49 protein-coding genes (2 of these 49 running past the window's edge) are annotated in these 57,671 nt (G+C 42.7%); 32 read left to right on the top strand and 17 right to left on the bottom strand.

Annotated features, from left to right (window positions below; all coding sequences use genetic code 11):
- The 8 genes from ACMH5P_RS09650 to ACMH5P_RS09615 form a co-directional block, all read left to right on the top strand.
- A protein-coding gene (locus ACMH5P_RS09650; RefSeq protein ID WP_459494160.1) for a complex I subunit 4 family protein crosses the window boundary here: on the top strand, window positions 1–389 show its 3' end. The gene continues 1,048 nt to the left of window position 1, outside the view; only the last 389 of its 1,437 coding nucleotides appear in the window; the start codon falls outside the window, past its left edge; the stop codon is at window positions 387–389.
- Window positions 390–420: 31 nt separating this feature from the next.
- Complete coding sequence (locus tag ACMH5P_RS09645; RefSeq protein ID WP_459494159.1) at window positions 421–1,818, top strand: NADH-quinone oxidoreductase subunit N; 1,398 nt, start codon at window positions 421–423, stop codon at window positions 1,816–1,818.
- The gene (locus tag ACMH5P_RS09640) at window positions 1,819–2,310 is read left to right on the top strand and encodes a GtrA family protein (RefSeq protein ID WP_459494158.1); all 492 of its coding nucleotides are present in this window, start codon (window positions 1,819–1,821) and stop codon (window positions 2,308–2,310) included. It abuts the gene before it with no gap.
- A 197-nt stretch (window positions 2,311–2,507) separates the two neighbouring features.
- Window positions 2,508–2,681, top strand: a complete 174-nt coding sequence (locus ACMH5P_RS09635; RefSeq protein ID WP_459494157.1) for a hypothetical protein — start codon at window positions 2,508–2,510, stop codon at window positions 2,679–2,681.
- A 61-nt stretch (window positions 2,682–2,742) separates the two neighbouring features.
- On the top strand, window positions 2,743–3,357 hold the full coding sequence (locus ACMH5P_RS09630) for a SprT-like domain-containing protein (protein WP_459494156.1): 615 nt from the start codon (window positions 2,743–2,745) through the stop codon (window positions 3,355–3,357).
- Window positions 3,329–6,577, top strand: coding sequence for a type IX secretion system sortase PorU (porU, locus tag ACMH5P_RS09625; protein WP_459494155.1), 3,249 nt, complete (start codon window positions 3,329–3,331; stop codon window positions 6,575–6,577). Before ACMH5P_RS09630 ends, porU begins: the two co-directional genes overlap by 29 nt.
- A 104-nt stretch (window positions 6,578–6,681) precedes the next feature.
- Entirely contained in the window at window positions 6,682–7,875 is a 1,194-nt protein-coding gene (porV, locus tag ACMH5P_RS09620; RefSeq protein ID WP_459494154.1) for a type IX secretion system outer membrane channel protein PorV, read from the top strand.
- A 65-nt stretch (window positions 7,876–7,940) separates the two neighbouring features.
- Window positions 7,941–9,212: a M16 family metallopeptidase gene (locus ACMH5P_RS09615; protein WP_459494153.1), complete on the top strand. Its 1,272-nt coding sequence runs from the start codon at window positions 7,941–7,943 to the stop codon at window positions 9,210–9,212.
- Here ACMH5P_RS09615 and ACMH5P_RS09610 read toward each other — a convergent pair.
- Both ACMH5P_RS09610 and ACMH5P_RS09605 read right to left on the bottom strand, forming a co-directional pair.
- Entirely contained in the window at window positions 9,209–10,117 is a 909-nt protein-coding gene (locus ACMH5P_RS09610; RefSeq protein WP_459494152.1) for a PfkB family carbohydrate kinase, read from the bottom strand. The genes ACMH5P_RS09615 and ACMH5P_RS09610 overlap by 4 nt on opposite strands.
- 10 nt (window positions 10,118–10,127) lie before the next feature.
- A complete protein-coding gene (locus tag ACMH5P_RS09605; RefSeq protein ID WP_459494151.1) occupies window positions 10,128–11,297 on the bottom strand; it encodes a hypothetical protein in 1,170 nt (389 codons plus the stop codon).
- 142 nt (window positions 11,298–11,439) lie between these two features.
- Here ACMH5P_RS09605 and cysS point away from each other — a divergent pair, with 142 nt between their 5' ends.
- From cysS to typA, 5 genes are all read left to right on the top strand, one after another.
- Window positions 11,440–12,930, top strand: a complete 1,491-nt coding sequence (cysS, locus tag ACMH5P_RS09600; RefSeq protein WP_459494150.1) for a cysteine--tRNA ligase — start codon at window positions 11,440–11,442, stop codon at window positions 12,928–12,930.
- 4 nt (window positions 12,931–12,934) lie between these two features.
- Window positions 12,935–13,672: a rhomboid family intramembrane serine protease gene (locus tag ACMH5P_RS09595; RefSeq protein WP_459494149.1), complete on the top strand. Its 738-nt coding sequence runs from the start codon at window positions 12,935–12,937 to the stop codon at window positions 13,670–13,672.
- A 1-nt stretch (window position 13,673) separates the two neighbouring features.
- Complete coding sequence (locus ACMH5P_RS09590) at window positions 13,674–14,528, top strand: rhomboid family intramembrane serine protease (protein ID WP_459494148.1); 855 nt, start codon at window positions 13,674–13,676, stop codon at window positions 14,526–14,528.
- Between the two features lie 56 nt (window positions 14,529–14,584).
- Entirely contained in the window at window positions 14,585–16,543 is a 1,959-nt protein-coding gene (dxs, locus tag ACMH5P_RS09585; RefSeq protein WP_459494147.1) for a 1-deoxy-D-xylulose-5-phosphate synthase, read from the top strand.
- A 115-nt stretch (window positions 16,544–16,658) separates the two neighbouring features.
- Window positions 16,659–18,467: a translational GTPase TypA gene (typA, locus tag ACMH5P_RS09580; protein WP_459494146.1), complete on the top strand. Its 1,809-nt coding sequence runs from the start codon at window positions 16,659–16,661 to the stop codon at window positions 18,465–18,467.
- A gap of 32 nt (window positions 18,468–18,499) precedes the next feature.
- Here the strand turns inward: typA and ACMH5P_RS09575 are convergent, their stop codons facing one another.
- The 8 genes from ACMH5P_RS09575 to ACMH5P_RS09540 form a co-directional block, all read right to left on the bottom strand.
- Window positions 18,500–20,395: a ComEC/Rec2 family competence protein gene (locus ACMH5P_RS09575; RefSeq protein WP_459494145.1), complete on the bottom strand. Its 1,896-nt coding sequence runs from the start codon at window positions 20,393–20,395 to the stop codon at window positions 18,500–18,502.
- Between the two features lie 68 nt (window positions 20,396–20,463).
- Window positions 20,464–21,036: a nicotinate (nicotinamide) nucleotide adenylyltransferase gene (nadD, locus tag ACMH5P_RS09570; protein ID WP_459494144.1), complete on the bottom strand. Its 573-nt coding sequence runs from the start codon at window positions 21,034–21,036 to the stop codon at window positions 20,464–20,466.
- Window positions 21,037–21,038: 2 nt separating this feature from the next.
- Complete coding sequence (gene gmk, locus ACMH5P_RS09565) at window positions 21,039–21,605, bottom strand: guanylate kinase (protein WP_459494143.1); 567 nt, start codon at window positions 21,603–21,605, stop codon at window positions 21,039–21,041.
- Window positions 21,606–21,624: 19 nt separating this feature from the next.
- Window positions 21,625–21,897, bottom strand: coding sequence for a phosphohydrolase (locus ACMH5P_RS09560; protein ID WP_459494142.1), 273 nt, complete (start codon window positions 21,895–21,897; stop codon window positions 21,625–21,627).
- Window positions 21,898–21,977: 80 nt separating this feature from the next.
- Entirely contained in the window at window positions 21,978–22,562 is a 585-nt protein-coding gene (locus tag ACMH5P_RS09555; RefSeq protein WP_459494141.1) for a sigma-70 family RNA polymerase sigma factor, read from the bottom strand.
- A gap of 92 nt (window positions 22,563–22,654) precedes the next feature.
- The gene (locus ACMH5P_RS09550; RefSeq protein WP_459494140.1) at window positions 22,655–23,164 is read right to left on the bottom strand and encodes a hypothetical protein; all 510 of its coding nucleotides are present in this window, start codon (window positions 23,162–23,164) and stop codon (window positions 22,655–22,657) included.
- A gap of 3 nt (window positions 23,165–23,167) precedes the next feature.
- On the bottom strand, window positions 23,168–24,007 hold the full coding sequence (mreC, locus tag ACMH5P_RS09545; protein WP_459494139.1) for a rod shape-determining protein MreC: 840 nt from the start codon (window positions 24,005–24,007) through the stop codon (window positions 23,168–23,170).
- Window positions 24,008–24,027: 20 nt separating this feature from the next.
- Window positions 24,028–25,053 carry a rod shape-determining protein gene (locus tag ACMH5P_RS09540; protein WP_315574959.1) on the bottom strand — a complete coding sequence of 342 codons (1,026 nt, stop codon included), beginning with the start codon at window positions 25,051–25,053 and terminating at the stop codon, window positions 24,028–24,030.
- A gap of 322 nt (window positions 25,054–25,375) precedes the next feature.
- Between ACMH5P_RS09540 and ACMH5P_RS09535 the strand changes: the two genes are divergently transcribed.
- Window positions 25,376–26,302: an AraC family transcriptional regulator gene (locus tag ACMH5P_RS09535; RefSeq protein WP_459494138.1), complete on the top strand. Its 927-nt coding sequence runs from the start codon at window positions 25,376–25,378 to the stop codon at window positions 26,300–26,302.
- A gap of 56 nt (window positions 26,303–26,358) precedes the next feature.
- On the opposite strand, the gene ACMH5P_RS09530 is transcribed toward ACMH5P_RS09535, so the two are convergent.
- On the bottom strand, window positions 26,359–27,840 hold the full coding sequence (locus tag ACMH5P_RS09530; RefSeq protein WP_459494137.1) for a pseudouridine synthase: 1,482 nt from the start codon (window positions 27,838–27,840) through the stop codon (window positions 26,359–26,361).
- 171 nt (window positions 27,841–28,011) lie between these two features.
- Here ACMH5P_RS09530 and ACMH5P_RS09525 point away from each other — a divergent pair, with 171 nt between their 5' ends.
- Both ACMH5P_RS09525 and ACMH5P_RS09520 read left to right on the top strand, forming a co-directional pair.
- The gene (locus tag ACMH5P_RS09525) at window positions 28,012–29,970 is read left to right on the top strand and encodes an OmpA family protein (RefSeq protein ID WP_459494136.1); all 1,959 of its coding nucleotides are present in this window, start codon (window positions 28,012–28,014) and stop codon (window positions 29,968–29,970) included.
- Window position 29,971: 1 nt separating this feature from the next.
- Window positions 29,972–31,312, top strand: coding sequence for a dihydroorotase (locus tag ACMH5P_RS09520; RefSeq protein WP_459494135.1), 1,341 nt, complete (start codon window positions 29,972–29,974; stop codon window positions 31,310–31,312).
- On the opposite strand, the gene ACMH5P_RS09515 is transcribed toward ACMH5P_RS09520, so the two are convergent.
- A complete protein-coding gene (locus tag ACMH5P_RS09515; protein WP_459494134.1) occupies window positions 31,313–31,987 on the bottom strand; it encodes an outer membrane beta-barrel protein in 675 nt (224 codons plus the stop codon).
- 81 nt (window positions 31,988–32,068) lie between these two features.
- Between ACMH5P_RS09515 and ACMH5P_RS09510 the strand changes: the two genes are divergently transcribed.
- Entirely contained in the window at window positions 32,069–32,677 is a 609-nt protein-coding gene (locus ACMH5P_RS09510) for a ribonuclease HII (RefSeq protein ID WP_459494209.1), read from the top strand.
- 24 nt (window positions 32,678–32,701) lie between these two features.
- Entirely contained in the window at window positions 32,702–36,637 is a 3,936-nt protein-coding gene (locus tag ACMH5P_RS09505) for a S8 family serine peptidase (RefSeq protein WP_459494133.1), read from the top strand.
- On the opposite strand, the gene ACMH5P_RS09500 is transcribed toward ACMH5P_RS09505, so the two are convergent.
- From ACMH5P_RS09500 to fcl, 3 genes are read right to left on the bottom strand one after another with little or no spacing between them, the layout of a single operon-like run.
- Window positions 36,627–37,613 (bottom strand): YhdH/YhfP family quinone oxidoreductase, encoded by a 987-nt coding sequence (locus ACMH5P_RS09500; RefSeq protein ID WP_459494132.1) that lies wholly within the window; start codon window positions 37,611–37,613, stop codon window positions 36,627–36,629. The two genes, ACMH5P_RS09505 and ACMH5P_RS09500, sit on opposite strands and share 11 nt — an antisense overlap.
- A 4-nt stretch (window positions 37,614–37,617) precedes the next feature.
- A complete protein-coding gene (locus tag ACMH5P_RS09495; RefSeq protein ID WP_459494131.1) occupies window positions 37,618–38,355 on the bottom strand; it encodes a class I SAM-dependent methyltransferase in 738 nt (245 codons plus the stop codon).
- Window positions 38,355–39,293, bottom strand: coding sequence for a GDP-L-fucose synthase (fcl, locus tag ACMH5P_RS09490; RefSeq protein ID WP_459494130.1), 939 nt, complete (start codon window positions 39,291–39,293; stop codon window positions 38,355–38,357). The genes ACMH5P_RS09495 and fcl overlap by 1 nt, the downstream gene beginning before the upstream one ends.
- A 125-nt stretch (window positions 39,294–39,418) precedes the next feature.
- On the opposite strand from fcl, the gene ACMH5P_RS09485 reads away from it, so the two are divergent.
- From ACMH5P_RS09485 to ACMH5P_RS09470, 4 genes are all read left to right on the top strand, one after another.
- Window positions 39,419–40,357: a toxin-antitoxin system YwqK family antitoxin gene (locus ACMH5P_RS09485; protein ID WP_459494129.1), complete on the top strand. Its 939-nt coding sequence runs from the start codon at window positions 39,419–39,421 to the stop codon at window positions 40,355–40,357.
- A 98-nt stretch (window positions 40,358–40,455) separates the two neighbouring features.
- Window positions 40,456–40,698, top strand: coding sequence for a hypothetical protein (locus ACMH5P_RS09480; protein ID WP_459494128.1), 243 nt, complete (start codon window positions 40,456–40,458; stop codon window positions 40,696–40,698).
- A gap of 42 nt (window positions 40,699–40,740) precedes the next feature.
- On the top strand, window positions 40,741–42,270 hold the full coding sequence (locus ACMH5P_RS09475; protein ID WP_459494127.1) for a SulP family inorganic anion transporter: 1,530 nt from the start codon (window positions 40,741–40,743) through the stop codon (window positions 42,268–42,270).
- A 1-nt stretch (window position 42,271) separates the two neighbouring features.
- Entirely contained in the window at window positions 42,272–42,901 is a 630-nt protein-coding gene (locus ACMH5P_RS09470) for a carbonic anhydrase (protein ID WP_459494126.1), read from the top strand.
- 81 nt (window positions 42,902–42,982) lie between these two features.
- Here ACMH5P_RS09470 and aspS read toward each other — a convergent pair whose 3' ends face one another.
- On the bottom strand, window positions 42,983–44,746 hold the full coding sequence (aspS, locus tag ACMH5P_RS09465; RefSeq protein WP_459494125.1) for an aspartate--tRNA ligase: 1,764 nt from the start codon (window positions 44,744–44,746) through the stop codon (window positions 42,983–42,985).
- Between the two features lie 104 nt (window positions 44,747–44,850).
- On the opposite strand from aspS, the gene crtD reads away from it, so the two are divergent.
- Together crtD and ACMH5P_RS09455 are read left to right on the top strand one after the other, a co-directional pair.
- Window positions 44,851–46,320: a 1-hydroxycarotenoid 3,4-desaturase CrtD gene (gene crtD / locus ACMH5P_RS09460; RefSeq protein ID WP_459494124.1), complete on the top strand. Its 1,470-nt coding sequence runs from the start codon at window positions 44,851–44,853 to the stop codon at window positions 46,318–46,320.
- Between the two features lie 23 nt (window positions 46,321–46,343).
- Entirely contained in the window at window positions 46,344–46,820 is a 477-nt protein-coding gene (locus ACMH5P_RS09455) for a DUF4293 domain-containing protein (RefSeq protein ID WP_459494123.1), read from the top strand.
- Between the two features lie 2 nt (window positions 46,821–46,822).
- On the opposite strand, the gene ACMH5P_RS09450 is transcribed toward ACMH5P_RS09455, so the two are convergent.
- Window positions 46,823–47,791, bottom strand: coding sequence for a KpsF/GutQ family sugar-phosphate isomerase (locus tag ACMH5P_RS09450; protein ID WP_459494122.1), 969 nt, complete (start codon window positions 47,789–47,791; stop codon window positions 46,823–46,825).
- Between the two features lie 79 nt (window positions 47,792–47,870).
- Between ACMH5P_RS09450 and ACMH5P_RS09445 the strand changes: the two genes are divergently transcribed.
- The 8 genes from ACMH5P_RS09445 to ACMH5P_RS09410 all read left to right on the top strand — a co-directional run.
- Window positions 47,871–50,186: a RecQ family ATP-dependent DNA helicase gene (locus ACMH5P_RS09445; protein ID WP_459494121.1), complete on the top strand. Its 2,316-nt coding sequence runs from the start codon at window positions 47,871–47,873 to the stop codon at window positions 50,184–50,186.
- A gap of 9 nt (window positions 50,187–50,195) precedes the next feature.
- Window positions 50,196–51,482: a phosphoribosylamine--glycine ligase gene (gene purD / locus ACMH5P_RS09440; protein ID WP_459494120.1), complete on the top strand. Its 1,287-nt coding sequence runs from the start codon at window positions 50,196–50,198 to the stop codon at window positions 51,480–51,482.
- 20 nt (window positions 51,483–51,502) lie between these two features.
- Window positions 51,503–52,945, top strand: coding sequence for a PSP1 domain-containing protein (locus ACMH5P_RS09435; protein WP_459494119.1), 1,443 nt, complete (start codon window positions 51,503–51,505; stop codon window positions 52,943–52,945).
- A gap of 3 nt (window positions 52,946–52,948) precedes the next feature.
- Window positions 52,949–53,437: a gliding motility lipoprotein GldH gene (locus tag ACMH5P_RS09430; protein WP_459494118.1), complete on the top strand. Its 489-nt coding sequence runs from the start codon at window positions 52,949–52,951 to the stop codon at window positions 53,435–53,437.
- Window positions 53,424–53,906, top strand: a complete 483-nt coding sequence (locus ACMH5P_RS09425; protein WP_459494117.1) for an Lrp/AsnC family transcriptional regulator — start codon at window positions 53,424–53,426, stop codon at window positions 53,904–53,906. Before ACMH5P_RS09430 ends, ACMH5P_RS09425 begins: the two co-directional genes overlap by 14 nt.
- Window positions 53,907–53,967: 61 nt before the next feature.
- Window positions 53,968–55,062, top strand: a complete 1,095-nt coding sequence (locus ACMH5P_RS09420; protein WP_459494116.1) for an efflux RND transporter periplasmic adaptor subunit — start codon at window positions 53,968–53,970, stop codon at window positions 55,060–55,062.
- Window positions 55,063–55,069: 7 nt separating this feature from the next.
- The gene (locus ACMH5P_RS09415) at window positions 55,070–56,089 is read left to right on the top strand and encodes a glycosyltransferase family 9 protein (RefSeq protein ID WP_459494115.1); all 1,020 of its coding nucleotides are present in this window, start codon (window positions 55,070–55,072) and stop codon (window positions 56,087–56,089) included.
- 13 nt (window positions 56,090–56,102) lie between these two features.
- A protein-coding gene (locus ACMH5P_RS09410) for an efflux RND transporter permease subunit (protein ID WP_459494114.1) crosses the window boundary here: on the top strand, window positions 56,103–57,671 show its 5' portion. It continues 1,506 nt past the right edge of the window; 1,569 of the gene's 3,075 nt are visible here — the first part of the coding sequence; it begins with the start codon at window positions 56,103–56,105; its stop codon lies beyond the right edge, outside the window.

The raw sequence follows: 57,671 nt of genomic DNA, 5'->3' as shown, positions 1-57,671 counted from the left end.
TAGCTCAGCTTGGCGGAATCACCCAATCATCGTATGTCTTAACGGTTGCCTTTATCGTGTTGAGTTTGGGCTCGGTGGCATTGCCATTGACGAATGGATTTATCGGTGAATTCTTGTTATTGAAGAGTGTGTTTGATCAAGAAATGTATTTGGGAATCATTGCTGGAATCACGATTATTTTGGGTGCGGTTTATACCTTGAGACTGATTCAAAAAACAATCTTTGGTAATGTATCGAAGGTAACCAAATCATTTGAAGACCTTGTATTGGGCGAAAAGTTAGTTTTAATTCCGTTAATCATCTTGGTGATTGTCGGCGGACTATTCCCTCAATATGTATTATCATTCAGTGCCGCTAGTGTGGAAAAACTTGTTGCGCTTTTAAACTAAGCGGAATTTAAAATAACAGTTAAGCAGAATTATGACAGCTATCATTGCTTTATCATTATTTGGAATCTCTAATCTATTTTTAGGTTTTTGGTTATCGCGTAAAATGATCCAACAAATCACCTTGTTGTTCCTTGCCATCGGCATGGGTATAACGGTGATGGACTGGAATCATGAGTTCCTATGGTTTGGAAACATGTTCCGGACGAACAATACATCGATCAACTTCAGTATCATCATTCAAATAGCCGCATTTTTTGTGGTTGCCTTTTCGAATGCTTTTGGTCAAGATGATGAACATACGCACCCAGCTGAGTACTATGCCATTTTACTGTTTTCTACAGTAGGCGCTATTATCATGGTCTCATTTGACCATCTAATAATGTTATTTGTGGGTCTTGAAATTTTATCCGTGGCTATGTACGTGCTGACGGGGTCCGACAAACGAAATCTTCGTTCTAATGAAGCGGCCATTAAATATTTCTTAATGGGTTCCTTCGCGACAGGAATTTTGTTGTTTGGAATGACCTTAGTTTATGGGGCGACTCGTTCGTTTTATATCTCGAACATGGCGACAGTGATCGCAACGACAGCACCTGAATCCATGCCATCGTTTTTGTATGCGGGTGTCCTATTAATGCTTGTTGGCTTACTCTTTAAAGTATCTGCGGCTCCCTTCCACTTCTGGACACCGGATGTGTATGATGGCGCGCCAACTATCTTTACGATGTTCATGTCGACCGTCGTAAAAACGGCTGGCTTTGCAGCGATATACCACATATTCGCAGGCATTTTTGGGGGCTTGTACAGCACTTGGGTAATGCCGGTATATTTTATCAGTATGTTAACCTTGGTCATTGGAAATGTTACAGCGGTATACCAACAAAGCATTAAGCGCATGTTGGCATATTCAAGCATTTCCCATGCCGGCTATATGTTAATGACTGTGTCTGCTCGCCAAGAAAGTTCAAACTCCACGATTCTATTTTATTCATTGGCATATACCTTAGCTACGTTGACGGCGTTTGCTGTATTTAAATTAGTATCAGAGCATCAAACAGGCCGTGTTGAAAAACCCGAGCATTTCCAATCATTTGAAGGATTAGCCAAGTCCAATCCCTTCTTAGCGTTTTGTTTTACGGTTGCTATGTTATCATTAGCGGGAATTCCTTTAACAGCAGGCTTTTGGGGGAAATTCTTCGTATTCTCAGATACCTTTAATCGGAATATAATTTATCCAGTCGTGTTGGCAATATTGATGTCAGCAGTAGGTATTTACTATTATTTCAAGGGAATCATTGCTGTTTACTTCAAACAAGGTGAAATCGAAAAAATTGAAGTAAGTCCACTTTATCAAGTCGCATTAGTCTTAACAAGCTTGGGCACCTTGGTGCTGGGGCTATTCCCGAATATCGTTAAAAGCCTTTTTTAATTGAAGCCAAAATCGCAACTCTTTAATCGGAAAGATTTAGTCGCCTACTTTCTAATCGCGGGTACGGGTGCGATGATTCAATTATTAGCCGGAGCATTATTGAAAGATTGGTTTCATATGGCTTATGAGAAGACCATATTACCTGCTTATTTTATTTCATTAATTGCCGGATTTATCATGACAAAGCTTTTTGCATTTGATGCTAGGGAATCAAAACAGACCCGGCGAGAAATGATCAAGTTTATGATGGTGGCTACCTTTTCAGGATTTGTTACTTGGGGATTCAGTATTTTACCCTACCATATTATTCAAACAAAATACAGCGATTTATTAATTCAGATACCCTATTCATTCAAAAAGGTTAACGTGACTCAAATTAGCACAACCTTAAATGGCATGGGATTCAGTTTTGTGTCAAACTTTGTTTTGCACAAAACATTTACCTTCAAAAGCAGTGGATTTTACGACCGTTTCAAGGATCTAATCAAGTAATACGTCTGTTTTTCAGGAGCAACTATTAAATTAATCTTAATTTTCTTGCGTAATAGATGCACCAAAATAAGCCTTAAAGGCACTTTTTCGCAAAATAGCCCTCAAATCTTAAAAAAATCTTAAAAATTTTAGGAGATTGTTTGCAAATAAATAATTAAGCCGTAGATTTGTAGCTCAAACCTTAAAATATTACAAAAATGAAAAAAGTATTCGCTTTAGCTTTCGTTGCTGGTATGGTAACTTTAGCATCTTGTGGTGAGAAAAAAACTGAAGCTGCTGCTGATACAGTAGCAACTGATACTGCTGCTGCTGCACCAGTTGATACAGCTGCTGCTGATACAGCTGCTGCTGACACTGCTGCTGCTAAATAATTTTAGCCAGTCTCACAGAAAAAAGTCCTTCGTTCGCGAAGGACTTTTTTTATGCCCCAAAATGGATAAAAACAGAAAAATAGTTTCATTTTTAGACCACTTCCCTCCTAAAGTGGCTGAATACTGTTTTAATTTATGGGATGAATTAAAATTTGAATTCATTGTAACTAAAAAACGAGATAGTAAACTTGGCGATTTTCGATTCGCTCCAAAAAAAGGATTTCAAATTACGGTCAATCATAATTTGAATCCCTACGCCTTTTTAGTTACCTACCTTCACGAAGTAGCTCATCTACTTACCTATCAGCGGCATAAAAATCAAGTAAACCCGCATGGTCAGGAATGGAAAAATGCATTCGGAGAGCTATTTGATCCCATTCTGGATCCTGAATTATTACCCGAGGAATTGGTACCTGTATTAAAAGCCTACCTAAAAAATCCTGTGGCTACCTCCAATGGCTTTACCCCCCTTGTAGAGGCACTAAAAAAGTACGATATTAATCAAGATCCTGCCATGCTATTGTTCAATGTCGGAGAGGGTAGCATCTTCCAATTAAAAAACCTCCTACTAAAGAAAGGGAAACTACGCAGAACACGTTACATTTGCCAAGAAGTCCAAACAGGCAAATTATACCTCGTAGCGAAAAATGCACAAGTTCAACCCATCGATGCATAAGCGGTTCCTCCTCGTTACCCTACTGTGTTTCGTATGTATTTTTCAAACGAGTTTCGGCCAAAACACTTCCCCCTTACAACAAGGGAAATGGATAAAAATTGCGGTCACTCAATCCCAATTTTACCGCATTAATCAAGCTTGGTTCAAAAAGCATCAGATTTCTGTCGGAAGTCCTGATAAAATTAGCATTTGGGGATCAAAACCCGGAATGCTTGACCCCAAAGATGAGAATCAGGCAGGCTATTTACAAGCAATCCCTACCGCTTCGCTGCTTTCTACCAATAATTCTTGGGACATCCTGTTTTGGGGAGACTCTCCTCATTCAATCAAGCAGCAAGGGACCTGGGGCCAACAAACAAATTTATACAGTGATACAACCTTTTACTTTGTCCAAATTGACGCGGCAAAATCAAATTTAATCGAAGAAATTAGCCCGCAAGCCGCCTCGGGCAACACACTCCCCTTTGCCTATGGCTTAAAGCACTATGAGCCCGAAACGTATAACCTCATGCAATCGGGACAAACATGGCTGGGTGATGCATTCTATGGCAATGGAAACAAATTCCTACAATATTCATTAAATGACTATTATGAAGGGAAAGCTGCATTTTTAACGGCAAAATTTTATGCAAGTAGCATTTCAGCGAGTTCGTTTTCATTTCCCAACTTAGGGAAGAGCATTAATCTAACTCCCATCAGCGGAAATCGATATGACACAAAAGCGAGTAGCGAGATTCTATCAACTTGGGTAAGTCCGACGCTGAGCGCGAATGGCTGGACTTGGCCTATCCAATTTCAAAGCAATGGGGGAACGGGCTACATCGATTACATCAGTCTCATGTATCCGCGCAGCCTAGATGCTAAAAATGCCAACCCACTCTATCTATTGCCGAATAAAAGTGATTCGACAATCCATATCTCGATTCCTAATTTGAAACCCGAGCAACAAATATGGATCAATAATGGTGGGACCCAATGGAAAAAAATTGCCTCAAACAAGGCATTCCAATTTACCTTCCAAACAAACAGTAGACTTGCCATCGCAGACGTTAACCTAGCGAGTGAACCCATTTTCTGTGGAAATCCTGAAAACCAATCTGCATTTGCGATCCCCGCTGCCACTGAAATGCTCGTGATTTCATCTCCTACGCTACGAAAAGAAGCAGAAAAACTAGTCCTTTATAAATCGAGTGAACGTAATATACCCAGTAGCTCATTAACTACTTCAGCCATCTACCAAGCATTCAGCGGGGGGAAACAAGATGTTAGTGCCATTCGAAATTTCATCCGTTTTCAATCCCGAAAATTAGGCTCAAAATTAAAATACGTGATTCTATTGGGCGATGCATCCATCGACTACAAAGGACAAAACGCGGTTTCGACCCCACTGGAAAAATCAAGCTTTGTACCAACCTATCAAAGTGTGGAATCGCTCCAGCCCTTATTAAGTTATTCCTCCGATGATTATTTCGGAATTGTAGGTCCCAATGCTGGACAATGGCAGGAAGGAAATAATATCCCGCAAGCTGATATTCAAGTAGCCATTGGGCGAATACCGGTCAAAAATCCACAAGAGGCCAATATGTTTCTAAATAAATTGAGGGATTATGAGAAAAAACCGCGCGCGCGAGCCAGTCAATTTGCTTGGGTAGCCGATGATGGAGATGCAAACATCCACATGCAAGATGCAGAAGATTTCGCCAAACTGCTTCTAAATGGATTAGTTACGGGCCAACAACACAAAGTGTACTTGGACCAATATCCATTCAAACAATCTAATGGCGTCTATACAAGTCCGTTAGCCACGCAGGCCACTTTGGGTTTGTTTGAGCGGAAGGCAGACTTCATTCACTACACTGGCCATGGATCTGAAAGCGGGTTGGCTGATGAAAAATTAGTGACGACGAATGATTTAGTGGGATTGAAAAACAACAGCAATCTCCCGATTTTATTAACCGCAACTTGTCAATTTGGTCGCTATGATGACCCCAATATTTTGTCGGGCGGCGAAGTCAGTTTATTATCAGACCAAGGAGGGGCCATCGCTTTAATTAGCACAACGAGACCTGTTTTTCAGAGCAGCAATTATTTATTTGGCCAAGCATTTTACCAAGCATTAATCGCAAACCGATCAAACCCTTCCTACCGATTAGGTGACTTATTCCGCGATGCCAAAAATAAAAGCCAAAGTGGTGTCATTAACCGAAATATTCAATTATTGGGTGATCCTAGTTTGTCGCTACCTTGGGCATCGTCGAAGTTAAGTGTCGAACTCAATCGCGACAAGCAAGAATTACGTGTGTCAGGTCAAGAAATAACCAACGAGGATTTGACTATCCAATTACATCGAATTGATGATACCAAAACCACATTAGGAAATAAAGGATCAGCTTACACCTATCAAACGATGAGTTCGACCATTTGGAAAACGACACAAAAAAGCCAAGGCAACAGCCTAACAGTTAACCTAAATACGCTACCGACACTCGTCGAAAATCAAGCCTACCAACTGCAAATCTGGTCAACGAAGTCATCCGCCTCAATTCCGATTTCGAACTGGCGAAACAAACAAATCCCAGACCCAATAGCACCCAAAATTACTGTCAATTTGATGGATGAGCTAATCCAATCATCAAGCAAAAACCCAAGCATTCAGATTAGCTTTGCTGATTCATCTGGGTTAGCTTGGGTGAATTCCAAGGGGGAACTTGCCAGTATCATCGTTGATGACAGTATCCGTACGGAATTAGCGCCCATCATTCAAACGAAAAATGGAAACAGCCGATTGGCCGAAGCAAGAATACGATTAAACAAGTTAAAACAGGGGAAACATAAAATATCGGCGTTTTGTTGGGACATCTACAATAATTATGCTGAGCAAGCGTTAGAGTTGCAGGTAACAAATGAGGATGAGCAATCAAGTATGGGTAAAGTTTACCCAAATCCATTGTCAAGATCCTTTCATTTTGTTTTTGAGCAGGATAAGCCCTGGAACCGAATTCCCTATGAAATGGAACTTAGCAACATGGCGGGGCAAGTGATTTTGAGGCGTACGGGTTATGGTGAATACCTGGAATCCAAGGAGGGAATTATTGCATTTGATTGGAGTGAAGATGAATGGCAGAAGATGAACCCGCTAATGATTATCAAAATAAGCTTGCTGGATGAGCTTCAGAAGGAATTGAAAATATTTAGAATTAAAACCAGTACCCTAAAATAAGTTTTCATATTTTTTTTATCATTAGAACATTCTATATCCTAAAAATTAACTATTTTTGACTTTAGCTTCTTATTACTGAAAGACTCTCTTTAAATTAATATACAATGACGAAGAATTATTCAATTTTCCAAAAAGCGCTATTTACAGCATTAGCTGTTATGGTAGGTGCTGTCGCTTACGGCCAAACATTGGTTTCGGGACAATTAAATTCGGGTAGAATTCCTACTCCAACCATGTTGTTCTTAAATGTGGCACCAGACGCTCGTTCCGCAGCGATGGGAGACGCAGGTGTGGCTATTTCATCGGATGTTAACGCGATCTATTGGAATCCTGCCAAATTAGCTGGCGCAGACAAAGACTTAGGATTTGCTATTTCATATACACCTTGGTTACGTAACTTGGTAAATGATATGGCTCTTTACAACATTGCTGGTTACAAAAAAACATCGAAGGATCAAGCATTCGGTTTTTCGATCAACTATTTTGACCAAGGTCTTTTCCAAGCTACGCTAGCAAATGGAACAAGTGCTGGAAATTTTAACTCGAAAGAATATGCATTGTCATTAACACACGCGAGAAAATTATCAAATGCGCTTTCACTAGGTGTTAATTTAAAATACATCAACTCTAACTTGTTAGGAAACTACCAGGGAACTTCAGGAACGGGAGTTGCCATGAAGCCTGCACAGACAGTTGCCGCTGACATCGCGTTGTATTGGAATACTAACTCAGAAAAGAATTGGAATTATACGTATGGTTTAGTGCTTTCAAACATCTCGGGTAAGGTTTCTTACGGTGGTGCTGAAAAGAACTTTATCCCTACGAACCTACGTGCCGGTGTTGCTGCGGTAAAAAATATCGACGATAAAAATAAGTTAACATTCACGTTGGATTTCAACAAGTTAATGGTCCCAACTCCACAATCAGTTGCTATTGATGCGAATGGTAATAAAGTTGTTACAGGTACTGACCCAACAACAACTTCGGCCATCGGCGGAATTTTTGGATCCTTATTTGATGCACCCGATGGATTTGGAGAAGAGTTAAAAGAAGTAACAACATCAATTGGTGCTGAATACCTTTTCAATAACACATTCGCTGTTCGTGGCGGTTATTTTAACGAAAGCGAAATGAAGGGAAATCGTAAATACTTTACCATGGGTGTAGGATTTAAGTTAGACCAAAAATATGGTTTTGACTTTGCTTACTTAGTTCCTACAGGAACTAGCAGCCCGTTAGCGAATACATTACGTGTGACTTTATTAGCTGCTATCAACAACGATAACGGTAAAAGATAATTAAACAAATTTCTTGTTTGCCAAATGACATTCCCGACGGAATGTCATTTGTTTTATAAACCATTATGCTGAACCGAACCATTGCCCCAGACGCCTATCCAATCGAGTTAATCAAGTTCCCAGAGGTAAAGACAAGTCGTCTTGCGAATGGCCTAGCGATTCAATCCTTATCACTTGGCGAACAACCCGTATTCAAATTAGAATTTAGTGTCCCAGCAGGGGCGAGTTTGGCAGAGAAGACTGGCATAGCTAGTCTAACAAGTTCTTTGATGAAAAGAGGAACATCTCAACGCAATGCAACGGAGATTCATCAAATTTTTGACTATTATGGCGCGTTTTGGGATATTCAAATGAATCTTGATACGGCAACCTTTGTCCTTTATGGCCTGAGCAAACACCTCAAGTCCCTCCTACCCTATGTCATCGAAATCATCCAAGAGGCCAATTTTCCAGTCGATGAATTCGAAAAAGAGATTGCGATAGAGGTGCAGAAAAATAAATTAAACTGGCAAAAAACGGCCTTTTCTGCGAGCCAATTATTACGCCAACAACTTTTTTCACCCGACGCATATGGTCGTGTTTCCACACAAGAAAGTATTGAGGCCATTCAGCAAGTTGATCTACTCAATTTTCATTCAAAACATTGGTTAGGGGCCATGCCTCAGATCTTTCTTTCGGGTAAAATCAATGAGTCAGAACTGGAAGAAGTGCAAAAAACATTTCAGGGATTGCCTACGCATGTGGCCCAAAAACTTAATCCATTTGCTCCGAATGAAACCCCGAAGGCGCCTATCCACGAAATCCGGGAAAATGCGATGCAATCCTCCATACGTTTGGGAATGATATCCATGACTCGGCATCATCCAGACTACTTTAAGTTCAGTGTATTGAATACCGTTTTAGGTGGATTTTTCGGATCACGCCTGCAAAAAAATATCCGTGAAGAGAAGGGCTTCACCTATGGAATTTCCTCCTCCATCGTTCCCATGCAACGAGCAGGCTACTGGGTAGTTGGCACAGATGTAAATAACAGCAACGTAGAAGAAACCTGTGATGAAATTCGGAAAGAGATGCGAAAACTCCAACAAGAACGAGTGGGAATCGAGGAACTCGAATTAGTCAAAAATTACTTACTGGGGAGTTTTACGGGCGAATTGACCCAAGCATTTGATATCGCTGAGAAAATCAAAGTTATTCAATTAGAGAATTTGCCGAAAGACTTCTACGATCAGTTCCAACGACAAATTATGGAATGTACTCCTGAAGATTTATTGGAACTGGCCAATAAATACCTAGATCCAGCAAATCTTCAGGAAGTCATTGTGGGTGGTCGTTAAAAACGAGCTAATTCGCGGAATTCGTTTACACGAGCCTCCAAGTCTTGATCCGTAATTTCAAGTAATCGCTCCGTGCCAAACTTTTCGACACAAAAAGACGCCATGGCTGAGCCATATACAATAGCCTTACGCATATTCTCAAAAGAAGTATCATCCGTCTTTGCGAGGTATCCAATGAACCCTCCTACGAATGTATCCCCAGCACCTGTTGGATCAAATACCTCTTCCAAAGGTAATGCTGGACAATAAAACATATTTTGGTCCTGGAATAACAAGGCACCATGCTCGCCTTTCTTGATTATCAAGGTCTTGGGGCCCATAGCCATAATCATCTTAGCAGCTGTACGCAATGAGTACTGTTCCGATAATTGGCGCGCCTCCTCATCATTGATACACAGTACGTCAACCATCTTTAACACCTTCTTAAGGTCATCCATCGCCACATCCATCCAGAAGTTCATCGTATCCATAACGATTAGTTTCGGGCGTTTAGCCAAGCCCTCAATGGCCTCGATCTGAACTTGAGGCGTTAAATTCCCCAACATAAAATATTCGCAATCTTGGTATGATGCCGGAATTTCAGGTTTAAAATCCGCCAATACATTCAAATCGGTCACGAGCGTATCGCGTGAATTCATGTTGTTGTGATACTTCCCCGCCCAGAAAAAAGACTTTTCTCCCGCCTTAATTTGTAAGCCGTCCAGATTGATGCCCTTAGACGTTAAGGTGTCCATATATGCCTGCGGAAAGTCATCACCCACAACTGCCACCACATTTACGCGCGGCAAGAAAAAAGCAGATGATAAGGCGATATACGTACAAGAGCCTCCGATAATTTTATCGGTCTTTCCATAAGGGGTCTCTAATGCATCGAACGCAACGGTTCCAATTGTTAATAAACTCATGATTAAGGATTTAACCAACCTTAGGACAACGGCTAAAGGGCTGGTTTGGATTAAAAAATAAACGATATGTAATATAAGTCTTCTCGTTGGTCGCCCCTAATTGTGAGACAAAACGCAACATCTTTGGATTAAAATCTCCTACCCAGTTCATATCCATAGTTTCATATGGATAAAAAGGATTCTCGCGCGCAGCAGTCCGAAAGCGCAAGGCAATCGCAGACTCGACTCCTTTCCCTTGGTGGTCAGGAACAACCCCAAAAATAACCCCACAAGCGCGCGTCAAAGCGCCACGCATCTTCAGTAACAAAAACTTGATCATTCCCCACCAATTCAAACGACCATTTAAATGTTTAATGATTTGATTGAGATCTGGAATCACAATAAAAAAAGCAACCGGTTCCCCCGTCGTTGTATATGCAAACCACAATAATTGCTCATCGATAATCGGCTTCATCGTCTTCACCAAGCGTTGCGCTTGCTCTGAACTCATCTCCTTAACTCCCGGAAACTTAGCCCAAGCCGCATTGAAAATAATGCGAAAATCCTCCGCATATTTATTCAATTTTGACTTCTCAATGTGCTGAAAAAAGTATTCAGGACTCTGATAAATTCGACTCGCCTTTTCTTCAATCGCTTGACTCACATTTGCCCCACGAATGGAAGAAACATAGACATATTGCTGAAAGTAATCCTGAAACCCATATTCCTCAAAAAACGGAATGTAATATGCTTTCGTCCAAGGCATTTTATAGGTAGGCTCATATTCCCATCCCTTGACCATCAGGCCCCAAAAACTATCCCGCTCACCAAAATTAACCGGGCCATCCATCCCCTCCATGCCATGCTCCTTCAACCAAGATTTACAGGCATCAAACAACATAAATGCGGCCGTTTTGTCCTCAATACACTCAAAAAATCCCATGCCGCCGACCGGCACCTCCTCTTTCGATTGCTCATAAAATGCAGCTACCCGACCAATAGCTTGGCCTGCATCATCGAATAAGATCCAACGTATAGCATTCCCTTTCTTGAAATGCGGATTTTTCTTCGGGTTAAAAATCGATTCCACATCCGAATCCAAGGGACGAATCCAATTAGAATCGGATCGATAAAGATCCACCGGAAATTGTAAAAAAGCACGTTGAAGCGATTTGTCCTCGCCTACTTCCATTAGCTGCATGATAGAATTTCAAAAACACACAAAGATAACACAATTAGAAAAGAATCGTTTCGAACTAGAGGAATTTGGGATGTTTGGTGAATTAAAAGAATCGGCGTAATTTTAATTCCTTTTTGAGGAGTCTACAATAGCCCTAGAATTCATGCAGCCGTTAAAAATATACAACACACTCAGTCGAGAGAAAGAAGTATTTACCCCGATCAACGCACCCCATGTGGGACTATACGTTTGCGGTCCAACGGTCTATAATTTTGTGCACTTGGGTAACCTCCGCACCTTTACCTCATTTGATATCTTACACCGATATTTAAAATTCATTGGCTATCAGGTTCGATATGTACGTAATATAACGGACGTGGGACATTTGGTCGGCGATGGCGATGAAGGCGAGGACAAAATTGGCAAAATGGCCAAATTGGAGAAACTGGAGCCCATGGAAATCGTACAGCGCTATACGAATGATTTTCATGATGTTTTGACCCAATTTAACTTATTACCTCCAAGCATTGAACCCACTGCCACTGGGCATATCGTTGAACAAATCGAAACGACAAAAATTTTATTGGAGAAAGGTTTGGCCTATGAGTCCAATGGGTCTATCTATTTTGACATTGAAACCTATAACAAGCAGGGCGGAGATTATGGTCATCTTTCAGGCCGTGTTTTAGACGATCTATTGACTGAAACCCGTGATTTAGACGGAGTAGGCGAGAAAAAGAGTCCCTTGGATTTTGCGCTTTGGAAGAAGGCCTCCCCAGAACACATCATGCGCTGGCCTTCCCCTTGGGGTGACGGTTTCCCAGGTTGGCACCTTGAATGTACCTGCATGAGTCACAAATATTTAGGTGATACTTTTGATATTCACGGTGGTGGCATGGATTTAAAATTCCCACACCATGAATGTGAAATCGCCCAAGCGAAAGCTGCCCATGGACGGGCTCCCGTACGCTATTGGATGCATACCAACATGCTGACGGTCAACGGCCAAAAAATGAGTAAATCCTTAGGCAATTCCTTTTTACCAAGTGAATTAATTGCCGGAGCACACCCGCTATTGGAACAAGCTTACAGCCCAATGACAGTTCGTTTCTTCATGCTGCAATCGCAATACCGAAGCACCTTAGACTTTTCGAATGAGGCTCTAAAGGCCGCACAAAAAGGCTATAAGCGTATCGCGAATGGCTTACGCATCATCAAAGGAATGGAATTTGAGGCGGATTCTGCGGGCGATTTAGCTCAAGAACAGATTGCTGAAATTGATAGCGCCATCCAAGGATGCTACGATGGAATGAACGACGATTTAAATACGGCCGTAACAATTTCACATCTATTTACGTTATTAAAGAAAATCAACCAGCTCCACACGGGACAACTCGCATTTGCCCAAATTGGGGAAGAGACTTTTGAGCGATTAAAGACCAATTACATCAATTTCTTAGAGCAAGTATTGGGTCTTCGAGAGGAGTTCCCATCGGATCAAGAAGCATTGATTAAGGGAATGTTAGCCTTGTACAGCAATTTCAAAGAGAAACGCGAGTATGACAAGGTAGACGAAATTCGAGCTAGTTTCAAGGCCATGGGCTTGTTGGTGAAAGATATGAAAACACGCATCGACTGGGCATACGAAGAATAAAATTATGTTTAGAAATTTATCTCCTACGGTACGAAATTTAATTTTCATTAATATCGCTGTATTCGTTTTGGGCGGGTTCATCCCGGATGAACTCTTAAGTCTCCATTATTTTCAAGCGAAGGATTTTCATGTGTTCCAATTGGTCACTTACATGTTTTCGCATGCAAGTCTGATGCATTTAATTGGTAATATGTTTGGCCTCTTTATGTTCGGATCTTTACTAGAGCGAATTTGGGGGGCACAACGTTTCTTGTTTTTCTATTTTTTCTGTGGAATTGGAGCGGGGTTGTTGTATATGGGGATCCAGCACTTTGTGGACTTCGCCGACTTCCGTCAAGCAACCCAAATTGTATTGAGCGATCCAAGTTCAATGCATTTATATGATTATGCACAGCATTATCAAGTAATTCCTTTGCCCGATGGAAATGTCAATATTGAATGGGCAAAAGCAAATTATGCGGAATATGTCAATCGCAGCCAATTGGTGGGCGCCTCCGGAGCCGTATTTGGCATCTTGATGGCCTTTGGTTATTTATTCCCTAATTCGGAAATGTATTTATTCCCATTCCCTATCCCCATTAAGGCCAAATATTTTGTAAGCTTTTATGGTATGTATGAATTATACCAAGGGATTCAACAGTACGAGGGAGATAATGTAGCTCACTTTGCGCACATCGGTGGGATGTTGTTTGCTGTCATTCTTTTGATGGTATGGAAGACCAAACGCAATCATTTTTATTGATATGCGTGGCTTCTGGCAAGATATTCAACGCGTATTACAACAGCCTGGACAAGGTTTAGTAAAGATCATTGCTATAAACTGCGGAATCTTCATTTTGCTAATGATTTTTCGCTTACTTAGTATTTTCTCCGGGCATTCGTTAGCCTACGATTCATTGTTGGAATCACTCACCTTATCTTCCCAATTTTCGCATATTTTACAAGCCCCTTGGAGCCTAGTTAGCTACTTTTTTGTGCATGTTGAACTATTTCACCTAGCCTTCAATATGATGTTTTTGTATTGGTTTGGCCAAATACTCCAAGAAGTGGTTGGGAATAACAAAAGCGTCCAAATCTATTTTTGGGGCGGCTTGTGTGGAGCCCTTGCTTTTTTCTTGGCTTATCATTTCATCCCTTATTTTAATCAAAAAGGAGATGCTTATTTATTAGGCGCATCCGCTGGCGTATTTGCCATCGTCATGGCTGCAGCCACGCTGAGACCCAATTATGAAGTTCAGCTCTTTCTAATCGGAATCGTGCGCATCAAATACATTGCCGGATTTTACATGCTCTGGTCCCTGCTCGAAACCGTGGGTGTCAATGCAGGAGGAAACATCGCCCATTTGGGCGGCGCTTTGTGTGGTTTTTACCTAGCCTATGCAGTTGAACATCCTTTCACGTGGCGATGGCCTCAAAAAAAAGATCGTGTTTTTATTGATGCCAAATTCACCCGCGAAACTACTCCACGTAAACCCGCCGAAAACATCGATGAGGAAGAGCTGAACCGTATTCTAGATAAAATATCGAAGTCGGGATATGACTCCCTAAGCAAACAAGAGAAGCGAAGATTGTTTACCGCAAGTCAAAAAAATGAGTAAGGCTCAAAAACATTTTTACCTTTGTATAGTTTTTCTTTCACTTGAATAAATTATTTGTGTCAACTCAATTCCCAGCAGGCCCTTTACTAAGTAAGATTCAGGCACCCGCCGATCTTCGTAAGTTGAAAGCCAATCAGCTACCCGCTGTTTGCGACGAATTGCGTCAATACATCATTGACCACGTTTCTGTCAACGGAGGACACTTTGGTGCGTCTTTAGGCGTAACCGAATTAACCGTGGCATTACACTATGTATTCAACACCCCCTACGATCAGCTCGTTTGGGATGTGGGACATCAGGCGTATGGACACAAAATATTAACGGGCCGACAAGACGTTTTCCATACCAACCGATTATTAGGCGGAATTAGTGGATTCCCGAAGCGTTCAGAAAGTGAATATGATGCCTTTGGTGTAGGACACTCGTCTACCTCAATTTCGGCAGCTTTGGGAATGGCAGTCGCCTCCCGGTATAAAAAAGAATTTGATCGTCAGCATATCGCCGTCATTGGGGATGGGTCGATGACCGCGGGGATGGCCTTTGAGGCCATGAACCATGCCGGCGACATTCCGAACAACATGATTATCATCTTGAATGATAATTGCATGGCGATCGACCCGAATGTTGGGGCTTTAAAAGAATACCTAACCGATATTACGACATCGCATACCTACAACAAGGTAAAAGATGATGTGTGGAACCTATTGGGCAAAATGTCAAGTTTTGGCAAATCTGCTCAGGAAATCGTTTCGAAAATCGAAAACGGACTGAAGGCGACTTTGCTGAAGCAAAGTAATCTGTTCGAATCCTTCAATTTGCGCTACTTTGGCCCGATTGATGGCCATGACGTGGAATATTTGGCTACTGTGTTACGCGATTTAAAAGATATTCCAGGTCCCAAAATTTTACACTGCGTTACCACGAAAGGAAAAGGATATTCACTAGCCGAAAAAGATCAAACCCTTTGGCATGCGCCAGGTAAGTTTGATAAGTTGACCGGTGAAATCGAGAAGAAAACCTACGACAACCCTCAGCCGCCCAAATACCAAGATGTATTTGGTCATACGCTCGTTGAACTAGCCGAACAGAACCCGAAAATCATGGGAATTACCCCAGCGATGCCTTCTGGTTCTTCGATGAATATCATGATGCGCGCCATGCCTGATCGTGCGTTTGATGTGGGAATTGCCGAACAACATGCCGTTACCTTCTCGGCGGGATTGGCCACTCAGGGCATGACCGTTTTCTGTAACATCTACAGTTCCTTCATGCAGCGTGGATATGACCAGGTCGTTCACGATGTCTGTTTACAAAAGCTGCCCGTTATTTTCTGTCTAGATCGTGCGGGTTTAGCCGGTGCCGATGGACCGACGCACCATGGCAACTTAGATATCGCAATAATGCGTTGTGTGCCCAATATGATTGTGGCAGCTCCGCGCAATGAGCAAGAATTACGAAATATCATGTATACCGCCTCTTTGGATTCATTCAAAGATCGCGGAGAAGCTATCAGCATTCGCTACCCAAGAGGTCAAGGAGTTATGCCCGCGTGGAGAACAAATTTTGAAGAAATCCAAATTGGGAAAGGTGTCCAACTAAAAAATGGAAAAGACATCGCCATCCTTAGTATTGGACATATCGGCAACGAAGCCATCAAAGCTGCCGAGCAATTAGCTACGCAAGGTATCGATGCTGCACATTACGACATGCGTTTTGCTAAACCTTTGGACGAAGAACTTTTACACGAAATATTTAAAACTTATTCCACAATCCTAACCGTAGAAGACGCCTCCATCGTAGGTGGCTTTGGTTCTGCTATCGCAGAATTCATGGTGGATCATCAATATCAATCCAAAATCATCCGATTAGGAATCCCAGATCAAATTGTGGAACATGGAGAGCAAAGTGAGCTTTACGCACTCTGTGGGATTGATTCCAAGGGAATTGCACAAAAAATAGCTGAACATTTCGGTTTAAAAGCAAGCGTTAAGGCATCAAAGGCCCTAACAGAATAATTCTACCTGCATTGATTTTTAATCAATTAGCACTTTTCAAAGAAATAATCCCTACCTTTGCACCTTAAATTCCCCGACTTAGGAGAATTTTAATTCATTCAACGCCTACATTTTTATGCAAAGCATTCGTAACATTGCCATCATTGCCCACGTTGACCACGGTAAAACGACTCTTGTGGACAAAATTATTCACGCCTCTAAAATCTTCCGTGAGAACCAAGAATTTGGAGATTTGATCCTAGATAACAACGACTTAGAACGTGAACGTGGTATTACGATTGTGTCTAAAAACGTATCCGTTCGTTACAATGGAGTAAAAATTAATATTATTGATACACCGGGTCACGCCGACTTTGGTGGTGAGGTAGAACGCGTTCTACGTATGGCTGACGGAGTAATCTTGTTGGTAGATGCCTTCGAAGGCCCTATGCCACAAACTCGTTTCGTATTATCCAAAGCAATTGCGTTAGGTTTGAAGCCCATTGTCGTTGTCAATAAGGTAGATAAAGAAAACTGCCGTCCAGACGAGGTACACGAAAGTGTATTCGATTTGATGTTCAACTTGGATGCAACGGAAGATCAATTAGATTTCCCATGTGTTTATGGTTCTTCAAAACAAGGCTGGATGAGTGATGATTGGAAAAAGCCAACGGATAATATTATCCCATTATTGGATGCGATTATCGAGCATATTCCAGCTTCAAAAGTTCAAGAGGGAACACCTCAAATGCAAATTACCTCATTAGACTACTCATCATTCGTAGGTCGTATCGCGATCGGACGTTTAGAGCGTGGTACCTTGACAGAAGGTATGCAAATCTCCCTTTGCAAGTCGGATGGCACCACCAAAAAAATGCGTATCAAAGAACTTCAAGTGTTTGAGGGCCTTGGAAAAGTAAAGGTAGAAAAAGTAGAATGCGGAGAAATTTGTGCCGTGACAGGTATCGAAGATTTCGAAATTGGTGATACCATCGCTGATGCAGAAAATCCAGAGGCATTGGAGCGTATCGCAATCGATGAGCCTACGATGAACATGTTGTTCACGATTAATAACTCACCATTCTTTGGTAAAGAAGGTAAATTAGTAACTTCTCGTCACTTGCGTGATCGTTTATTCAAAGAGACGGAGAAAAACCTAGCATTGAAAGTTGTTCCTACGGAAAGTGAAGATAAATTCTTAGTATTCGGACGTGGTATTCTACACTTGTCGGTATTAATCGAGACGATGCGTCGCGAGGGATACGAATTACAAGTTGGCCAGCCTCAAGTAATCTTCAAAGAAGGTCCAAATGGTGAGCGTTTAGAGCCGATTGAATCATTAGTTGTAGACGTTCCTGCGGAGGTTGCTGGTAAGGTAATTGAATTAGCGACGCAGGGTAAAGGAGAATTGTTGATCATGGAACCTAAGGGTGACTTGCAACACTTGGAGTTCAACATTCCATCACGTGGTTTGATTGGATTACGTTCAAAAGTATTAACTGCGACATTCGGAGAAGCCATTATGGCTCACCGTTTTATTGCCTATGAAGAGTTTAAAGGCGCTATCCCAGGACGTATCAATGGTTCATTGATTTCGATGAATACCGGTGCTGCGATTCCTTACGCGATTGATAAATTACAAGACAGAGGGGTGTTCTTCATCGATCCAGGTGAGGAGGTTTACACAGGTATGGTTGTTGGTGAGCACAATCGCCAAAACGATATCGAGGTAAACTTACAAGCTTCGAAGCAATTGACGAACATGCGTGCGTCAGGTTCTGATTCCGCGACCAAAATTGCGCCGAAATTAAACTTCTCATTAGAAGAGTGTATGGAGTTTATCCAAAAGGATGAATACTTAGAAATCACTCCAAAATCCCTACGTATGCGAAAGATCTTCTTGGATCCCAACGAGCGTAAGCGTAACGAGAAGAAACCTAGCTAATATCCAAGGCTGTCCAAAAGGGCAGCCTTTTTTTATGGAAAATGCACAGCAGGTTGTTGGGACAAATAAACCACTTTCTTTGGCCAATACTCCTTCAACTTGTTCAGCCGATAATCGGAAGGCTTTCGAATAAAATACCAAGTGGAGCGCTGCCAAGATTTTAGAAAGCGAGGATCTCTTAAATCAATGGTAGTGGATAGAATCAAATGAGATTTCGGCGTATGCGTTTTATTTATGCTTGGTTTAGTTAAATAAACAAATTCGTTACCGTGGTAATGCCAACTAAAACTCCCCTTTGGCCAAGCATGCCTGGATGAATCTACCACTTGCTGTGCCGCCCACCATCCTGATACATTCGCCTGCAACCAGGCAGGATTTGCCTGTCCATCATAGCGCCCAATAAAGCCATCGACAGACAGAAAAATCGGCTCTCCTTCCATCATAGTGAGATAAGCATCCCGCTGTAAAGATTCCTGAAATCGGTAAATGAACATTAGGCCAGTTAATACAAATACGCCATATAAAAAGGGAACAGATCGATAGTTCCACCAGTACCCAAATAATCCCAGGCATATATAAATGATCGCAAGTTCATGAATCCTCATTCGAAGAAATGGGATGACGGTTATCAAGGAATGGGTCGTTGTAAACATGACGCCATGTAGTAGCTCAAAACTACCTAATAGCATACTGCCTAAAAAAGCCACAATCCCCGTAGGAGCTAAGATGAGGTACAAAAAACCGAGACTGAGCGTGATGCTAGATAACAGCACTAGGATAGGGTTCAACAAGAAGAAATAAAAGGGATTCGGAAATTGATGAAAGTAATGAATGATTAATGGGGCAGATAAAATCTGTGCACTAATGGCCACACAGGTCAATTCCCAAATTTGCCTGAAAAGCCAAAACCGAGATATCCACAATGCCAGGAGACGCTTTTGGAACAAAATAAGGCCCAGGACAGCGGTAAAGGATAACTGAAATCCCAATTGAAAGAGCTCACTAGGCTGAACTAGTATGAGTACGAAACAGGCGAAAGCCCAACTATTCAACGGGTTTAAGCGTAGTCGGAAAACCTGCCCAAAAAGCATCACAGAAAACATCCAAGCCGAGCGAAGGACAGGAGCCGAAAATCCCGTCATCGCGGCATAAGACCAAAGAATGATTAGCATGAGGGCGAAAAATACTCCTCCACCCCAGGGTCGATACCTTCGAATAAATCCGAGTAAGAATTGGAGTCCAAGATACAACAGACCAATGTGCATGCCGGAAACCGATAGGATATGAATAGCTCCCAAAGAGGCATAGGATTGTCGGGTTTCGAAATCTAAACCATTCCCGATGCCTAAAAACATGGCATCCGCAACTTGTCGGTGAACCCCTGCAGGTAAGGCCTCATGTAAATATCTTGTAGCTTGCTTACGTAAAACGACAATAAACGACTCCGATTCATGCGTATCTTGCATGAGTATGAGCTTATCCCGACGAATAAAATTAGAATAAAATATTCCCTGAGAAGCATAATAGGAAGGCCAGTCAAAAGCCTCGGGTAAAACGGGTGGCCGTATCGCTTGCAATTGATCGAACACAAGGAAGCGCTGACCAGGACGCAAAGCAGGGCCATCAAGAGGAACAAAAAGCATGGATTGGGTCCGACAGGGTAACCAGCCATCTCCGGTTCGTATCGCTACGACATCCACAATCGTCCGATGTGAGCGAGGGCCTTGAATGGGAGTTTGATTGATAAGTACGACAAAGGCATCGTGTACAATGTTAGCAGGACTTTGGGAAGGAGTCTGTTGGGCCGTACGAACGAAGGACAGCCCAACGAGCAAACAATGAACCACCGACCGCCATCTCCATTCCAAAAGTAAAAAAGGGACGAATAGAATAAAGCTTACATGCTGATGAATCAGAATACCGAGCACCCAAAGGATTAAAATTCTCAGAAAAGGGAAAGGGCTAAAAAAGGAAAACACGATCTAGGCGAAAAGGCCTAAATGTAGAATTTTTTTGCTTGGATTAAGGCTTCTACGCTATCAGGAACTAGATATTTTATGGACTGCCCTTGCTGAATACATTGACGAATATAGGTCGCCGAAATTTGTAATAAGGGCGCTTCAATACGTGTAACTTGCGGATGCTGCCATAAATCGCTTGAATCTTGTCCTCCACGGGGATAAACATAGAGTCCAAAATAATCAAGAATCTTATCGTAATTCTTCCAACTTTTGAATTGTTCCAAGTTGTCGCCGCCTAAAATAAGTTTAAACGTATCGTCTGGGAATTTCTCCGAAAGGTGTGTGAGGGTATTTATTGTATAGGACGGCTTCGAGAGATGAAATTCGATATCGGAGCTTTTGAAATGATAGTTATCCGAGATAGCTCTTTCGACTAAATCGAGTCGGTCGAATTCATGCAGAAGTGTTTTACTCTTTTTATGGGGGTTTTGCGGCGAGACAACAAACCAGATTTGATCGACATCGGTTTGATTAAGAACGGCTTGCGCAATAATCAGGTGGCCATGATGAATGGGATTAAATGATCCAAAAAACAGGCCTATTTTCATGACTATTGGGTGAATGAATCAAATAATTCTTGCGCTTCTTGAACGGCATCTTCCAATTTGTCATTGACTAAAATGACGTCAAACTTGTCTTGAAATGACCACTCAAACTTCATTTTAAAGATACGCTTCGAAAGGGATTCTTCGGTTTCTGTTCCCCGAGCACGAAGACGATCCTCGAGCACTTCCAAGGTAGGAACTTTGACAAAAACAGACAAAGCGCGCTCTTTGTAATAATTTTTTAGGGCTAAACCGCCCTTTACATCTACGTCAAAAATCACATGTTTCCCAGAAGCCCAAATACGTTCAATTTCGGATTTCAAGGTTCCATAATAGGCGCCGGGATAAACTTCTTCCCATTCCACAAAAGCATCTTCCTCAATTTTCTGCCGAAACTCATCGGGCGTCATGAAATAATAATCTTGCCCATTCGCTTCGGACCGGCCACGTTTATCACGTGTGCAGGCAGAGATGGAAAAGCCTAAATTAGCATTGTTCTCCAAGAGTTGCTTAACGATGGTGGTCTTACCTGATCCAGATGGAGCTGAAAAAATAATGAGTTTGCCTTCCAATTGTTACGGATTTAATTAGCTAGCAAAATAACGGAATAAGAATGGAAATAAGGATTAAAACGACAAAAAGTTTTGATTTGATACGTGCAAATAAATCCTGGGGACACTTGCTCGTACAGTTTGATTTGATGGCCTTTCGCATGGATTGCTCAAGCTCGTAACCTTCCTGACATGGGATACATTGATCTTTATTTGCCAAAAAATCCGCTTCTTCCTCGGGCGTAGCCTCGCGATCTAGAATACGCTGAATTAACGTTAAACAATCCGAATGATGGGTACAGGTCTTTTTCATTTTAGGGCAGGCTTGTCAAGCACTGATTTAGTAACAACTAGGAGAATCAAAAAGGTTCATTTTTAGCCAATGACAGATTGTCAGTGATAACCTTTACTTTTTGCATAATTCGCAAGGTTCTCCTTTAATATAGCACGAGCTCGATGTAGACGTGATCGTACCGTCCCGATGGGGATATTTAGAATACGAGCCATTTCCTCATAACTGAACTCCTCCAAATCGCACAAAATAATAATCATTCGAAAATCGACAGGCAAAGCTTGAATCGCAGCAGTAATTTCATCCCCAAGCATTTCATTCACCGTTTCCGCATGAAGGTCGGCATGGCTTGCGGGCTCTTGATCCTCATCACCAGAAAAAGACTGCTCCACCCACTCAAACTCAACTTTAGAAGGTCCGCGCGATTTTTTCCGATAATCATTAATGAAGTTATTCTTCAGAATTCGGAATAACCACGCCTTGGCATAGGTCCCGGGTTCAAAGGAGGAAATAAATCGAAAAGCCTTCATGCAGGTATCTTGGACCAAATCTTGTGCATCATCCTCGTCATTCGTTAAGCGAAAGGCGAAGTTGTACATCGCATCCAAATGCGGCATAAATTCCTTTTCAAATAGCGCACGAGCCTCAGGCTCTGACATGGCTATTGTTGCGGTGGGTGTTTCCATGGGTAGGCATTAAGTACATAAAATTTATGTACATGCCATTGCTTGCAATTTCAAGACCAAAGAAAAGAATTGAAAAAGTCTGCCAAAAAGACCTACTGTGGACGATTGAAAAATTCGAGTATCCCGAAAACGGCTACCCCAAGCATCGTAGAGGACAATGATTTTAATAGACTCATGCCCAACAAAGATACATCGCCAGCCTCTAAAATGAAAAGGATTAGGTGATGACTCAGAAGCATGAGCGCAACGTAAGAGAAAAACCAAAGCCACTTCATCTCGTGTAGCGAAATGCTTGATCGTTCATCATAGCCATTGGCAGGCGTTAAAATTCGGAAAAACAAGGGACGTAACCACGCAACCAAAACACAGGCAAAGGCATGCATGCCATGTGTATTGTAAAAGGTATCAATGAGCCAACCAACGCCCATGGCTCCCAATAAAAAGATCAAAGGATTTACCTTCATCGGGGCCTTGACAAGAAACCACGTATAAATGAAACAAAAAGCCACATTGGCAATGGCAATGTCGCGTAAAAACATGACCTGAATCGCAAGGGAAAGCAGGACAGAAAAAAACCACTTATAATTGAATGAAACTGTCATTGCTTACTCAATTTTAGGTTTTGAAGCTTCTAAACTTTCTTGCTGATTGGCCAAACGGTTTTTAATCACATATACATATTTCAGCGTCGAAAACTGCGTAAATAACATGACCTTGATATCATGAAAGGTGTCATCTTTTTCAACACCCACTTTGGCAACAATACCAATCGGAATATTAGGCGGAAAAACCGCATTGTAATCGGAGGTAACAACAGTGTCACCCTTAACAACCTTCTTATATTTGGACACATCCATTAAGTCCGCTACCTCACTTTGAAAACCGGCCCATTTGATATATCCTAATTCCCCGCTTCGCTTCAATTTCGCAGAAACCGAGTTGCTTGTATGCAATACGGATACCACTAAGGAAAGGTTATCTGTACATGACATTACCTTCCCAACAATACCCGCGGAGGAAATAACAGCCATTCCAGGTTGGATTCCATCCAATCTCCCCTTATCGATGGTCAAAAAATTCTGTGACATCTGGGTGGACTGATCGATCACGCGAGATGCAACTGCTTGATAACGGTTCATCATCGCATCACTTACGAAATAAGGAAATTTGGATTCAGGCTGCTGCTGACTTTTTAAACGAAATAACTCAGAGCGTAGCTGAGCATTTTCTTTGGCCAACGTCTCATTTACAATCCGCAATTGATGATAGGATTTCACCTCACGTGTGGTAGCCAAAATAGATGCGGCCCACTGATTAGTCGTGTTGAAATAAACCGTATGCTGGTAGGAATTGTATTTAAAAACTGACCATACGTTAACCAACTCAAGCAACAATAACAAAAGGATCACCTTTTGACGCGCTATAAATTGGAACAATTGAAACATCTGCTAGTCGTTGATGGGGCCTAGGTAATTAATACAGGTTTGTATTTCTCAAGATTTTTCAAAATCTCGCCTGTTCCTCGAACAACAGCCTTTAAAGGATCGTCGGCAACGTGAACTTTCAATTGCGTCTTCTTTTCAATACGCTTATCCAATCCATGTAACATGGCACCCCCTCCAGCTAAATGAATACCATTGTGGAAAATATCACCGGAAAGTTCCGCGGGAGCACGCTGCAAGGTCTCCATAATCGCCACCTCAATTTTGGTGATTGAGCTATCCAACGCGTAAGCAATTTCTGAGTAATTAATAAGAATTTCTTTCGGAATTCCCGTCATTTGATCACGGCCACGAATTTCAAAATCCGCTGGCGGATTCTCTAATTCAGGTAATGCCGCACCCACTTGAATCTTAATTTGTTCAGCAGAACGCTCACCAATCACTAATTTGTGCTCGCGTAATAAGTAATCCTTAATATCACGTGTGAACTCATCCCCTGCGACACGAATCGAATTTTCAACCACAATGCCACTTAAGGAAATGATCGCTACCTCGGTGGTTCCTCCACCAATATCCACAACCAACGAACCATTCGGCTGTTCGATGTCAATACCAATACCAATCGCAGCTGCTATCGGTTCATGTACCATATATACCTCACGAGCTCCGGCATGTTCCGCCGAATCCTTTACCGCACGTTTTTCCACCTCCGTAATACCCGATGGGATACAAATAACCATGCGCAAGGCAGGCGAGAAAAATGAATTTCCACGATCCAACATCTTAATCAAGCCACGAAGCATCAACTCCGCTGCTGTAAAGTCGGCAATCACACCGTCCTTCAACGGTCGAATCGTTTTGATATTATCGTTTGTTTTTTCGTGCATCATCATCGCCTGACGACCCACTGCTAAAACCTTGTTCGTATTACGATCTAAGGCGATAATCGATGGTTCATCAACTACAACCTGATTTTTATGAATAATCAGGGTGTTCGCTGTACCCAAATCAATTGCGATGTCCTTGGTAAGGAAATTAAATAGTCCCATGGTGTTTCTAATTGGGGAAAATAAAAAGCTCTTAATGCTTTAAGTAACAAATTTACAGATAAAAAATGACCTAATTATTTATTTTATATCAAATTTCTGATTCCCCTAAAAATAATTATAAAAAACACGATAGCACAGAAAAATAATCCCAACACACCCCGCCAGCGAGAATTATAGGTATATTACAATTAAGGTGCATTAAATTATTTTACCTAAGGGGCAAAAATTAATTAAAAATAATTTGGAATTATTATCTGATTTATTAGTTTTGTCCAAATTAATTAGACGAAACCGTGTTTGTCGGTGAATAATCAGCAACAAAATGGAAGATTACAACAAGATCATTGAGTCCCTCGGGGTGAAATTCATCAAAGCACGCAACATAAGAATATTACAACCTATACGAATCAAGAATTACTACGACGTAGAAAATTCACTCTTGATTTTGTACAAAGGCGAAGTTTCTTTTGGCGAAGAAGACACTCCCGTGGAAGAAGGCGACATGCTTTTCATCCCTGGCGGGAAAATGGTGAGCGTAACATACGGTAACGCTGAAAAACCTAAGGCGGTCAACAATGAAGAGTTCATGACGCATCGTGAATTGTACTTTGATTTGAACATGGATCCGCAAAATGTTGGAACGCATGAGAATTCGTTCGGAATGGTAGCTTTTGAGGCGAAAGTGTTTGATTCTGTCAACTTCTTTACCTCTTTAGACATCCCTCCTTTCTTAATCAAAAAGGATGACAAGCTAGCCCAAACCATCAAAGAAATTTTGTTGGAGGACATGTCTGACGAAATTGGGAAAGGTCGTATTATTAAAATCAAGACGGAAGAAATTGTTATCGAGGTTATTCGCTACATCATTCAAAACCGTTTGTTCGTAGAACAATTAGCCACGAACTCCACCTACTTCAAAGATCCTCGTTTGATCGATATTTTTGCCTACATCAAAGATCATATCGGTGGCGATTTATCGAACAAGGTATTAGCCAATGTCGCCAACGTATCTGAAGATTATGTAGGTCAATATTTCAAAATGTTGACGGGTATCAACCCACAGGATTACATTGAATACCAACGTATGGAAGCTGCAGTAGGCTTACTTCGTACCACCAAGAAATCCATTCGGGCAATTGGTTCTGAGGTTGGCTACAAAGACACGGCTTATTTCTGCCGCCGTTTTAAAATGATGTTCGGTATTCCAGCAGGTAAAATGAGACGTCGGGAATCCTTGATGAATATCTAAGAAATTCCTCCAATCATAAAAAAGGCCCGATGCGAATCGGGCCTTTTCTTTTGTCATTATAACAAGTATTTCAATTTGACCAATTCTCGCTCGGTCAAATATCTCCAACTGCCACGAGGCAAATCTTTCTTCGTCAAACCGGCAAAGGTTGTCCGATCCAATTTGGTTACCTCATAACCTAAATGTTCGAATATACGACGAACAATACGGTTCTTACCTGAGTGAATCTTCACCCCGATAACATAACCATCGGGCGTAACCTTGGCCAAGTCATCTACTTTGATTTCCCCATCTTCCAATTGTAAACCGGCTTGAATCTTCTCAAAATCCTCGTCGGTCAATGGCTTATTCAATTCAGCTTGGTAAATTTTCTCAACCTCATTCGAAGGGTGTGTCAATTTATCCGCTAGCTCGCCATCGTTTGTAAGCAGGAGTAATCCAGTCGTATTACGATCTAGTCGACCCACGGGATAAATACGGACATCACCCGCATTCTTCACCAACTCCATCACGGTCTTACGATCATTAGGGTCTTCCGTAGTTGTTAAAAAGTCTTTGGGCTTATTCAAAAGGACATAAGCAGGTTTCTCGCGATTCAAGCGTCTATTGCCATATTTCACGACATCCGTTGGCCCAACTTGATAACCCATTTCAGTGACTACCTTATTGTTTACTTTTATTTCTCCTGCTTCGATCAACTTATCCGCATCACGACGCGAACAAATTCCCGCATTCGCGATAAAACGATTCAAGCGAACCTCATCACCCCTACGTTCTGTCTGCGCAATTTTCTTTTGAATCTTCGCAGGAGCATTCTCTTTATACCGGTCTAATTTATATTGCGGCGTAAATGCAGGCGCTTGATCATGACGATTCCGACTTTTAAAGGTATCCCGCTTGGAGAACTTTGCTGGGCGGCCACGATCATCTTCCCGTGGTGTAAACTTACGTTCCTCACGAGGCTCAAAATTGCGCGGTGATTCTTCCCGAGGAGGACGAGGCGTAAAATCACCTCCTGTACGCCTAAATGGAGCTTTGTTCACTTCACCATCGAATGACTCACGGGGTGTAAATGACCGGCGCTCTCCACCATCACGCGGGGCACGAGGTGTATAAGGACGATCTCTTGAACCTTCCCGATTGTATGGACGACGCTCCCCACCTTCACGCGGTGCACGAGGTGTATAAGGACGATCTCCTGAACCTTCCCGATTGTACGGGCGACGCTCTCCACCTTCACGCGGGGCACGAGGTGTGTAAGGACGATCTCCCGAACCTTCCCGATTGTATGGACGGCGTTCTCCACCTTCACGCGGGGCACGAGGCGTATAAGTACGATCTCCTGAATCTTCCCGATTGTACGGGCGACGCTCTCCACCTTCACGCGGTGCACGAGGGGTGTAAGGACGATCTCCCGAAAACTCACGTTTAGGGCCTGAAGAACGATCACTAAAATTTCTTGCTGTGGAACGGCCTCCTGCTGAGTTACGCGGAGCGTCCGAATGACGATTGTCGTCTTTCTGAATTCTTTTTCTCATAAAATATGCAACATCACTGCTGGATTTGACAAGGATTTATTTCCTTGACTGATAGATAATTTATGCAAAGGTACATCAAAAAACCGAGCATAGCTTATTACATTTGAAAGTTCTTTCAAGACCATGCCCGTGAAACCGACACATATCAACCTGTTTTCTACTCTTTTTATCGTGTTATTCGCAATTCTTGGCTGTAATCCAGAACGCCAACTCAGCAAAAAAAGTCTCAAGTACTTTGAACGCGGGGAATACGAATTGGTCATCCAATTATTGAAACCGCAGGCCGACAAAAATACGCCCGGCGACAAAAGTGCCTACTGGGTAGCCGAATCTTATCGTCTTTCCAATCGAATTGGTCAGGCTCTTCCATATTATCAAAAAGCAAGCCAAATTGGCATTGAAGACCCCTTGATCAATTACCACATGGCCTTATCTGCCAAGTCAATGGGAAACTATGAGCTTTGCAAAACACTGTTGAATAAGTTCTTACAAAGCAAACCGAACCGCTTCTATCAAATAAAAGCCGAAATCGAGCTTGAAAACCTAGATAAAATTCCCGACTTACTGAAAAGCAAAAGTTCCGTAGCCCTATTCCCGTTGATGGGAAACACCTCCAAAACGGAATTCGCCGCACAGAAAATTGGCAATGAATTACTCTTTACAAGTTCGAGTAAGCCGCTTATCTATAAAAATAATGGACTGCCCTATTTGGGACTCTACAGTGCTCCGCTGCTGAAAGAAAATGAAATTAGTACCCCAAAACTTTTCAGCCAACAGCTTTATCAAGAAAATGCCAATGACGGTACCCCAGCTATTTCACATGATGGAAACACACTCGTTTTCGCGCGCGGCAACACCGGAAAAATCAAGGACCCTTCCCCAGATGTGGATCTCTACATCTCCAAGAAAAATGGAAATACATGGTCGGAGCCAGCATTGTTAGCCATATCTGATTCGTTAGCATGGGATGGAAGTCCCTGTTTTTCCGCAGATGACCGAACCTTGTATTTCAGCTCAAATCGTCGGGGAGGCAAAGGGGGTCTCGATTTATATCGCGTACCCATAGACAATTCGGGACGATTTGGAAGACCGATCAATCTAGGGTCTGTTATCAATACACCTGGCGATGAAATTTTCCCATATGTCAGTGAAAATGGCAAATTATATTTTTCTTCGGATGGACATCCAAGCATTGGAGGACTTGATTTATATGTGGCAAGTCGGAATGAAAACGAAATTGTTGTTGAACACCTAGGTAACCCGATGAACTCCATCGGCGATGATTTTGCCTTGCACATGTCTGACCCACTTTCCGGGTACATCAGTTCGAACCGTCCAGGTGGCCAGGGTGATGACGATATATACTATTTTAAATCAGCAGGCCAAGATGAACATTGGTGGACGGATGATACTACGAGCACAAAATCAGCAGAACCGCTCAAATCTGTGAACTACGCATTAGGCGTTCAAGTTGTACAGCCAGATGGGAAAGCGATTTCTAACGTTCAAATAAATGTTCGTCGGAATAATGAAACAAGCGAGGCACAAACAAGTGACAAAAACGGTCGCATTGAAACAATTAGCTTAAACCCGGGAGATGAAATCTTTTTCAAATTCGAAAAAGACGGATTTATTTCGGCTCGCTCAAGCTTCTCGATGGAAGGGCGCGAGATTCCGCAAGCGCTGCTAAAAAAGGCCGTTACGGATACGACATTCCAAGTTAAAATTGTGATGGATCAACCCGAAATAGGGAAAGAAATCAGTCAATTCTACCAGTTGAACTCAATCTACTACGATTTAGACAAATCAGACATTCGGTCAGATGCTGCAACTGAATTGGATAAAATTGTCAATTTCCTTCAGGATAATCCTCAAGTAAATCTTGAACTCGGCGCACACACGGATTCAAGAGCAACAGCTATTTACAATCAAAAACTTTCACAACGTCGGGCCGAATCGGCTGTGAAATACATCCTGCAACGAGGAATTTCGAAAGATCGAATTAAGCCGAAAGGGTATGGGGAGAGTCAATTAATAAATGAATGTGCTGACGGCGTAGATTGTCCGGAGGAAATGCACCAACAAAACCGTCGGACCGAGTTTAAAATAATTCAAATTAAGCAAGATTAATATGGGGAGCTATTTATTGAAAAATGGGCAGATTGTGAATGAAGGAACGATTCGTTCGAATGATCTTCGGATTAATAACGGACGAATCGAAAAAATAGCTCCAAGTATAAATCCCGAAGGAAATGAGCAGGTGATTGACCTACAAGGAAAGCATATTTTCCCGGGAATGATTGATGACCAAGTACATTTTCGGGAGCCAGGCTTAACCCACAAAGCAACGATCGCTAGTGAGGCGCGCGCGGCTGTAGCCGGAGGGGTAACTTCATTTATGGAAATGCCCAATACCGTTCCCAATGCCTTGACGCAGGAATTACTTGCCGACAAATATCACATTGCCCACGAAAGCTCCCTAGCAAATTATTCTTTTTTCATGGGTGCGGCCAATGATAATTTAGAAGAGGTTTTAAAGACCAACAAACGAAATGTTTGCGGAATTAAAATTTTCATGGGATCTAGTACCGGGAACATGTTGGTGGATAACACCAAAACACTGGAAACCCTATTTAGCTCCAGCGAATTGCTGATTGCCACGCATTGTGAAGATGAGGCAACTGTTAGAGCCCGACTGGAATTGTTCCGCGAAAAATATCCAACGGAAGATGCCCCTGCATTTATTCATCCGTTGATTCGAAATGAGGAAGCTTGCTACCTCTCTTCTTCAATGGCTGTAGAACTAGCTAAAAAATCAAATACGCGATTACACATTTTGCACATCAGCACAGAGGAGGAATTGGCCTTGTTTGAAACGGGCAAAGCGGTAAAGGATAAGCGCATCACAGCGGAAGCATGCGTGCATCATTTATGGTTTGAGGCATCAAGCTATGAGACATTGGGGAACCAAATTAAATGCAACCCTGCTATCAAAGATGCTAGACATCGCGCAGCCATTCGACAAGCATTACAGACCGGCGCAATTGATATCATCGCGACGGATCACGCTCCTCATACGTGGGAAGAAAAACAGCAAGGGTATTGGAAGTCCCCATCGGGATTACCTTTGGTACAGCACCCGCTGTTGATGCTCTTGGAAATGAGTCAAGAAGGTGTACTAAGCCTCACGCAAATCGCTGAAAAAACGGCGCATCATGTCGCTGAGTGTTTTCAAATAGAGGATCGCGGTTACATCCGTGAAGGGTATTGGGCAGATTTAGCGATCGTGGATGTAAGCCAAAAACAAATGGTCACGAAAGATTCCCTACAATACCAATGCGCATGGTCTCCATTAGAAGGGCATGAATTCCCAGCAAGTATTACGCATACCTTTGTCTCAGGACATTTGGCCTATGCAAACGGCGAATTTGATTTTTCTAAAAAAGGAGAGCGTTTGTTATTCAATCGCTAATTATAGAATATCATCAAAGAATACACGCATGTAAAATCCTAGGGATTGATTGTACAAGGACTTGGTGTCCGTAGCAATATTCATTAGACCCGATTGATATGTTAGTCCCAAGGATACAAAGTTTTGAGACACGATGCCAATTCCAACTTTGAATCCTAAATCCATCCGACGAATATCGCGCGAAAAACTCTCTCCGGTAGTAGAAGTCAACACATAAGTTCCTCGCTTGGCCGGATTTTCTGAACGAATATCATAGCTGGCATTGTCCCACAAGCCAATACCCAAATAGGGCCCACCCCAAATCGAGAAACCGCTGGCATATTCGGACACGGAGCCTAACTTAATTTCAAAATTTGGACTGACATCCAGATAGTTCAGAGAGAAATTTCTTTCGGTATAAGTTGAATCCGAAAAACTCGTTTTTCCATGAAAGCCCTTTTGAGAAAGTGTCAACTCGGGATTAAAGCTAACGCGCGAAGTAAGCGGATATTGAATACCGAATCCTGCTTCAAATGCCGGTTTAAAAAAATAAGTTTCTCCGGTAACCCCATCCCCTGTAAACCGAACCGATTTAGCTTCAAAATGAAAAATCTTTTTGGTACGACTTTTTTGAGCAAAAGCCGAGGAAGTGCCTACACATAAACACAAAAAAGCGAGAACAAAGTGCTTGACCATAAGGGTATTCTTTGAAATAATCAGCAATTTTAACCCATATTTGTGGAAACACCAACAAATTTTATTGAACTGAAGCGATTTATGCTAATTCGTGACACTAGCTTACTCCCCTATTTCCAACCCGATGGCATCGAAGCGGGGCTAGATGAGGCAGGCCGTGGCTGTTTGGCAGGGCCAGTCGTCGCTGCCGCAGTAATCCTACCCAAAGATTTTCATGATAAGTTATTGACCGACTCCAAGCAATTAAATGCAAAGCAGCGCCAAAAACTCATTGAAGTGGTGAAAACCTATGCCATCGATTATGCGATCGCGGAAGTTGACCACAAAACCATTGACCAAATCAATATTTATAAGGCCAGTGTTATGGCCATGCATCGAGCGGTGGATCAATTACAAACGAAGCCCGACCATTTATTGGTCGACGGAAATCGTTTCATCAGCTACCCATTTATTCAGCACACCTGTATAGTCAAAGGGGATTCCAAGTATTTTTCCATTGCGGCAGCCTCCATTTTGGCCAAAACCTATCGGGATGAATGGATGAAAAATGCGGCTTTAAAATACCCTGGCTACGGTTGGGAGCGAAATGCAGGCTATCCAACCATAGAACATCGCAAGGCCGTCCTAGCACTTGGCCCTACTGAAATTCACCGAACAACGTTTCGTGTGGAAATCAAAGAAAAAGACTAAATTAGGGGTCTATACTTATCAACAATGCGGAGCGCAATCCTATTAATCCTTTTGGTGATACTTTCGGTGCTACCCGAGAGCCTTTTCGCGCAATATGATTTGTATAAACCTGAACAAAAAACGAAGATTCAAGAATTTGCCGAAGAATTTAGCCGTCAACAAGCCCTCCGATACACGCGCAGTCAAACATTAGCAAAACAACAAGGAATAAAAATTATTGATCAAATTGGGGATAGAAAAATTACGCTCCAACAAATCAATGAACTCGGTGAAGCGCTCTATCTTGGCGTAGAATCCAACCAACGATCGGCTAAAATAACGCGCACGGATCAACTTTACGTTGGGGGTAGCTTAGGTCTTTCACTCAATGGGGATTTGGCAGCGATGGACGGGAAATTAGCCATTTGGGACGGAGGAAATGTTTTTGCCACGCATCAGGAGTTCGGCGGAAGAGTTAAGAATCTAGAATCTGGAACTGCCACGGATTTACATGCGACGCACGTAGCGGGAACAATGGTCGCAAGCGGTCAAATTGCCTCAGCGCGAGGAATGGCTTTCGGGGCAAGTTTGAAATCTTGGGACTACAATAACGATAATGCGGAAATCAGTTCTGCATCTCCTAACCTATTAATTAGTAACCACTCCTATGGTTATCAAGCCGGCTGGGTCTTTGATTCCTCCAAAAATAAATGGCAGTGGTGGGGGAATGATGCGATCAGTAACCTCGAAGATTATAAGTTCGGATATTATGACAGCAATGCGCAAGCACTTGATAAGATCGCCTTTAACGCCCCCTATTACCTCATTACAAAATCTGCCGGGAATAGTCGATCAGAGAATGGCCCTGATTTCACGAAGGGAGAATATTACCTATTAAAAAATACCAAAGATTCCTCAAACGTCGTTCGAGCCAAGAACGATGGATATGATATTATTTCAACGACGGGAACCGCAAAAAATATTTTAACCGTCGGCGCCATCGAGTCCATTAATCAAGCCCCAAATTTAGCCTCTGAAATTCGAGTAAGTAGTTTTTCATCTTGGGGCCCCACGGATGATGGCCGCATCAAACCCGACATCATGGGCGTCGGGACTGATGTTCTTTCTACAACCAATACCTCGAATGCGTCTTATTCAGCCTTGAATGGAACATCCATGTCGGCACCTAATGTAGGCGGCTCATTATTCTTATTGCAGCAATTATACCACCAACTTAACAGTGGTAAATTTATGCGTGCCGCCACCCTAAAAGGCCTCGTTATACATACTGCTATGGATTTTGGCCCAATAGGTCCTGATTATCAAAGTGGTTGGGGGCTTTTACACACAGAAAATGCCGCGAAGGTACTTCAAAACACCTCAAACACTCATGTAATCCGAGAACTAACGTTGATGAATGGCAGTTCATACTCGGAGAAATTGATTGCTTCAGGCACAGACATTATGACGGCAACCCTCTCATGGACGGATCCTGAGGGGAATGTATTACCGCTCATTGCGAGCTCATTGAATAATCGGACACCTCGTTTAGTCAATGACCTAGATATCAAAATCCAAGACAGTAAAGGCGTCTATTTGCCCTATACACTAAACCCGGAAGATCCCATTGCCTTGGCTAAGCCGGGCATAAACAGCCTGGATAATATTGAAAAAATCTTAATCCCTAATACTGTCCCGGGCGAAACCTATACGCTTACCATAACACACAAAGCGGTATTAAAGAACGGCCAGCAGGATTTTTCACTTATTGTGTCGGGGCTTGGTGGCAAAAGCTACTGCACGATAAATTCCTCGACACCAAAATCTCTCATTTCCAAATTTGTAAGTGACCTCAAACCCATTGCAAATACCTTAGACAGTACGGGTATAGGTATGCCAATCGAGCTAGGCGAAACAAAAACCGCTACTCTTCAATTTAGTAATACGATCGCGAAAAATATTCGCGCCCTAGTCGATTGGAATCAAGATGGGGATTTCGATGACACAGATGAACTTATCAGCGCGACGAATGACATTCGCTCAAGCGAGTTGGCCCTATCCATTAAAACATCGCAGACAAGTCAAATAGGACAACGATATAAATTGAGAATAATCTCTTCGCTGGACGGAATTTCGGGTAATTGCAACAGCATTACCAACGGCCAGGTTTTTGAGAGTACCGTTCAAATTACCCAGGCCTCCAACGACCTCGCTGCCGTAGGCCTTACCAGTAGCTCGGGTAGTTTTTGTCAAACAAATGGTAAAATTGGCGTGATTGCCCGCCTAAAAAACACAGGGTCTAAGGCACAAATCAATATTCCCATTGAGGTTTCAATTAGCTCGGCTGGGCAATTATTAGGTACTTTAAAAGGCACTCTTTCTCAAATTAAACCTGGCCAAGAAAAAGAATTAGCCTTACAAGGTGACGGAAATTTAGAGGCAGGAAAGAGCTACACGTTTGAGCTAAAAAATTTACTAGGAACAGACCAAAATGTTCAAAATAATTCGATTCAGCTGCTGGAAACGATTGAAAAACCTCAATCTCCGATCGCCCTTGGGACACAGTGTACCCCAGGAGCCTTAGTTAATTTAACCGCTTCGAGTGAGGGGGCCTTATGGTATTCCAACAATACATTGGCGGGCGCAGGGGCCAAAATCAGCCTGCCCGCATCAGCTACGTATACGGTGGCGCAGGCCGACTTCTCCGGCAGCCTTCAACCGAGTACCAAAGCGGCCTATGGCTCGGGGAGCTACTTTAATAATTTTGGCCCTGAACCCATCATTGAGGTTAAAAGCCCCATCGTATTAGAAAGTGCCAGAGTCTATGTGGGCACATCAGGAACAATCACCTTCAGTGTTTATAATAATAGTACAGGGGAATTAATTGCATCGGTATCCAAAGAAGTGGAAGCTACACGTACACAAAGTAATTTGACTCGCGTAGGTGGACAATTAATCGATGATAAAAATGACCCCGGACAAGTCATCTACCTAAACTTAGCTTTCCCCAAAGCTGGTACTTACCTTTTATCGCAAGCTTGTTCCAATGGAGCAAGTATTTTTCGCAGCAATCGGAGTTTGGCAGATACGGTGAATGCGCCGACCAACATAGGTTACCCCTATACGATTCCTAACATCTTATCCATCACAGGAGCTAAATTTAATGGTGCACCAATCACTTCGGGCTATTATTATTTCTATGACATGAAATTCAAATCCATTGGATGCCCGAGCCCAAGAGCGGCTATATCAGTAAGTTCAACTCCAAGCCCAAGCGTTAGCATTTCCCCTGCAGGTAGTTTAACCATTTGTTCAAGCGAGGAAAAATCGATCATTGCCAGCGTAAGTTCCAATGCAAGTATCCAATGGCTATTAAACGGAGCAGCCATCAATGGGGCCACACAACCCAATTTTACAGCAAACAAAGCGGGATTGTATCAAGCACAAGTTACGAACGGAAATTGCAGCAACTTAAGTGCAAGCTTGAATATCAAATATACCAATCCCCTACCTCCGTTAATCTCCTACTTGAATGGGGTGTTAACGAGTTCTCCTGGGGAAAAATTACAGTGGTACCTCAATGGAAATCTCATTCCGGGGGCTAATGCGGTTAATTACATGCCTACTGAATCCGGCAATTATTCCATCAAACTAACCGATGTAAATGGATGCCCCGTAACTTCTGATAATTACCGAGTAAGTATTTTGGCAAATGAGGAGAGAAACCCTTATTCACTCATTACAGCCTTTCCAAACCCAACTCAAAAGGAAATAATTTTAGGCCTCCCTGATGAAATACTCAACAATAGTCTACTAAAAGTACAGATTTGGAACATGCAAGGTCAATTAATTTGCGAGGAAAGGTATGCTCCCAAAGATCGAAAAATCAGTCTAGACCTTAGTCAGATTCCAAATGGAACCTACCTCATTCAGCTTCCCGAAATTCCCGAAGCACAAGGGATAAAGTTTGTTAAATTTTAACCAGGTATCGACCGTTTGTGTTAGCGGCCAACATCCCTTCGAGCGTTGATGGAACCTCCGCCAAGGAAATTTCGTGAACGAGGTCCGGAAGGTTTAAAGACCATTCATTCGCAATTTTATCCCAGAGAGACTTCTTATAAGCCAATGGAGAATCTGCTGAATAAATACCCAACATTCGAACACCACGCAGAATAAATGGATAGACCTGTAAGGGCAATTCAACACCCGCAGCCATCCCACAAACAGCGACTGCCCCCGCAAACTTCAAGCGTTTCACCACTTGAACCAAATAATCCCCACCCAAGGTATCAATGGCCCCGGCAAAATCCATGGAATATAAGGCACGCGGAGGTTCTTCAGCGAATTGTTGGCGCGAAATAACGCGTGATGCACCAGCGGCGATTAACCGAGATTCTAGTTCCGGTTTCCCACTTAATGCGACCACAGAATAACCTAAATGGTTTAGTAGCTTAATGCTCATCATACCCACGCCACCCGTAGCGCCAGTGACAAGAATCTCGCCTCGGTCTGGGGTAATTTGATTGGAAATTAATGCATCTACTGCCATCGCCGCGGTTAAGCCCGCCGTCCCCCATTGCATCGCTACATTTGAATTGAGACCCGCAGGAAGTTCAATGACCCACTCGGCTGGCACGCGAATTAATTCCGATAAGCCACCATGCGTATTCATACCTAAATCAAAACCCGTAACTAAAACGCGTGTGCCTTTGGCAAAATGCCCGGAAAGATCTTCTTCTACAATTCCTGCAGCATCGATACCCGGAATATGAGGGAAATTACGTGTAATCCCCTTGTGTCCGCTGGCCGATAAAGCATCCTTATAATTCAACGAGGAATATTCGACACGAATTAATACCGGATGCGCAGGCAAAAAAGAAATATCCAGTGATTGGACTTGAGTATGCGCTTTACCGTCGGGATTAATTTCCGTTAAAAGGGCACGAAAAGAAGACATAGTATTAAGGTTTGCCCCAGAAGAAAATCATCCGAGGAGAAGTTTGCGCATCAAACTTAGCTAAAGTATAATCTCCGACCAAATTCATGAAATACAATCCCGCAGCTTCCGCATAGCCAAGAAAATCATCTTTCGAAATCAGCTCCACTTTTTCCTGAAAAGAATAGGACTGTCCTTGGTCTTCAAAGGTAATCGACTTATATAAGAACCCTTTTTCCTCCCAGCGCTTAACGTGAAAATCAATTCCACCCTGATGCACCGTTTCTTCAGGCACAAGATTTGCCAGGATATAGGTCGGATTTAAAAAATCCATCACTAACGTACCCTGAGATTTCAATCCACCTGCAAAAGTTTGAAATGACCGCGCATTATCTACAGGATCATCGAAATACCCAAAACTGGTAAAAAAATTAAATACAACGTCGTATTGCCCCTGACGAGGCAATGGCTCCCGAATATCATGAACGAAAAAACGAAGCTGTTCATTGGCGAGTTTGTTGGCCTCCTCAATATTACTCGGTGACAAGTCAAATGCATCTACCTGTAAACCAAGCTGTTGTAATGTCCGAGCATGACGGCCCTTTCCGCAAGCCGCATCTAAAACATGTGCTCCCGCTGGAATGGAAAGATGTGTTTGCAAAGCGCGAATAAATTGTTCGGCTTCGCGATCGTCCCGACTCGCGTAAAGAATGTGATAATAGGGAGAATCAAACCATGTACTAAACCAATCTGCCTTCTCCATTATTTTCGTAACTCGACATTCGCTAAAAAATCCTGATAGGCCAAACGAATACCTTCAGCTAATTCAATGGAATGTTTCCAACCCAATTGGTGTAATTTTGAAACGTCCATCAATTTCCTGGGTGTACCATCGGGTTTCGAAACATCCCAACGAATCTCTCCGTCAAACCCGACAATTTCTTTGACCGTTTCGGCTAATTCTTTAATCGTAACATCAACCCCCGTTCCGATGTTCACTAATTCAGGATCGCTGTAATTTTCCATTATGAAAAGACAGGCCTCCGCTAAATCATCGGCATATAAAAACTCCCGCATCGGCGAACCCGTGCCCCAAAGTTCCATGCTCGAATCCCCACGTTCTTTCGCCTCATGGAATTTGCGAATCATCGCCGGTAAAACATGTGAATTTTGGAGGTCATAGTTATCATTCGGGCCATATAAATTAGTTGGCATCACCGAAATAAAATCACAGCCATATTGGGCACGATAGGCCTCACACATCTTAATTCCTGCAATTTTGGCTATGGCGTAGGGCTCATTGGTTGGCTCTAAATATCCACTCAACAGATACGACTCCTTCAAGGGTTGAGGCGCCATTTTGGGGTAAATACACGATGAGCCCAGGAACATTAATTTGCTGACATTATTTAAATGCGCGGCATGTATGACGTTGTTTTGTATCGCCAAATTCTCATACAAAAAATCCGCGCGATAGGTATTATTCGCTACAATTCCTCCCACTTTAGCGGCCGCTAAAAAGACATAATCGGGTTTTTCAGCTTGAAAGAAATCCGCTACGGCCTGTTGATTCCGCAAATCTAATTCTTTCGAAGTTCGAACGATAATTTGCTGATAACCATGCGCTTTCAATTGACGAACTATGGCAGAGCCCACCATTCCGCGGTGTCCGGCTACGTATATTTTTGCTTCCTTTTTCAATGCTTGTATAATCTTGGAGGTAAACCTCGTGAAAAACCTTGCAAAAATACATAAACTACCCTAGCTAATCATTTAAATTCCTATTTTTGAGAAATATTTTTGGGCGATGTACGTTCCTACCTGGCATGAAATTAAATAAATTGCTTTTTCTTGGCTTGTGTTTGATGGGCTTAAAAGTTTATAGCCAAACGGAATCTGTCAAGTCAAACAAGAAACCCTTGATTGATACGACTAACCAAAAAGGCTTTTTGGGTGGACGTTTAAGCACGGGCTTAGAAGGCACCTTGGAAGAAGCTAAAAAAATAAGGTCGGAGGGAAAAGCGCTCATAGAAGACCTTGGGATAAAAAACTTAGGCATCAAAGCAAGCATGTTAGCTCGGCGCACAGCTAAGAAAAGCCCTCCCAAAGACGAATATGCGCAGATAAAAACCGAAAGACGTCTTGGGAGCTATGGGAGTGGAACACGCAATACGCTGGAAGAAATTAATGTAGTCAAATATGTCGAGGACGAGGCAATTAGCCGGTATGTGTCCGAAATTTGGTGGTTTGACCCAGCTCAATCGCGCATCGTAACGGGATCACTGAAAGACAATAGCTCAGCCCAAATATGCCATGGCCCCTTTAGACGTATTATCAATCAAAATATTCAAGAGCAAGGCTTTTTTTACATGGGTGCCAAAGATGGCCGCTGGGAAACCTATGGGCCAGATGGCGAATTAATCAACAAGCAATATTTTAGCCGAGGCTTCCCGGTCGAGTCGAAAATTAGCTTTTACGATTCCGAACAAAAAAAGATTCAAGAAATAACTCCCGTCGTTTTCGGCAAGATTCGCGGGCAATACCGAGCATTTTATCCAAGTGGAAATGTGAAGGAAGAGGGGATGTTAGACGACAGCGTTCGCGTGGGTCGCTGGCGCGAATATTACGAATTTGGGAATGGCGGGCGCTTGAAAAAAGAATGGCGTTATGGGAAAGACAAATTCGACACTCAAGAACCTGAATTAATTCAGGAAAGGGACCCACAGGGGAAAATTATATTCCAACAAAAAGCTACCTTAGATTAATGATAAGGCTGATCATTATTTTTTGGAATGTGTTAGTTAGTGTAGCACCATCATCTCAACCGGAGAGTCAATACGTGAATCCGTTACATGGATATCACATGCAGGCTAAATCAGTGGATGCGGATTCACCTGCATTTTCCCAACTTAAAAGCGATATTAGTAGCGATTCAGATGATACAGAAGATAGTGATGATGAAACAAAAGATGCGGCATGCATAAATAAAATTCAGAGGACACTAACAGAAATGCGCCAATCGCAAAAATTAAAAGTGCAATACGAATATTTTTCTAAATTGAGTCAAGGACATATTACCCCAATTGTCCCTCCGCCCGATATTTAAGGTAAAGAACCCGTTTATTGTTAACACCTTAAAAACTTTATAATGAATTATCAAACGTACCTTAAATCCCTAATTGCAGGGGATTGGAAATCAGGCATAGCCGTATTTTTAGTGGCCTTGCCCCTTTGCCTTGGAATTGCTTTAGCTTCTGGAGCTCCCTTGATGGCAGGCTTAGTCGCTGGAATAATCGGGGGTGTCTTAGTCTCTCTACTTTCAGGCTCCGAATTATCCGTAAGTGGCCCCGCTGCCGGATTAACCATTATCGTTGCCACAGCCATTAACGATTTAGGTAGCTTTGCTGGATTTTTAATCGCAGTCATCATGGCTGGAATCATTCAAATCATTTTAGGACTCTTAAAAATGGGTAAAATTGGTGGATTTTTCCCATCATCTGTGATTCGAGGCATGTTGGTAGCCATTGGAATTGTGATAATACTGAAACAAATACCACATGCCTTTGGGGATGACTTAGACTTCTTTGGGGAATTCGAATTTTCCCAAATTGCAGATGGCCAAAATACCTTCACAGAATTGATTAATTCATTGGGAGACATTAAACTAGGGGCGATGATCATTTCCATTTTGGGTCTTGTCACGCTCTTTTTGTGGACAGGCTTAGCCCAGCGTGTACGTTGGATGCAAGCACTTCCAGCATCTCTTATTGTTGTACTCTTAGGAGTCCTTTTAAATTTTGCTTTTCAAATCTTTATCCCTGAATGGTATTTAGGTAATTCCAGTAGCCACATGGTGAACCTTCCCATTTTCGGAAATGTGAATGAAATTGTTTCTGGCCTCATTAGCCCTGATTGGAGTTTCCTAACAAATCCCAAAGTATACAGCATAGCCATTACTCTCGCAATCGTAGCTTCTTTGGAAAGTCTGCTCTCATTAGAAGCCACCGAGGCTTTAGATCCCCAAAAACAAATTGCTTCCGCTAACCGGGAATTAATCGCTCAAGGCGTTGGGAATATTACGAGTGGCCTATTAGGTGGACTACCGATTACCTCGGTAATCGTTCGCTCATCCACCAACATTTATGCGGGTGGCAAAACGCGTATGTCCGGATTTGTTCATGGAGTCCTCCTTCTTGTTGCAGTCATTGCCCTACCCATGTATTTGAATCATATTCCATTGGCTTGCCTTGCGAGTATATTACTCTATACGGGATATAAATTAGCTCACCCCAAGGAATTCAAAAAGGTGATTTCTGAGGGATGGAAACAATGGCTACCCTTCCTTGTCACAATAGCCGTCGTCGTGGGCGTTGATTTATTGTGGGGTATTTTCATTGGGACGGTTGTTGGGCTGATCTTCGTAATCATTACCAATTATTCTTCGGTTTTCTCCGTATTTAATAATGGGAATGAGGTATTAATAAAATTCCAGAAAGATGTCACATTTCTACATAAAATGTCTCTAAAAGAAACCCTAAGAAAAATACCTCAAGGTTCTGAGGTATTTATTGATATTTCTAAAGTACATTTCATGGACCATGACATCAATCTATTAATCCAAGAGTTTATAGCTACCGCTCATGAACGAGGAATCGAAGCAGATCTAAAAAAGAAATAAAATGAAAGAATATAAAAAATTACTGCTAAGTAATAAAGCTTGGGCCAGCGAACGGCTAGAATTAGATGCCAGCTATTTTGATAATTTATCGAAAGAGCAAAATCCCTTATTTCTTTGGATTGGTTGTGCCGACAGTCGGGTACCCGCAGAAGAAATCACGCATGCAGATCCAGGGGATATTTTTGTGCATCGAAATGTGGCAAATATGGTCGTACATACCGACATCAATTTATTGTCGGTTCTCCAATATGCCGTCGAGGTTTTGGAAGTAAAACACATCATCGTTTGTGGACATTACAATTGCGGAGGAGTTAAGGCCGCCATGTCAAATCATGATTTTGGCTTAATTAACAAGTGGTTGCGAAATATCAAAGAAGTCTATGAAAAACACTTTGATCAGCTTCATGATATTAAAGATGAAGAGTTGCGCTTCAACAAATTAGTTGAGATAAATGTGGCAGAGCAGATACAAAATCTAGCCAAAACAACCATTGTTCAAAAAGCATGGGCGAATCGACAATTCCCTCATTTACATGGCTGGGTTTTTGATATACACCACGGAGAAATTAAGGAAATCATTAATATAAACGCGGGCGAATGGGAAAGCCCGGTATTTAAATACGAATTTTAATTCCCCCCGCTAAGCTTTGGCAATCCTTCTTATTGGTTTGCCAAAGCTTGCGTGGAAACGCGAGAAACGCGCTCAATTAACTTACAAATTCGTCTTGATTTTTAACTCATCTAATTGCGCCTGCGCTAGTGGAGATGGCGAATCAATCATCACATCACGACCCGCATTATTTTTCGGGAAGGCAATGTAATCACGAATCGATTCCGTTCCTCCGAACAGCGAACAAAGTCGGTCGAAACCAAAGGCCAAACCACCATGTGGCGGCGCACCGTATTCAAATGCGTCCAACAAGAAACCAAATTGAGCTTTCGCCTCCTCCTCGCTAAAGCCTAATACCTCGAACATTTTCGATTGTAAATCCTTTTGGAAAATACGAATGGAACCTCCGCCCACTTCCACACCGTTCACGACTAAATCATAAGCATTCGCACGAACTTTTCCGAACTCACCCGCCTCCATCAACGGAATATCCTCTGGTTTTGGACTCGTGAAGGGATGGTGCATGGCGAACCAACGGTCCTCTTCTTCACCGTACTCCAACAAAGGGAAATCAACAACCCAATGAACTTTATAATTGTTTGGATCACGCAATCCCATGCGTGTACCCATTTCTAAACGCAACTCGTTCAATTGCTTGCGAACTTTGTCACCATCTCCCGAAAGAACCAAAATCAAATCTCCCGGTTCCGCTTGGAAAGCCGATGCCCAAGTCGCTAAATCAGACTCAGAATAAAACTTATCCACCGATGATTTTACAACGCCGTCCGGCTGAACACGCGCATAAATCAATCCCTTAGCCCCAATTTGTGGTCGGCGAACAAAATCCGTCAACTCATCCAGCTGCTTACGAGTGTACTCCGCAGCACCTTTCACACAAATACCCACGACCGTGTTGGCCGCATCAAAAACTTGGAAATCCTTCCCTGAAGTCAAATCAACGCCCTCTCCTTTCAACTCAACAAACTTCATATCAAAACGGATATCCGGCTTGTCTGACCCATAATATTTCATGGCATCCGCATAGGTCATGCGAGGAACTTCACCGATATCTAAGCCTTTCACCGACGAGAACAAATGACGGATCAAGCCCTCGAACATATTTAAAATATCCTCTTGCTCTACAAACGACATTTCGCAGTCGATCTGCGTAAACTCCGGTTGACGATCTGCACGCAAATCCTCGTCACGGAAACACTTCACAATTTGATAGTAACGATCAAAACCGGATACCATCAACAACTGCTTGAAGGTTTGTGGCGATTGTGGCAAGGCATAAAATTCACCCGGATTCATCCGAGATGGAACCACAAAATCACGCGCACCTTCTGGTGTCGACTTAATCAACACCGGTGTTTCTACTTCAATAAAATCTTGCTTATCTAAATAATTGCGCACTTCACGACCTACCTGATGACGTAAACGAAGGCTCTCGCGAATTGGGTTACGACGCAAATCCAAATAACGGTATTTCATGCGGATATCATCCCCGCCGTCCGTTTCATCTTCAATTAAGAAAGGGGGCAATTTCGCTGGATTTAAAATGCGCAAATTGCTCACTTTAATCTCCACATCCCCAGTAGGCAACTTGTCATTTTTCGCTAAACGCTCTACGACCAAACCTTCTGCGGCTACGACAAACTCACGTCCTAAACCACGGGCTAAAGCCAAAGCGGCAGGATCCGACTTCCCTTCCTCCAACATTAATTGGGTGATGCCATAACGATCGCGCAAGTCGATCCAAAGCATACCACCCTTATCACGTGTTTTTTGAACCCAACCACATAAAGTGACTGTTTGGCCCACGTGCTCCATTCTCAATTCGCCGTTCGTGTGTGTACGTAACATAGTTTATTATAAAAATTCGTGCAAAATTACGGAAAAGAGTATGTAGTGTAAAACATTTACTCGTTTATTCTTATTTAGTTAATTTCACACAAAAATTAATCGCCTTGTCAACTGTCGGTATCGTCGGATCTGGAATTGGGGGAATCGCCTTTGCGATTCGCATGCAACTACTTGGACATTCAGTAACTGTTTTTGAAGCGAATGAACGAGCAGGAGGTAAATTAGGGCTGCTCAACTTAAATGGATATCGGTTCGATACGGGTCCGTCCCTATTTACCATGCCGCAATTGGTGGACGAATTGTTCGAGTTGGCCGGTAAAAATCCGCGCGATTATTTCAATTACCAAAGACTCCCAGAAATTTGCAATTACTTTTGGGACGACCAAACGCGTCTTAAAACCGTACAAGACCCCGCGGAAACTGCGCAATTAATGGCTGAGGCTTTGGGAGAGGATGCGCAGAACATCCACCAATACCTGATTCAAGCCGGCGAAAAGTACAATATTGTTAGTGATCTGTTTTTGGATGATTCTTTGCATAAGTTGCGTACATGGACAAGTCCAAAAGCACTGCGAGGTTATGCGAATTTGCATAAATTGGGCTTATTCCAAACCATGCACCAAGCGCATAAATCGCGCTTTAAAAACCCGAAAACGGTCCAACTTTTCGATCGATATGCAACTTACAATGGCTCGGACCCCTATCAGACACCTGCGACCCTTTCCATTATTCCACACCTAGAGTATAACCTTGGTGCCTATTTCCCAAAGGGAGGCATGATTGAGATTCCGAATTCTTTGGTTCGATTGGCCAAGGACTTGGGGGTAAATTTTCACCTCAATGAGAAAGTCGACAACATTTTAACCGATGGCCAAAAAGCCACAGGCATTCAAACGGCGAAAGGGAAATACGATTTTGATATTATCGGTTGCAATTCTGACATTCGACCGTCCTATGACAATTTGCTGACTAATATCGAAAGACCTACGAAATTATTGTCCCAGCCAAAATCGAGCTCGGGCGTTATATTCTATTGGGGAATAAATCGGACTTTTGAGGAATTGGGAGTACACAATATCTTTTTCTCTAAAAATTATCAGGCGGAATTCGATGCGATATTTAAGGAAAATACGCTTTTCGACGATCCGACAGTCTACCTACATATTTCGAATAAAGTCGCTCCCGAGGATGCCCCTAAAGGAGGGGAAAACTGGTTTTTATTAATCAATGCACCCGCGAATTCAGGGCAGGACTGGGATGATTTGATTCAAAAATGTCGCCAACAGGTCATTGCCAAAATCAACCGAGTACTCGGAATCCAGTTGGAGGACCACCTAGTCGCCGAAGATTATTTAGATCCGCGGCGCATTGAATCGAGAACCTCGTCTTCCGGTGGGGCGCTCTATGGTAACTCGTCAAACAATAAATTTGCGGCCTTTTTGAGACACCCGAATTACCGGCCAGCCATACAGAATATGTATTGGTTTGGGGGCAGCGTTCACCCGGGCGGAGGAATTCCACTTTGCTTGAGTTCAGCGAAAATTGCCACCAAGCTTTTTCAAGAAAATGCGTAATTTCGCAGCAAACAATTAAGATTATGATTCAAAGACCCCAAACAATTTTTATGTCCCTGGTACTTATTGCCAATTGTCTCGCATCTTCCGGTTGGACGATTTGGACGAAAATCGGACAAACAGGACAAAAAGTGGAATTATTTGCGAACAAATGGACGCTCGTTCAAACGGGAAATACCGTAACCGAAAATAGCAGTATTGCGATTATCATCCTTTTGACCTTATCGACGATCATCACGCTTGTGACCATTTTCTCTTTCAAGAATCGAATTCGTCAAATGATGTTGGGCTTAATTAATTCCTTGCTATTAGCCGGGGCGATGGGATATTCTTTCTGGGTAATTTTCAAGGAAGCGATGCCTAACTTTGAGCCCGAGGCACAAGGACAATATGGTGTTGGATTTTACGCGATGGTGGTGTCTTTATTGGCCAACATGATTGCGAACCGCTTAGTTCGCAAGGACGAAATGCTCGTGCAATCGTCCAATCGCATGCGTTAAGATTAAACGATACCCTCTTTTAACAGGTCGTGGAGATGTACAAATCCCACGGCCTTTTTATTTTCTGTCACCACTAATTGGGTGATGTTTTTAGATTGCATGATGGCTAATGCCTCTGTGGCAAAAGCATCCGATTCGATCGTTTTCGGGGTGCGATTCATCATATCGTCCAATTGGATTTCGGACCAGTTACTGTGATTCTCCAACATACGACGCACGTCACCATCGGTTATAATACCAATAAGTTGATTTTCTGCATCGACCACGGCTGTGGCGCCTAAACGCTTAGAGCTGATTTCGTGGATAGCTTCTTGAATGCTGGCATTCGGTGAGATAACTGGAAATTCGTGTTGTGGATAGATATCGCTCACCTTCAGATACATACGCTTACCCAATGCACCGCCTGGGTGGTATTTGGCGAAATCTTGTGCGGTAAATCCTTTGCACTCCAACAAACAAACTGCTAGCGCATCGCCCAAGGCAAGGGCTACCGTTGTGGAAGTCGTAGGTGCCAAATTCATCAAATCCGCTTCTTGTTCGGCGAGTGCGTGTAGGATAAAATCGGCTTGTTGGCCCAAATAGGATTGCTTATTCGAAACCATTGCGATCAAGGAAACCCCTGTACGCTTGATTAAGGGAACTAAAACTTTGATTTCGGGGGTGTCCCCTGACTTTGAAATACAAATCACGGAATCACCCGCTTGAATCATTCCCAAATCCCCGTGAATAGCATCAGCGGCGTGCATGAATAAGGCGGGTGTGCCTGTCGAATTCATGGTGGCAACGATTTTTTGAGCGATGATGGCTGATTTACCGATCCCCGTAAAGACGATGCGGCCGCTGCTAGCGAGTAAATGTTCCACACAGGCCTCAAAATCCGAATCAATTCCCTCACTTACGCGCAGTATTGCCTCCGCTTCTTGGCTTAAAACTTTTTTTGCTGTGCTTTGAATATTTTTGCTTAATTTCAATGTTAGTAAGATTTTGGGAACCCACAAAGATAACCAATTCTTATGCAATAACTGAAACACTTACGCCACGATAAAAATTATGCCGACTTCCATTTCTAGTGAGGTATTGAGGGAACAGCTCAAAAAAACCTTTGGCTTTAGTCAGTTTAGAGGCGAACAAGAGGCAATCATTCGGAATACGATTGATGGCAATAATAGTTTCGTATTGATGCCTACGGGAGCAGGCAAATCTCTTTGTTATCAATTGCCCGCCATCGTGATGCCAGGAACGGCGATTGTTATTTCCCCTTTAATTGCGTTGATGAAGAATCAGGTGGATCAAATGCTCGCATTTGGTATTAATGCGCAATTTTTAAACTCTTCGTTGAGTCGGGCTGAAATCAATCGGGTGAAAGCGGAGGTAATTAGTGGCAGTGTTAAGTTGCTCTACATTGCTCCCGAATCACTGAACAAGCAGGAAAATTTAAACTTCTTGCAGCAGGCAAAAATATCCTTTGTGGCGATTGATGAAGCGCATTGTATCTCGGAATGGGGACATGATTTCCGTCCGGAATACCGCAAGATTCGCAACATCATCGAGTCGATCGATACCAAACTTCCGATAATCGCACTAACGGCCACAGCAACGCCGAAGGTTCAGCAGGATATCCAAAAGACCTTAAATTTAGAAGACGCGACGGTCTTCAAATCGTCATTTAATCGCAAGAATTTATATTACGAGATTCGCTCGAAAAAGGATATTGACAAGCAATTAATTCGTTACATTAAAAGTCATACGGGCAAAGCAGGCATTATTTATTGCCTTAGTCGTAAACGGGTGGAAGAAGTATCCGAATTGCTAGGCGTCAATGGAATCAAGGCATTGCCTTATCACGCTGGATTAGATCCTCAGGTGCGTATGGCCAACCAAGAGGCTTTCTTAAATGAGGAAGTCGAGGTGATGGTCGCCACGATCGCCTTTGGTATGGGTATCGATAAACCCGATGTTCGTTTTGTGATCCACTACGATGCGCCAAAATCATTGGAGGGCTATTATCAAGAAACCGGCCGAGCCGGACGTGATGGATTGGATGGTACATGTATCTTGTTTTACACCTACGATGATATTTTAAAACTAGATAAGTTCAACAAGGATAAAGCGGTTTCCGAAAAGGAAAATGCAAAAATCTTGTTGAGCGAAATGGTTTATTACGCCAATTTAGGCGTTTGCCGCCGGAAGCAGCTCTTGAGTTATTTTGGTGAGCACATGGTGGAAAACTGTGGATTCTGTGACAATTGTATGCACCCTACGCCAACTTTCAAAGCCGAAGAAGAGGTGAGTTGGGTACTCGAAGCGGTGAAACAAACCGGTGAGAAATTTGATGCGGAGCATATCGCGGATGTGTTGGAGGGAAAAACCAATCAATACACCCAGAGTTATGAACAGGAAAATCTTTCTGTATTCGGAATAGGCAAAAAGGTTTCTTGGGCCCAAATAGAAGATGAAGATGAGGACGATGAGGAGGATGAAGACAACGATGGAGAAGAGCAGGCACCGAAAAAACAAAAGCTTCGCAAAAAGAAAAAAGAAGTAAATCCGGAGGATGAAAAATCGCCATGGATATCATTTATCAAGCAGGTATTGATTTATGATTTACTTACGAAAGATATCGAGAATTACGGAGTATTGAAGTTGAGCGAAAAAGGGCAAGCCTTTTTAACTGACTCCTATCCGTTGACCTTTTCCCGAGACCACGATTATGAGCAGGAGGATATTGCGGCTGAAAACGAGGAAGAGAATGCGGCTGTAGGGGCGAAAGCCTACGATGATGCCCTATTTGAGATCTTAAAAAATCTACGCAAAAAGGTAGCTAAGGAGAAAAACCTGCCACCTTATGTGATTTTCCAGGACCCTTCGTTGGAAGAAATGGCAACTACCTACCCCACTACCCAGGAGGAAATGTCCCAAATCAACGGGGTGGGAATGGGCAAGGTGGTCAAGTTCGGGAAGCAATTTTTGGATGCGATTATTCGCTATGTGGATGAAAATGAAATTGAGACGGCGAAGGAGGTTGTGGTTAAGTCGACCGTCAACAAATCGAAAATCAAGATTTACATTATCCAGCAAGTCGACCGAAAAATTGATTTGGATTTAATTGCCGAGCAGAAGGAATTATCGATGGCCGAATTAATTGAGGAGATCGAAGCGATTTGCTATTCGGGAACTAAATTAAATTTAGATTACTTTATTAATCAGGTCATCGAGCCGGATAAACAGGAGGAGATCTACGATTATTTCATGTCGGCAGATACCGACAACATCACACAGGCATTGGATGAGTGTAACATTGAAGATGTGAGTGAAGAGGAATTGCGTTTGATGCGCATTAAGTTTTTGAGTGAATTAGCCAATTAATAAAACAGAATGAATGTATTAATTATCGGATCGGGCGGTCGGGAACATGCTTTTGCATGGAAGATTGCTCAGAGTCCATTACTAAGTAGTTTATTTATCGCTCCGGGTAATCCGGGTACGGCGGAACAGGGTACCAATTTAGCCATCGGAGTAGCAGACTTAGCCGGAATTGCACAAGCAATTCGTGAGCATCAGATTGAATTAGTCGTGGTAGGCCCGGAGGAGCCTTTGGTGAAAGGGGTTCGCGATTATATTGAATCACAGGAAGATTTAAAACATGTGGGCATCGTGGGTCCAGGTGCTGAGGGAGCTCAATTAGAAGGAAGTAAGGATTTTTCTAAAAACTTTATGCATCGGCATGGTGTACCAACTGCCGCATCGCAGACCTTTACGAAGGAAAGTGTCGAAGCGGGTTTGGCCTATCTCGAAACGCAGTCGCTTCCGATTGTCTTGAAGGCAGATGGTTTAGCAGCAGGCAAGGGTGTGATTATTGCACAAACTTTGGAGGAAGCAAAGGCATCCTTAAAGGAAATGCTCTTGGATTCTAAATTTGGTGCAGCATCGGATAAAGTGGTGATTGAGCAGTTTCTACGCGGAATCGAGCTATCCGTTTTTGTTTTGACGGATGGTGAAAACTATGTGGTGTTACCTGAAGCCAAGGATTACAAGCGAATTGGTGAAAATGATGAGGGATTGAATACGGGAGGAATGGGTGCCGTTTCTCCGGTTCCGTTTGCGACAGCCTCATTTATGGAACATGTGGATAATCGGGTGATTAAGCCGACATTGGCTGGATTAAAGGCCGATGGAATCAAATACCAAGGCTTCATCTTTATTGGACTGATGAATCATGAGGGTGAGCCCTATGTGATTGAGTACAATGCCCGGATGGGGGATCCGGAAACAGAGGTCGTATTACCTAGAATCGAATCAGATTTCTTATCTTTGCTTCTTGCGGCTGCCAAAGGGACCTTGAACGAAGAAAAAATTCAAATCTCAGCACAATATGCTGTGACAACCATGGTGGTTGCGGGAGGATATCCCGAAGATTACCGCAAAGGAGATGTCATCACGGGCTTAGACCAAGTGACGGATGCACATATTTTCCAAGCGGGCACAAAGGAGCAGGAAGGCCAACTCCTTACGAATGGAGGCCGAGTAATTGCCTTAACAGGCACTTCGAATACCTTGGAAAAAGCCATACAAAAGTCTCAAAAGGCGGCGTTGGCGATCCAATTCGAAGGGAAAAATTTTAGACGAGATATTGGTCTTGACGTCCTACGGTATAAGGGATAAAAGCCAATCCAACACATAATATGGCATGTAAATCGTGTTCAACAGGGTCATGTGGATCCAAAGGCGCAACAGGCGAAGTAGCAGGTTGTCAAAGCAACGGGGGTTGTGGCTCAGGTGGCTGCAACAAAATGAATGTCTTTGACTGGCTTTCCGACCTTGATGTGCCGCAATTTCAGCGTTTCCACGTCGTAGAAGTCAAATTCAAAGGCGGGCGCAAGGAATATTTCCGCAATGTTAAAAAGTTGGAATTACACACGGGCGATGCGGTCATGATCGAATCGACGACAGGATTGCATTTGGGTATTGTTTCCCTTCAAGGGGAATTAGTCCGTTTGCAATTATTGAAAAAGGGTATCAAAGACGATGATAATTTAAAGACCATTGTACGTGTTGCCAACGACAAAGATCTCGAAAAACACGAGCAAATGATTGCGCGTGATATGCCTACGATGTACCGCGGCCGTCAAATCATTAGTGATTTAAAGCTTAACATGAAGCTATCCGACGTGGAGTTCCAATCGGATGGCACGAAAGCCGTATTTTATTATTCGTCCGACGACCGGGTGGATTTCCGGGAGTTGATTAAACTCTTGGCAACTGAATTCAAAGTACGGGTGGAAATGAAACAGATTTCCTTACGTCAAGAAGCAGGGCGTTTAGGAGGAATCGGAGTTTGTGGACGAGAATTATGTTGTTCAACCTGGCTGACAGACTTTAAAAATGTAACGACTTCCGCAGCACGCTACCAGAATTTATCACTGAATCCCGTGAAATTAAGTGGTCAGTGTGGGCGTTTGAAATGTTGCTTGAATTATGAATTAGAGACCTACATGGATGCCTTGAAAGGGATCCCAACAATCGAAGGGCGTTTAAAAACGAAGAAGGGGGATGCCATTTTGCAGAAGACCGACATCTTTAAACGCATGATGTGGTTTGGCATTGTAGGCGAAGAGGCGATATGGATTCCAGTTTCTTGTGATCGTGTTGCTGAAATTATTGAGTTGAATAAGAAAGGAATTATACCAGAGTCCTTCTCGGATTTAAATCCAGATGCGCCGGTTGTGGAGAAGCCAACGCTATCTGAATTAAACTCGGATTTGGAGCGAATGGACAAGAAATACGGTGGGAAAAAACCGGCGGGAAAATCGGGGAATAACCGAGGTGGGCGCGACCGTTTTGAAAACCGTGGACCTCGTGAAAATCGTGGGCCTAAACCGGAAGGGCGTGATAATCGTGGTCCAAGACCTGATAATCGTGGACCGAAGGAAGGAGATAATCGGGGGCCACGTCCACAGCAGGATCGCAAACCTCGTCCGGAGCAAGCGCCTAAACCGGAAGGTGCGGCGCCTCAAGCAGATGGGGAAAATGCAACACCAAAACCATTCAAAAAGAAGTTTAAAAAGAAATTTAAACCTCGTCCTCCACGCGAGGGAGGTGGACCAGAAGCCCCTTCAGCATCTTAAGCCATGTTTTACAAGCGCATTATATTGTTCTTTACGCTTGGCATGACCATATCTTGCCAAACCGACACGCTCGTTGACCAAACGGTATCTATGTCGGAAAATGGTTGGCTACAAAAAAACAAGGTTGAAATACCCTTTGAAATAAGTGATACGACGAAATCGTACGACCTAAATGTAGCGATTCGTCAGTCCAATGATTACCCCTATTACAACTTGTATTTCATCCCCAAGATTATGAATTCGGATGGATTCGTTATCAAGCGAGCTTTTGCAGAAGCCTTTTTTTATGATGCGAAAACGGGTAAACCGAAGGGTACAGGATTGGGTGACATGTACAGTCACTCATATCCCATATTTAAAGGTTTGCGATTTTCTCGAGTAGGGAAATACAAAATTAGCTTGGAGCAATTTATGCGTACAGACACCCTGAAAGGCATTGTGTCGGCCGGCGCATCCATCACGGAAACACCGAAGGGCGATGGCAAAAATTGATGATATAGATAAACAAATCTTAGCCTTCTTGCATGAGGATGCCTTCATGTCGAATAAGGAGATGGCCTCTCGTTTGGGACTTAGCGCCACACCGGTGCATGAGCGGATCAAACGCATGGAGAAAGATGGAGTGATCACTGGATATAAGGCCACCATAAACCCGAATAAATTAGGGAAGTCATTAACTGTTTTTTGCGACATCTCCCTGAAGGAACATGCGGCCGAATACCTGAATCAATTTGAGACGGATGTCATGTCGCTCGTGGAGGTTCAAGAATGTTATTGCGTATCAGGACATAGCGATTTCCTATTGAAGATTGTTGTTTCCGACATGGATGAATACCGAAATTTTATTCTACACAAATTGGCCAGCATCAAAAACATTGGGAATGCTCAAAGTCATTTCGTGATGAATCAAATCCAAAACGAACAAATTTTACCTTGGTTAACCAATAAACCTACAATTTAGGACAGCTAAATGGTAGCAATTATGTAATTTGATTATTATCCTAAACCGACTATATAAAACGATGAATAAAGTAAGTAAAACAATCGTCAGTATCGCAATCATTGCCTTAATCTTGGGGCTGGCGTTTTATCCAAAAATCAAGCAATCGCTCACCAAGAATCCAGAGGAGGAGGCTAAAAAAGAGAAAGGAGGTCCAGGAGGCAAAGGTGGCGGAAAAACAGCCGTAGTCGTTTCTGTGGTCAAATCAACTCGATTGGATGATATGATTAATTCTACGGGAAGTATTCTTCCGAATGAGGAGGTTGAAATTCGTTCGGAAATCGCCGGTCGAATCATCTTGCTAAATATCAAGGAGGGTGATGTTGTTCAAAAAGGCACTGTTTTGTTTCGAATCAATGACGACGATTTGCAAGCACGCTTACGTAAATTGGGATTCAATAAGAAATTAGCGGAAGACAACGAGGCTCGTCAAAAAATCTTGCTACAGAAAGAAGCTATTTCGCAACGCGAATATGACATCGCAGTCAATACGGTCAATACCATCGAAGCGGATATTGAAGATTTGAAGGCACAGATAATTAAAACGACAGTCAAAGCTCCTTTTTCAGGAACGATTGGTTTCCGTTACGTGAGTTTGGGTAGTTACATCTCCCCGACGACAAAGATTGCGACCTTAACAAATACCAACCCAGCTAAAATCGAATTCTCTATTCCAGCAAAATATGCCACGGTAATCCGCAAAGGTAGCACAGTGGAATTCCAAACGGAAAATGAGGAAAAGACGTTTGTTGGCAAGGTATACGCCATCGACCCGAAAATCGACCCATTAACTCGAACTTTGCAAATCCGTGCCTTGGCCCCAAATCCGGGCAATCAACTGGTTCCAGGAGCTTTTGCAAAGATCAATTTGATCTTAAAATCAAAGGGTAGTGCAATTTTAATTCCAACGGAGGCCGTTATTCCAGAAGCATCAGGTAATAAAGTCTTCATTGTAAAACAAGGTAAATCAGTGCCCGTGAAGGTAAAACTGGGTAACCGTGGGGAGAAGAACGTCGAAATACTTTCTGGCCTCTCGATTGGTGACACCTTGATTACCAATGGCGTCATTCAGGTAAAACCTGATGGGGAAGTTGAAATAAAAGAAGTCGTAGAATAAACGATTTATGGCATCCATCTATGTAAGTCGGTCCTTATGGGCATACAAATTCCGAAAACTGAGCTATTGGTTATCGGCATGTATGGCTTATGCCCGACTTTACATCCGAATACGGATGCAACGTTTCCAACAGCCTGTTATTGGAATTCTATTGGCTGAACATTTGGGTGACATTGTAGCTGCGGAGCCGATCATCGGGGAGTTACGTCTTAAGCATCCAAAAGCAAAGATTGTTTGGATTGTGAAGGCAAGTTTCCGTAGTCTTTTGGAAAATCACCCTCAAATCGATGTGGTGATCGACGAACATTCCATCCTGAATAGCATTTGGTTAACGCAGCATTCGCCATTCAACCAATTTTACAATTTGCATTTAAGCAATTTACGATTTGATAGCTATTTCCATCGCGAATTAATTAACCCGAAAGCAGACCAATTGGACTTAACCATGCACAACTATTACCATCGCGGTAATTTGTTGAAAGGGGTGTTTGATATGTGTGAAATCCCCTATGTAGAGTCGAAACAACCTCATTTGTATTTGGGAAATGATGATTCACTCCAATTACCACAAAATTATTGGGTGATCCACCGGAAATCAAATGGCGCCGAGCGCGAATGGGTCGACGAAAATTGGCATACATTAATTCAAAGAATTTTAGATCAATACGATGTGACCCTAATTGAAATTGGTATTTCAGATGGATTAGCGATTGATCACCCGAAGTTCATATCCTACGTAGGGAAAACGAGTTTAGTGAGTATGGCAAAGATTATCCAAGGTGCTAAATTCTTTATCGGAATTGATTCGGGGCCTACACATATTGCAAATGCATTTGAAATTCCGGGATTAATTTTGCTCGGCGATTATAAAGATTTTAAAAACCACATGCCCTATTCGGGAGCTTATGAAAACGGTCGTGCCAAGATTTACCATTATCCCAATGGCCTGTCGACTGAAATTCCATTTGAAACCGTCTGGGAACTGTTATCCCAATTAAAACCAATTCCCACAACGCAATTGGCCTAAACCTAATAATACTATGGCATCATTATCAGATATTAGCATCAAACGCCCCGTACTTTCTATCGTTATGTCTGTAACGATTATTGTATTCGGCTTAATCGGATATTCCTATTTAGGTATTCGTGAATATCCTTCTGTGGATCCGCCGGTCGTAACGGTTCAGACGAGCTATACGGGTGCCAATGCGGACATCATCGAATCCCAGATTACCGAGCCTCTGGAGGAATCCATTAATGGAATTGCGGGGATTAAAACACTCTCGAGTTCGAGTAGGGACGGTCGGTCGAATATCACGGTCGAATTTGATTTAGCTGTCAACATTGAAGATGCTGCGAATGACGTGCGCGACCGGGTTTCTCGTTCGATGGCTTTATTGCCAAAGGATGTTGATCCGCCCGTGGTATCGAAAGCCGATGCAGATTCAAACCCGATATACAACTTAAATATTTATTCGAATACGCGCGATTTATTGAGTTTGAATGAGATCGCAACGCGAAATGTGAAGGAAAAACTTCAAACCATTCCGGGGGTAAGTTCGGTTCAAATGTGGGGAGAAAAGAAATACGCAATGCGATTACACATTGACCCCGAGCGTTTGGCATCCTTCCGCTTAACGGCGCCCGATATTGTGAGTGCCTTAACGAAACAGAACATTGAGTTACCGTCAGGAAGTATCGAAGGAAACAATACGGAATTGACGGTTCGTACGCAAGGACGCATGACCTCCGTTGAGGATTTCAATAATTTAATTATCCGGGAAGAAGGGGACCGTTCCGTGAAGTTTTCGGATGTGGGTCGGGCAGAACTTGCTCCAGAAAATGAAAAAACATTTTTCAAGCGTGACATGGTGCCGATGATTTCGATTGCGGTCATTCCGCAACCGGGTTCTAACCAAATCGAGATTGTCGACCAGATTCATTTAAAAATGAAGCAGATTCAGACGACCATTCCAAGTGATGTCATTCTGAAAGAGGGTTTCGATAACACGAAATATGTTCGCAGGTCGATTGAGGAAGTGGAAGAAACCATTTTAACAGCTATTCTATTAGTAACGATTGTTATTTTCTTGTTTCTACGCGACTGGCGATCAACCATTATTCCACTAACCGCCATTCCGGTTTCTTTAATCGGGGTATTTTTCTTTATGTATTTGGCGGGTTTCTCGGTGAACGTATTAACCTTATTGGGAATTGTACTCTCCATTGGTCTCGTGGTGGATGATGCCATTGTGGTATTGGAAAACATCTATACCAAAATAGAAGAAGGATTAAGCCCCTGGGAGGCTGCCTTGGAGGGTTCGAAAGAAATTTACTTCGCGGTTATTTCCACAACGGTAACCCTTGCTGCAGTATTCTTACCCGTGATTTTCTTGCAGGGTATCACTGGCCAATTATTCCGCGAATTCGGTATTGTGGTCGCAGGCTCGGTAATTATTTCTGCCTTTGTTTCCCTGACCTTGACACCCATGTTGAGTTCGAAATTATTAAAAGGGGGGCATAGCAAGCCATGGTTTTACAATGTAACGGAGCCGTTCTTTGTTTGGATGACAACGGCCTATGAAAATTCATTGAACTCATTCCTTAAG

The organism is Aquirufa sp. 5-AUSEE-100C1 (assembly GCF_054558655.1).
This window is presented reverse-complemented; position numbering and strand designations above follow the sequence as displayed.

Bases quoted from the DNA above. Each gene is read 5' to 3' on its own strand.
- ACMH5P_RS09645 (WP_459494159.1), top strand. From the start codon at position 421: ATGACAGCTATCATTGCTTTATCATTATTTGGAATCTCTAATCTATTT.
- ACMH5P_RS09635 (WP_459494157.1), top strand. From the start codon at position 2,508: ATGAAAAAAGTATTCGCTTTAGCTTTCGTTGCTGGTATGGTAACTTTA.
- ACMH5P_RS09630 (WP_459494156.1), top strand. From the start codon at position 2,743: ATGGATAAAAACAGAAAAATAGTTTCATTTTTAGACCACTTCCCTCCT.
- porU (WP_459494155.1), top strand. From the start codon at position 3,329: ATGCACAAGTTCAACCCATCGATGCATAAGCGGTTCCTCCTCGTTACC.
- porV (WP_459494154.1), top strand. From the start codon at position 6,682: ATGACGAAGAATTATTCAATTTTCCAAAAAGCGCTATTTACAGCATTA.
- ACMH5P_RS09615 (WP_459494153.1), top strand. From the start codon at position 7,941: ATGCTGAACCGAACCATTGCCCCAGACGCCTATCCAATCGAGTTAATC.
- ACMH5P_RS09610 (WP_459494152.1), bottom strand. From the start codon at position 10,117: ATGAGTTTATTAACAATTGGAACCGTTGCGTTCGATGCATTAGAGACC.
- ACMH5P_RS09605 (WP_459494151.1), bottom strand. From the start codon at position 11,297: ATGCAGCTAATGGAAGTAGGCGAGGACAAATCGCTTCAACGTGCTTTT.
- cysS (WP_459494150.1), top strand. From the start codon at position 11,440: ATGCAGCCGTTAAAAATATACAACACACTCAGTCGAGAGAAAGAAGTA.
- ACMH5P_RS09595 (WP_459494149.1), top strand. From the start codon at position 12,935: ATGTTTAGAAATTTATCTCCTACGGTACGAAATTTAATTTTCATTAAT.
- ACMH5P_RS09590 (WP_459494148.1), top strand. From the start codon at position 13,674: ATGCGTGGCTTCTGGCAAGATATTCAACGCGTATTACAACAGCCTGGA.
- typA (WP_459494146.1), top strand. From the start codon at position 16,659: ATGCAAAGCATTCGTAACATTGCCATCATTGCCCACGTTGACCACGGT.
- nadD (WP_459494144.1), bottom strand. From the start codon at position 21,036: ATGAAAATAGGCCTGTTTTTTGGATCATTTAATCCCATTCATCATGGC.
- ACMH5P_RS09560 (WP_459494142.1), bottom strand. From the start codon at position 21,897: ATGAAAAAGACCTGTACCCATCATTCGGATTGTTTAACGTTAATTCAG.
- ACMH5P_RS09555 (WP_459494141.1), bottom strand. From the start codon at position 22,562: ATGGAAACACCCACCGCAACAATAGCCATGTCAGAGCCTGAGGCTCGT.
- ACMH5P_RS09550 (WP_459494140.1), bottom strand. From the start codon at position 23,164: ATGACAGTTTCATTCAATTATAAGTGGTTTTTTTCTGTCCTGCTTTCC.
- mreC (WP_459494139.1), bottom strand. From the start codon at position 24,007: ATGTTTCAATTGTTCCAATTTATAGCGCGTCAAAAGGTGATCCTTTTG.
- ACMH5P_RS09540 (WP_315574959.1), bottom strand. From the start codon at position 25,053: ATGGGACTATTTAATTTCCTTACCAAGGACATCGCAATTGATTTGGGT.
- ACMH5P_RS09535 (WP_459494138.1), top strand. From the start codon at position 25,376: ATGGAAGATTACAACAAGATCATTGAGTCCCTCGGGGTGAAATTCATC.
- ACMH5P_RS09530 (WP_459494137.1), bottom strand. From the start codon at position 27,840: ATGAGAAAAAGAATTCAGAAAGACGACAATCGTCATTCGGACGCTCCG.
- ACMH5P_RS09520 (WP_459494135.1), top strand. From the start codon at position 29,972: ATGGGGAGCTATTTATTGAAAAATGGGCAGATTGTGAATGAAGGAACG.
- ACMH5P_RS09515 (WP_459494134.1), bottom strand. From the start codon at position 31,987: ATGGTCAAGCACTTTGTTCTCGCTTTTTTGTGTTTATGTGTAGGCACT.
- ACMH5P_RS09510 (WP_459494209.1), top strand. From the start codon at position 32,069: ATGCTAATTCGTGACACTAGCTTACTCCCCTATTTCCAACCCGATGGC.
- ACMH5P_RS09505 (WP_459494133.1), top strand. From the start codon at position 32,702: ATGCGGAGCGCAATCCTATTAATCCTTTTGGTGATACTTTCGGTGCTA.
- ACMH5P_RS09500 (WP_459494132.1), bottom strand. From the start codon at position 37,613: ATGTCTTCTTTTCGTGCCCTTTTAACGGAAATTAATCCCGACGGTAAA.
- ACMH5P_RS09495 (WP_459494131.1), bottom strand. From the start codon at position 38,355: ATGGAGAAGGCAGATTGGTTTAGTACATGGTTTGATTCTCCCTATTAT.
- ACMH5P_RS09485 (WP_459494129.1), top strand. From the start codon at position 39,419: ATGAAATTAAATAAATTGCTTTTTCTTGGCTTGTGTTTGATGGGCTTA.
- ACMH5P_RS09480 (WP_459494128.1), top strand. From the start codon at position 40,456: ATGCAGGCTAAATCAGTGGATGCGGATTCACCTGCATTTTCCCAACTT.
- ACMH5P_RS09475 (WP_459494127.1), top strand. From the start codon at position 40,741: ATGAATTATCAAACGTACCTTAAATCCCTAATTGCAGGGGATTGGAAA.
- ACMH5P_RS09470 (WP_459494126.1), top strand. From the start codon at position 42,272: ATGAAAGAATATAAAAAATTACTGCTAAGTAATAAAGCTTGGGCCAGC.
- aspS (WP_459494125.1), bottom strand. From the start codon at position 44,746: ATGTTACGTACACACACGAACGGCGAATTGAGAATGGAGCACGTGGGC.
- ACMH5P_RS09455 (WP_459494123.1), top strand. From the start codon at position 46,344: ATGATTCAAAGACCCCAAACAATTTTTATGTCCCTGGTACTTATTGCC.
- ACMH5P_RS09445 (WP_459494121.1), top strand. From the start codon at position 47,871: ATGCCGACTTCCATTTCTAGTGAGGTATTGAGGGAACAGCTCAAAAAA.
- purD (WP_459494120.1), top strand. From the start codon at position 50,196: ATGAATGTATTAATTATCGGATCGGGCGGTCGGGAACATGCTTTTGCA.
- ACMH5P_RS09435 (WP_459494119.1), top strand. From the start codon at position 51,503: ATGGCATGTAAATCGTGTTCAACAGGGTCATGTGGATCCAAAGGCGCA.
- ACMH5P_RS09430 (WP_459494118.1), top strand. From the start codon at position 52,949: ATGTTTTACAAGCGCATTATATTGTTCTTTACGCTTGGCATGACCATA.
- ACMH5P_RS09425 (WP_459494117.1), top strand. From the start codon at position 53,424: ATGGCAAAAATTGATGATATAGATAAACAAATCTTAGCCTTCTTGCAT.
- ACMH5P_RS09420 (WP_459494116.1), top strand. From the start codon at position 53,968: ATGAATAAAGTAAGTAAAACAATCGTCAGTATCGCAATCATTGCCTTA.
- ACMH5P_RS09415 (WP_459494115.1), top strand. From the start codon at position 55,070: ATGGCATCCATCTATGTAAGTCGGTCCTTATGGGCATACAAATTCCGA.